Source organism: Stenotrophomonas sp. YJH_SMC_36 (assembly GCF_059369935.1).
In genome coordinates this window covers 1-56,544 of the sequence record NZ_JCAFTD010000008.1, presented here as the reverse complement: position 1 = coordinate 56,544, position 56,544 = coordinate 1, and the positions used below count along the sequence as shown (strand labels likewise).

Annotated in this window: 51 protein-coding genes and 2 rRNA genes (1 of these 53 only partly in view); 19 read left to right on the top strand and 34 right to left on the bottom strand. The window is 66.9% G+C overall.

The features are described from left to right. Window positions 1-1,535: the 5' portion of a bifunctional [glutamate--ammonia ligase]-adenylyl-L-tyrosine phosphorylase/[glutamate--ammonia-ligase] adenylyltransferase gene (gene glnE, locus AC5P76_RS15845; RefSeq protein WP_253119783.1), read on the bottom strand. 1,261 nt of this gene lie to the left of the window's left edge; 1,535 of the gene's 2,796 nt are visible here — the first part of the coding sequence; its start codon is at window positions 1,533-1,535; the stop codon falls past the left edge of the window. Window positions 1,536-1,853: 318 nt separating this feature from the next. On the opposite strand from glnE, the gene scpC reads away from it, so the two are divergent. After that, complete coding sequence (gene scpC / locus AC5P76_RS15840) at window positions 1,854-3,368, top strand: succinyl-CoA:acetate CoA-transferase ScpC (RefSeq protein WP_193396603.1); 1,515 nt, start codon at window positions 1,854-1,856, stop codon at window positions 3,366-3,368. A gap of 82 nt (window positions 3,369-3,450) precedes the next feature. On the opposite strand, the gene hglS is transcribed toward scpC, so the two are convergent. The 9 genes from hglS to AC5P76_RS15795 all read right to left on the bottom strand — a co-directional run bounded on the left by hglS (window position 3,451) and on the right by AC5P76_RS15795 (window position 14,125). Then, the gene (gene hglS / locus AC5P76_RS15835) at window positions 3,451-4,812 is read right to left on the bottom strand and encodes a 2-oxoadipate dioxygenase/decarboxylase HglS (protein ID WP_253119781.1); all 1,362 of its coding nucleotides are present in this window, start codon (window positions 4,810-4,812) and stop codon (window positions 3,451-3,453) included. Between the two features lie 100 nt (window positions 4,813-4,912). After that, window positions 4,913-5,401, bottom strand: coding sequence for a hypothetical protein (locus AC5P76_RS15830; protein WP_053519656.1), 489 nt, complete (start codon window positions 5,399-5,401; stop codon window positions 4,913-4,915). A 31-nt stretch (window positions 5,402-5,432) separates the two neighbouring features. Then, a complete protein-coding gene (locus AC5P76_RS15825) occupies window positions 5,433-6,185 on the bottom strand; it encodes an HAD family hydrolase (RefSeq protein WP_053519655.1) in 753 nt (250 codons plus the stop codon). A 95-nt stretch (window positions 6,186-6,280) separates the two neighbouring features. Beyond that, window positions 6,281-6,688: an EF-hand domain-containing protein gene (locus AC5P76_RS15820; RefSeq protein WP_065175425.1), complete on the bottom strand. Its 408-nt coding sequence runs from the start codon at window positions 6,686-6,688 to the stop codon at window positions 6,281-6,283. A gap of 227 nt (window positions 6,689-6,915) precedes the next feature. Continuing rightward, on the bottom strand, window positions 6,916-7,287 hold the full coding sequence (locus AC5P76_RS15815; RefSeq protein ID WP_053519653.1) for a hypothetical protein: 372 nt from the start codon (window positions 7,285-7,287) through the stop codon (window positions 6,916-6,918). A gap of 71 nt (window positions 7,288-7,358) precedes the next feature. After that, window positions 7,359-8,072: a M15 family metallopeptidase gene (locus AC5P76_RS15810; RefSeq protein WP_253119779.1), complete on the bottom strand. Its 714-nt coding sequence runs from the start codon at window positions 8,070-8,072 to the stop codon at window positions 7,359-7,361. Next, a complete protein-coding gene (locus AC5P76_RS15805) occupies window positions 8,005-9,555 on the bottom strand; it encodes a serine hydrolase domain-containing protein (protein WP_253119776.1) in 1,551 nt (516 codons plus the stop codon). Before AC5P76_RS15805 ends, AC5P76_RS15810 begins: the two co-directional genes overlap by 68 nt. A gap of 58 nt (window positions 9,556-9,613) precedes the next feature. Beyond that, window positions 9,614-12,613: a TonB-dependent receptor gene (locus AC5P76_RS15800; protein WP_065175428.1), complete on the bottom strand. Its 3,000-nt coding sequence runs from the start codon at window positions 12,611-12,613 to the stop codon at window positions 9,614-9,616. A gap of 51 nt (window positions 12,614-12,664) precedes the next feature. Further along, window positions 12,665-14,125 (bottom strand): transglutaminase-like domain-containing protein, encoded by a 1,461-nt coding sequence (locus AC5P76_RS15795; RefSeq protein WP_253119773.1) that lies wholly within the window; start codon window positions 14,123-14,125, stop codon window positions 12,665-12,667. Window positions 14,126-14,257: 132 nt separating this feature from the next. Here AC5P76_RS15795 and AC5P76_RS15790 point away from each other — a divergent pair, with 132 nt between their 5' ends. The 6 genes from AC5P76_RS15790 to AC5P76_RS15765 all read left to right on the top strand — a co-directional run bounded on the left by AC5P76_RS15790 (window position 14,258) and on the right by AC5P76_RS15765 (window position 20,271). Continuing rightward, window positions 14,258-15,694 (top strand): SH3 domain-containing protein, encoded by a 1,437-nt coding sequence (locus AC5P76_RS15790; protein ID WP_253119771.1) that lies wholly within the window; start codon window positions 14,258-14,260, stop codon window positions 15,692-15,694. Then, a complete protein-coding gene (locus AC5P76_RS15785) occupies window positions 15,691-16,797 on the top strand; it encodes a dipeptide epimerase (protein ID WP_065182564.1) in 1,107 nt (368 codons plus the stop codon). The genes AC5P76_RS15790 and AC5P76_RS15785 overlap by 4 nt, the downstream gene beginning before the upstream one ends. Window positions 16,798-16,870: 73 nt before the next feature. Next, the gene (locus AC5P76_RS15780; RefSeq protein ID WP_065175430.1) at window positions 16,871-17,716 is read left to right on the top strand and encodes a MurR/RpiR family transcriptional regulator; all 846 of its coding nucleotides are present in this window, start codon (window positions 16,871-16,873) and stop codon (window positions 17,714-17,716) included. Between the two features lie 27 nt (window positions 17,717-17,743). After that, the gene (locus AC5P76_RS15775) at window positions 17,744-18,520 is read left to right on the top strand and encodes a L,D-transpeptidase family protein (RefSeq protein ID WP_128988080.1); all 777 of its coding nucleotides are present in this window, start codon (window positions 17,744-17,746) and stop codon (window positions 18,518-18,520) included. Further along, window positions 18,517-19,815 carry an APC family permease gene (locus AC5P76_RS15770; RefSeq protein WP_065175432.1) on the top strand — a complete coding sequence of 433 codons (1,299 nt, stop codon included), beginning with the start codon at window positions 18,517-18,519 and terminating at the stop codon, window positions 19,813-19,815. Before AC5P76_RS15775 ends, AC5P76_RS15770 begins: the two co-directional genes overlap by 4 nt. A gap of 111 nt (window positions 19,816-19,926) precedes the next feature. Beyond that, entirely contained in the window at window positions 19,927-20,271 is a 345-nt protein-coding gene (locus AC5P76_RS15765; RefSeq protein ID WP_253119768.1) for a hypothetical protein, read from the top strand. A gap of 91 nt (window positions 20,272-20,362) precedes the next feature. Here the strand turns inward: AC5P76_RS15765 and yiaA are convergent, their stop codons facing one another. Next, window positions 20,363-20,812 carry an inner membrane protein YiaA gene (gene yiaA / locus AC5P76_RS15760; RefSeq protein WP_053519474.1) on the bottom strand — a complete coding sequence of 150 codons (450 nt, stop codon included), beginning with the start codon at window positions 20,810-20,812 and terminating at the stop codon, window positions 20,363-20,365. Window positions 20,813-20,981: 169 nt separating this feature from the next. Between yiaA and AC5P76_RS15755 the strand changes: the two genes are divergently transcribed. Next, window positions 20,982-22,160 carry a PQQ-dependent sugar dehydrogenase gene (locus AC5P76_RS15755; protein ID WP_111186640.1) on the top strand — a complete coding sequence of 393 codons (1,179 nt, stop codon included), beginning with the start codon at window positions 20,982-20,984 and terminating at the stop codon, window positions 22,158-22,160. A gap of 45 nt (window positions 22,161-22,205) precedes the next feature. Here the strand turns inward: AC5P76_RS15755 and AC5P76_RS15750 are convergent, their stop codons facing one another. From AC5P76_RS15750 to tsaD, 5 genes are all read right to left on the bottom strand, one after another. Next, window positions 22,206-22,721 (bottom strand): hypothetical protein, encoded by a 516-nt coding sequence (locus AC5P76_RS15750; protein ID WP_253119765.1) that lies wholly within the window; start codon window positions 22,719-22,721, stop codon window positions 22,206-22,208. 106 nt (window positions 22,722-22,827) lie between these two features. Next, window positions 22,828-25,002: a glycoside hydrolase family 3 N-terminal domain-containing protein gene (locus tag AC5P76_RS15745; RefSeq protein WP_065175435.1), complete on the bottom strand. Its 2,175-nt coding sequence runs from the start codon at window positions 25,000-25,002 to the stop codon at window positions 22,828-22,830. A gap of 128 nt (window positions 25,003-25,130) precedes the next feature. After that, a complete protein-coding gene (locus AC5P76_RS15740; RefSeq protein WP_065175436.1) occupies window positions 25,131-26,402 on the bottom strand; it encodes a mechanosensitive ion channel family protein in 1,272 nt (423 codons plus the stop codon). A 65-nt stretch (window positions 26,403-26,467) separates the two neighbouring features. Beyond that, window positions 26,468-26,821, bottom strand: coding sequence for a dihydroneopterin aldolase (gene folB / locus AC5P76_RS15735; RefSeq protein WP_053519479.1), 354 nt, complete (start codon window positions 26,819-26,821; stop codon window positions 26,468-26,470). Window positions 26,822-26,945: 124 nt separating this feature from the next. Further along, a complete protein-coding gene (gene tsaD / locus AC5P76_RS15730) occupies window positions 26,946-27,971 on the bottom strand; it encodes a tRNA (adenosine(37)-N6)-threonylcarbamoyltransferase complex transferase subunit TsaD (RefSeq protein WP_180875832.1) in 1,026 nt (341 codons plus the stop codon). A gap of 167 nt (window positions 27,972-28,138) precedes the next feature. On the opposite strand from tsaD, the gene rpsU reads away from it, so the two are divergent. Then, a complete protein-coding gene (gene rpsU / locus AC5P76_RS15725) occupies window positions 28,139-28,354 on the top strand; it encodes a 30S ribosomal protein S21 (RefSeq protein ID WP_002808376.1) in 216 nt (71 codons plus the stop codon). A 133-nt stretch (window positions 28,355-28,487) separates the two neighbouring features. Continuing rightward, the gene (locus tag AC5P76_RS15720) at window positions 28,488-28,934 is read left to right on the top strand and encodes a GatB/YqeY domain-containing protein (protein WP_053519481.1); all 447 of its coding nucleotides are present in this window, start codon (window positions 28,488-28,490) and stop codon (window positions 28,932-28,934) included. A gap of 78 nt (window positions 28,935-29,012) precedes the next feature. Here AC5P76_RS15720 and AC5P76_RS15715 read toward each other — a convergent pair whose 3' ends face one another. Next, complete coding sequence (locus AC5P76_RS15715; RefSeq protein ID WP_227255453.1) at window positions 29,013-29,951, bottom strand: hypothetical protein; 939 nt, start codon at window positions 29,949-29,951, stop codon at window positions 29,013-29,015. A 212-nt stretch (window positions 29,952-30,163) separates the two neighbouring features. On the opposite strand from AC5P76_RS15715, the gene AC5P76_RS15710 reads away from it, so the two are divergent. From AC5P76_RS15710 to AC5P76_RS15695, 4 genes are read left to right on the top strand one after another with little or no spacing between them, the layout of a single operon-like run. Further along, window positions 30,164-31,090, top strand: a complete 927-nt coding sequence (locus AC5P76_RS15710) for a YihY/virulence factor BrkB family protein (protein WP_053519482.1) — start codon at window positions 30,164-30,166, stop codon at window positions 31,088-31,090. 60 nt (window positions 31,091-31,150) lie between these two features. Further along, window positions 31,151-32,890 (top strand): DNA primase, encoded by a 1,740-nt coding sequence (gene dnaG / locus AC5P76_RS15705; RefSeq protein WP_053519483.1) that lies wholly within the window; start codon window positions 31,151-31,153, stop codon window positions 32,888-32,890. 27 nt (window positions 32,891-32,917) lie between these two features. Beyond that, window positions 32,918-33,418, top strand: coding sequence for a protein tyrosine phosphatase family protein (locus AC5P76_RS15700; RefSeq protein ID WP_065182568.1), 501 nt, complete (start codon window positions 32,918-32,920; stop codon window positions 33,416-33,418). Window positions 33,419-33,446: 28 nt separating this feature from the next. After that, window positions 33,447-34,418, top strand: a complete 972-nt coding sequence (locus AC5P76_RS15695) for a bile acid:sodium symporter family protein (protein WP_253119763.1) — start codon at window positions 33,447-33,449, stop codon at window positions 34,416-34,418. A 48-nt stretch (window positions 34,419-34,466) separates the two neighbouring features. Here AC5P76_RS15695 and AC5P76_RS15690 read toward each other — a convergent pair whose 3' ends face one another. The 5 genes from AC5P76_RS15690 to AC5P76_RS15670 all read right to left on the bottom strand — a co-directional run bounded on the left by AC5P76_RS15690 (window position 34,467) and on the right by AC5P76_RS15670 (window position 38,827). Continuing rightward, entirely contained in the window at window positions 34,467-35,273 is an 807-nt protein-coding gene (locus tag AC5P76_RS15690; RefSeq protein WP_253119761.1) for a TraB/GumN family protein, read from the bottom strand. Between the two features lie 141 nt (window positions 35,274-35,414). Further along, entirely contained in the window at window positions 35,415-36,308 is an 894-nt protein-coding gene (gene cyoE / locus AC5P76_RS15685) for a heme o synthase (protein ID WP_053519487.1), read from the bottom strand. A gap of 4 nt (window positions 36,309-36,312) precedes the next feature. Continuing rightward, window positions 36,313-37,476: a COX15/CtaA family protein gene (locus AC5P76_RS15680; RefSeq protein ID WP_065175445.1), complete on the bottom strand. Its 1,164-nt coding sequence runs from the start codon at window positions 37,474-37,476 to the stop codon at window positions 36,313-36,315. A gap of 10 nt (window positions 37,477-37,486) precedes the next feature. Further along, on the bottom strand, window positions 37,487-38,056 hold the full coding sequence (locus AC5P76_RS15675; protein ID WP_053519489.1) for a redox-active disulfide-containing membrane protein: 570 nt from the start codon (window positions 38,054-38,056) through the stop codon (window positions 37,487-37,489). A 57-nt stretch (window positions 38,057-38,113) separates the two neighbouring features. After that, a complete protein-coding gene (locus AC5P76_RS15670; RefSeq protein ID WP_065175446.1) occupies window positions 38,114-38,827 on the bottom strand; it encodes an SURF1 family protein in 714 nt (237 codons plus the stop codon). 57 nt (window positions 38,828-38,884) lie between these two features. Between AC5P76_RS15670 and AC5P76_RS15665 the strand changes: the two genes are divergently transcribed. Further along, window positions 38,885-39,103 carry a twin transmembrane helix small protein gene (locus AC5P76_RS15665; protein WP_008264755.1) on the top strand — a complete coding sequence of 73 codons (219 nt, stop codon included), beginning with the start codon at window positions 38,885-38,887 and terminating at the stop codon, window positions 39,101-39,103. 21 nt (window positions 39,104-39,124) lie between these two features. Here AC5P76_RS15665 and AC5P76_RS15660 read toward each other — a convergent pair whose 3' ends face one another. Genes AC5P76_RS15660 through AC5P76_RS15635 form a run of 6 tightly spaced genes read right to left on the bottom strand, consistent with a single transcriptional unit; the run spans window position 39,125 to window position 43,918 of the window. Then, a complete protein-coding gene (locus tag AC5P76_RS15660; protein ID WP_053519491.1) occupies window positions 39,125-40,000 on the bottom strand; it encodes a cytochrome c oxidase subunit 3 in 876 nt (291 codons plus the stop codon). A 13-nt stretch (window positions 40,001-40,013) separates the two neighbouring features. Then, window positions 40,014-40,604 carry a cytochrome c oxidase assembly protein gene (locus AC5P76_RS15655; protein WP_053519492.1) on the bottom strand — a complete coding sequence of 197 codons (591 nt, stop codon included), beginning with the start codon at window positions 40,602-40,604 and terminating at the stop codon, window positions 40,014-40,016. Beyond that, complete coding sequence (locus AC5P76_RS15650) at window positions 40,601-40,807, bottom strand: hypothetical protein (RefSeq protein ID WP_253119844.1); 207 nt, start codon at window positions 40,805-40,807, stop codon at window positions 40,601-40,603. Before AC5P76_RS15650 ends, AC5P76_RS15655 begins: the two co-directional genes overlap by 4 nt. A gap of 8 nt (window positions 40,808-40,815) precedes the next feature. After that, the gene (gene ctaD / locus AC5P76_RS15645; protein WP_053519494.1) at window positions 40,816-42,423 is read right to left on the bottom strand and encodes a cytochrome c oxidase subunit I; all 1,608 of its coding nucleotides are present in this window, start codon (window positions 42,421-42,423) and stop codon (window positions 40,816-40,818) included. A 59-nt stretch (window positions 42,424-42,482) separates the two neighbouring features. Further along, window positions 42,483-43,430, bottom strand: coding sequence for a cytochrome c oxidase subunit II (coxB, locus tag AC5P76_RS15640; protein WP_053519495.1), 948 nt, complete (start codon window positions 43,428-43,430; stop codon window positions 42,483-42,485). An 11-nt stretch (window positions 43,431-43,441) separates the two neighbouring features. Beyond that, complete coding sequence (locus AC5P76_RS15635; protein WP_065182572.1) at window positions 43,442-43,918, bottom strand: DUF2244 domain-containing protein; 477 nt, start codon at window positions 43,916-43,918, stop codon at window positions 43,442-43,444. A 273-nt stretch (window positions 43,919-44,191) separates the two neighbouring features. Here AC5P76_RS15635 and putA point away from each other — a divergent pair, with 273 nt between their 5' ends. Then, a complete protein-coding gene (gene putA, locus AC5P76_RS15630; protein ID WP_193396594.1) occupies window positions 44,192-47,410 on the top strand; it encodes a bifunctional proline dehydrogenase/L-glutamate gamma-semialdehyde dehydrogenase PutA in 3,219 nt (1,072 codons plus the stop codon). 118 nt (window positions 47,411-47,528) lie between these two features. Here putA and pnuC read toward each other — a convergent pair whose 3' ends face one another. Continuing rightward, window positions 47,529-48,128: a nicotinamide riboside transporter PnuC gene (pnuC, locus tag AC5P76_RS15625; RefSeq protein ID WP_065175455.1), complete on the bottom strand. Its 600-nt coding sequence runs from the start codon at window positions 48,126-48,128 to the stop codon at window positions 47,529-47,531. Between the two features lie 105 nt (window positions 48,129-48,233). After that, entirely contained in the window at window positions 48,234-49,655 is a 1,422-nt protein-coding gene (locus AC5P76_RS15620) for an outer membrane protein transport protein (protein WP_065175449.1), read from the bottom strand. Window positions 49,656-49,881: 226 nt separating this feature from the next. Between AC5P76_RS15620 and AC5P76_RS15615 the strand changes: the two genes are divergently transcribed. After that, window positions 49,882-50,574: a rhomboid family intramembrane serine protease gene (locus tag AC5P76_RS15615; protein WP_053520204.1), complete on the top strand. Its 693-nt coding sequence runs from the start codon at window positions 49,882-49,884 to the stop codon at window positions 50,572-50,574. A gap of 39 nt (window positions 50,575-50,613) precedes the next feature. Here AC5P76_RS15615 and AC5P76_RS15610 read toward each other — a convergent pair whose 3' ends face one another. After that, the gene (locus tag AC5P76_RS15610; RefSeq protein WP_164151082.1) at window positions 50,614-52,050 is read right to left on the bottom strand and encodes a S41 family peptidase; all 1,437 of its coding nucleotides are present in this window, start codon (window positions 52,048-52,050) and stop codon (window positions 50,614-50,616) included. Between the two features lie 108 nt (window positions 52,051-52,158). Continuing rightward, the gene (locus tag AC5P76_RS15605; protein ID WP_428992349.1) at window positions 52,159-53,502 is read right to left on the bottom strand and encodes a murein hydrolase activator EnvC family protein; all 1,344 of its coding nucleotides are present in this window, start codon (window positions 53,500-53,502) and stop codon (window positions 52,159-52,161) included. Between the two features lie 50 nt (window positions 53,503-53,552). On the opposite strand from AC5P76_RS15605, the gene AC5P76_RS15600 reads away from it, so the two are divergent. Both AC5P76_RS15600 and AC5P76_RS15595 read left to right on the top strand, forming a co-directional pair. Continuing rightward, window positions 53,553-54,215 (top strand): DUF4097 family beta strand repeat-containing protein, encoded by a 663-nt coding sequence (locus AC5P76_RS15600; RefSeq protein ID WP_053520207.1) that lies wholly within the window; start codon window positions 53,553-53,555, stop codon window positions 54,213-54,215. Between the two features lie 76 nt (window positions 54,216-54,291). Beyond that, window positions 54,292-56,007 carry a M28 family metallopeptidase gene (locus AC5P76_RS15595; protein ID WP_193396593.1) on the top strand — a complete coding sequence of 572 codons (1,716 nt, stop codon included), beginning with the start codon at window positions 54,292-54,294 and terminating at the stop codon, window positions 56,005-56,007. A 146-nt stretch (window positions 56,008-56,153) separates the two neighbouring features. Here AC5P76_RS15595 and rrf (AC5P76_RS15590) read toward each other — a convergent pair. Further along, window positions 56,154-56,268, bottom strand: a 5S ribosomal RNA gene (rrf, locus tag AC5P76_RS15590). 132 nt (window positions 56,269-56,400) lie between these two features. Further along, window positions 56,401-56,515, bottom strand: a 5S ribosomal RNA gene (gene rrf / locus AC5P76_RS15585). Window positions 56,516-56,544: the final 29 nt, after the last annotated feature.

The window sequence follows — 56,544 nt, the reverse complement described above, 5'->3', positions numbered from 1 at the left end:
GGTTGCGGCGAGCGCGTGGCGGCGTGCAGCAGCGCCGGCAGCACGCGGTCCAGCCGCGCGCGCGCGGCGTCGGACAGCGACTTCACGCCGGTGCTCTGCGCGAAATCGCGCAGCGACTGATCGGCGCCGTTCGCATCGAGGAAACCGGCTTCGGCCAGCAACGGCGCGTCACTGCCACCGGGCAGGCTCCGCCAGTAGTTGGCCAGCGCATCCGGCGCCGCCTGGCCCTTGCGCGGTGCCAGCAATGCAGCGAACTCGGTGCTGACCCGCTGCTGCTGCACGGTCAGTGCGGCGCGCAGCGCCTCCCAGTCCGGGTAACCCAGGCCCAGGGCGATGCGCTCGCGGTCGATCGCATCGCTGGGCAGCACATGCGTCTGCGCATCGCGCAGCATCTGCAGCCGGTTCTCCAGGCGGCGCAGGAACAGGTAGGCCTGCTCCAGCGATGCGCCGTCTTCGGGCGCGATCTGGCCCGCCGCCACCAGCGCCTGCAGCGCCACCAGCAGGCGACGTTCACGCAGGGCCGGTTCGCGGCCGCCACGGATCAGCTGCAGTGCCTGGCACAGGAATTCGATTTCGCGGATGCCACCGGCACCGCGTTTGATGTCTTCATGCAGTTCGCGGCGGGCGACTTCAGCCGTGATCGCAGCCTTCATCTCGCGCAGTCCGTCCAGCGCGGTGAAGTCCAGATAGCGTCGATAGACGAACGGGCGCAGCGTCTGCAGCCACGCCTCACCGGCGGCGATATCACCGGCCACGGCACGTGCCTTCAACCAGGCGTAGCGTTCCCAGTCGCGGCCCTCCCGCTGGAAGTACTGGTCCATCGCAGCGAACGACAGCGCAACGCGGCCGGCACTGCCGAACGGGCGCAGGCGCAGGTCGACGCGGTGGCTGAAGCCATCGACGGTGGTTTCATCCAGCAGCTTGGCCAGGCGCTGGCCGAGCCGCGCGAAGTATTCTTCGGCGGCCAGCGGACGCGGTCCGTCCGATTCACCGCCCTGCGGGTAGGCGTAGACCAGGTCGATGTCGGAGCTGAAGTTGAGTTCGCCACCGCCGAGCTTGCCCAGGCCAAATACGACAAGTTGCTCGACGCGGCCCTCGTCATCACGGATCACGCCGTGGCGCTGTGCGAATTCCTGCTGCAGGGCGTCCAGCGCCAGCCGCAGGCAGTCTTCGGCCAGGGCGGTGGCGCCGGCCAGTGTCTGCGCCACGTCATCCAACCCGACCAGATCGCGCCAGACCAGGCGCGTCGACATCGCTGCACGCCAACGCCGCAGCTGCGCCGGCCATTCACCGGGCTGCACCGGGTCGAGCACCGGCGTCGGCAACGGCGGGCACCCCGGCTGGGCCAATTGCGACAACAGGCCGGGCTGCCGCACCAGCGTGTCCAGAGCGAAGTCACTGGCGATGGCCAGGTGGGTCAGCAGGGGCCGCAGGTCGGCCGGAATCGGTTCCGGAACCACCTGGGCCAGGCGCGACAGGGCACGATCAACCAGGGGCTGCAGCGCGGCGGGCAGTTCGGCGGGGGCGAGGGTCATGCGTTGATTCTCGCGGCGCCGGGCGCCTTTGCCAACGGCGGGAAGTCGCTGCGCCGCCGTCCATCGCGCGCATTCATCCTGGGCAGCGGGCAATAAAAAAGCCCGCTTGCAGCGAACTGCCAGCGGGCTCTGCTCCCTCCCCCACGTCGGGATGCAGGGCCATCCTGCGGGCTGCGAAAGGACTTTGCACGCTGCACTGCAAAACAGAACCGGCGGGTATGGATAGCCCCGCCCGCGAAAAGCCATTCCACGAAGGTAGCCCCCCCGTACGCCGGGGGATGGCCGATAATCGAGGCTCCCCCCAGAAACACTGTCGTCATGTCTGTTGATCGCATCGCCAACGCGCGTCTCCGCGACCGCGTGGTCTCCGCCGAGGCCGCAGCCGCGCTGATCCAGCCGGGTGAAACCGTGGCCATGAGCGGGTTTACCGGCTCGGGCTATCCCAAGGCCGTCCCCGTGGAACTGGCGCGCCGCATCGAAGCGGTACATGCCCAGGGCCAGCCCTTCCAGATCAAGCTGATGACCGGCGCCTCCACCGCGCCGGAGCTGGACGGTGCGCTGGCCAAGGCCGATGGCATCGCCATGCGCATGCCCTTCCAGAGCGACCCGGATGCGCGCAACCGCATCAATGAAGGCAAGCTGGATTACATCGACATCCACCTCAGCCACGTTGCCCAGCACGTCTGGTTCGGCTTCTACGGCGAGATCGACACCGCCGTGGTGGAAGTCTCGGCCATCCGCGAGGACGGCTCGCTGGTGCCGTCCACCTCGGTCGGCAACAACAAGACCTGGCTGGACCTGGCGAAGAAGGTGATCGTCGAGGTCAACGAGTGGCAGCCGGCCGGCGTCGATGGCATGCATGACATCTACTACGGCACCGCGCTGCCGCCGCATCGCAAGCCGATTCCGCTGGTCAACGCCAACGACCGCATCGGCGATACCGCGCTGCGCTGCGACCCCGACAAGATCGTGGCGGTGGTCCGCACCAACGGCCCGGACCGCAACAGCCCGTTCAGCCCGATCGATGCGACCAGCGAGCAGATCGCCGCGCACCTGATCGACTTCCTCAAGCACGAAGTGAAGCACGGCCGGCTGCCGCCGAACCTGCTGCCGCTGCAGTCCGGCGTGGGCAATATCCCCAATGCGGTGCTGGCAGGCCTGGCCAGCAGTGGTTTCCGTGATCTGGCCGCGTTCACCGAGGTGATCCAGGACGGCATGCTCGACCTGCTGCGCGACGGCGTGCTGAGCTATGCCTCGTGCACGGGCTTCGCGCTGAGCCCGCAGGCCAACGAGACGTTCAAGGAGAACATCGACTTCTACCGCGAGCGCATCATCATGCGCACGCAGGAAATCTCCAACCATCCCGAGCTCGTGCGCCGGCTGGGCTGCATCGGCATGAACGGCATGATCGAGGTGGACCTGTACGGCAACGTCAATTCGACGCACGTGATGGGCACGCGGATCATGAACGGCATCGGCGGCTCTGGTGACTTTGCCCGCAACGGGTTCCTGTCGGCGTTCCTCAGCCCGTCCACGGCGAAGAACGGCACCATCTCGGCGATCGTGCCGATGGCCAGCCACGTCGACCACACCGAACACGATGTCTCGGTGATCGTCACCGAGCAGGGCCTGGCCGATCTGCGCGGCCTGACCCCGCGCAAGCGTGCGCAGGTGCTGATCGACAACTGCGCGCATCCGGATTTCCGCCCGCAGCTGCAGGACTACTTCGACCGCGCCAGCCGTGAGAGCTATGGCAAGCACACCCCGCACCTGCTGCCGGAAGCGTTGTCCTGGCACCAGCGGTGGCTGGATACGGGCACGATGAAGGGTTGAGGCATAGGGTTCGCCGGGCATGGCCCGGCGCTACCGCTGCATTGTCCCTGGTAGCGCCGGGCCATGCCCGGCGAGCAACGCATCAACCGCGCAGGCTCGCCAGTGATTCGGCCTGCAGGCGCTCGTAGATGTCGAACTCATCGTTCACCGGCACGCCCAACGCCTGCTCGAACGCTTCGCGGTTGGCATGTGCGGCATAGGCGCGCTGCTCTTCGCCACCCAGGTTCGACTGGAAGATGCCTGCGGCGCTGACCGGCAGGAAATCCTCGTAGACGATCGGGTCGGCCACCACCAGCCCCGCCGCGATCAGGGCTTCCGCCGGCAGGTCACCGATCCCGCCAGGCGCGGCGCGGCCGGCCTCGGTCAGCTGGTAGCGGAAGTAGCCCAGACCCTCGCGGCGCAGGGTGTCATGGTCGTCCGGGAACGCTGCGAACGCTGCCTGCAGGCGCCGGCCATAGTCGCCACCGGTGCTGCCGGCACCTTCGCTGTTGCGCGCCTGCGCCAGCAGCTGGTCGTACAGCGCGCGCCCCTTCGGCGTCAGGGCCAGGCCACGCTGCTCGATCTCGCCGAACCGCGCGGTGTGGGTGCCGGCATCACCGCCCTGCTCATCGGGGAAATGCACGGCTTCTTCCAGCGCTTTGAAACTGGTCTGCCGCAGCAGGATCGGACAGGCGCGGCGCGGCGGACCTTCGATGACCGCCTTGGCGGCCATCCCCTGCTCGATCATCGCTGCCTGCGCGGCATCGATGTCCAGCGTGCGCGGGGTCAGGTGGTTGATGTGCGGGCCACGGAAGCTGACCACGTCGGCCACCAGCCGGTGTGCCTGGTGCAGCGCATGGTAGGTCGGCAGGTCGACGGTGGCGTCACCGTGCCAGCGGAAGGTCTCCAGCGCCTCCGCCACGAAGCGCTCGGCGTCGTGCTGCGACAGCCCGCCATCGCGCTCGGCCTGGTCGATCAGGGCCAGGGCGGCATCGGTGAAGATGCGGCGGCGGGCCAGGATCTGCGCCGACTGCGCACGCAGGGCCTCGTCCTCGATCAGTTCCAGGCGCAGCAGCGAGGTGAACACGCGGAACGGATTCTGCGCCAGCGCCGCACCGGTGAGCGGGCGGAACGCGGTGGAATGCACCGGCACACCGGCCACCGACAGGTCGTAGTAGCCGACCGGAAACATCCCCATCACCGCGAACAGGCGGCGCAGGGTGGCCAGCTCCTGCACGGTGCCGACGCGGATCGCGCCGTGCCGCTCCTCGTCCAGCCGGCCGCGCTCATCGTTGCGCTGCAGCTGCGCAGCCAATGCAGGGTCCTGCGCCAGCACCTGCGCGTTGATCCGCTCCACCAGTTCCACCAGCGTGCCGTACAGCGGCACTTCGGTGCGGTACATGCGGGACATGGCCTGGGCGAACAGGCGGCGGATCACATCAGGCGAAACGAAAGAGGCGCTCATCAGTCACTCGATTACGGGAACGGGGAACAGCTCGGCCCCGTATTGTCGCCGGAGCGCGGGGCCGGCGGCGATATGCAGAGCAGCATGGAGCGGACCGGCGCTACCGGTTGAGCTGGCGCTTCAGGGTGGCATCCAGGGTGATCGGCCGGTCCCAATGCTCATAGCTGGCCACGATGGCGTGGCGCACGGCGCGGTAGTGCAGGTTGTCCGGTGCCTTGGGCATCCGCTTCACCACGGCCTGCCAGCCGCCGGCCGGGTCACGGCTGAAGGCACGCACGCTGTCGCGGCAGGTCTGGCCGCTGGCCTTGGCCCAGAAGCAGGCGAAGTACAGGTCACCCGCCTGCCAGCCGTGGGTGCTGAACAGCGCGCTGACATAGCCACGCGGCACATCGGCATAGCGCGAGACCTCGTCGAGGAAGGCATCGGGGTAGCGCTCGGCGTAGTGGTTGATGTCGCGCAGCTGGGCGTCGATCCAGCGGTCGCCGGTGTCCACCTCATAGGCTGCCGAGCGTTCGGCCGTCTGCTGTGCCAGCACGGTGGCCGGCGCCAGCAGCAGGAGCATCAGCAGCGTGAGCAGGCGAGCATTCATGCCCCGATTCTGCCGCAGCCGTCGCGCCCTGTCAGGCCGCGACGCTGGCCTTGGCTTCGATCGCGGCCAGTGCGGCCGGCCAGTCCCAGGCGGTATCGGCGCTGACCATGCGCGGCTCGTCGTCGGCCACGCCATGCTGGGTCTCGTGCGCCCAGGTGACCGCATAGGGCGTATGGATGCCCCAGCCCCCGAGCGTGACCACCGGCTCGATGTCCGAGCGCAGCGAATTGCCGACCATCACGAAGCGCTCGATCGGCAGGTCGAACTCGGCCAGCACGCGAGCATAGGTTGCCGGGTCCTTCTCCGAGACGATCTCGATGCGCGGGAACAGTTCATGCAGCCGGGCGACGTTGATCTTCGCTTCCTGGTGGAACAGGTCGCCCTTGGTGATCAGCACCACCGGATAGTGCTCGGCGATGGCCGCCACCGATTCACGCACACCGTCGATCAGCTCGACCGGATGGCGCAGGGTGTCGTGGCCGATATCGAGGATGCGCTGGATGTCCCTGGCCTCGATGCGCTGGCCGGTGATGTCGATGGCCGCCTCGATCATCGACAGCGCCATGCCTTTCACGCCGTAACCGAACACGCCCAGGTTGCGCTGCTGCACTTCCAGCAGGTGACGGGCGGTCTGGGTGTCGTGCACGTCGATGTAGCGCGACAGCAGGTCAAGGTAGTCCTGCTCGGCCTTGCGGTAGTAGTCCTCGCTCTTCCACAGCGTGTCGTCACCGTCAAAACCGACCAGGCCGATGGCGCGCGCGGGCGCAGGCGTGGAGGTGTTCATCGGACAAGGATACAGGCGCGGCGAGGGCGAAAAAAACCCGGGCGGCTGGCGCCGCCCGGGTACCCATGCACCGGTTGTCCCGAACCAACGGTGGATCAGCGGCCCTGTGCGGCGCCGCCGGCACCGGCCTGCTGGGCGGCCACATAGGCCTTGTACTCATCGGCGCTCAGCTCGCCGTCCTTGTTGGCATCGGCCTGGTCGAACACCTGGGCAAGGCCGGCGTTGACCTGTGCCTCGGACTTGCTGATGGTGCCGTTGCCGTCGGTATCGATGCTGGCCCAGGTCTGGCCGCCGCCGCTGGCCTGCGCCGATGCGGCAGCCGCTGCGTCAGTGGCCTGGTTCGCGGCCTGGCCTGCCTGCGCGGCGGCCTGCTGGGCCTGCGCTGCATCATTCTGCGCCTGTGCGGCCTGCTGCTGCGCGGTCTGTGCCATGGCCGGAATGGCCAGTACGCTGCCGGCGGCGACAATCAGGGCGATCAGGGGCTTGCGGTTGCGAATGGTCATCAGGGATGTCTCCTTGGGGTGGTGTTGCGCGGCCTGTTGTTTCCGCACGGCACCTACCCTGCCACCCCGTTTCTGAATCGATTTTGCGCCGCGACCGGCATCCACACGCGCGGTTAACCACTGCCCGGCGTGCATGCATTAGCGCGGTGGTTAGGGTGGAGTGATCGGCCCATAAGGCGAACATTCAACGCCCTTGGATTTAACCCACAGGCAACGAAAAACCTGCGTCAGTCGACGTTCTGGGACGATGACCGCGAACTGAACAACACCCATCCCAGCGCCACACCGGCGAGCGCTCCGGCAATCTCCAGCACCACGCGGCTGCCGAGTTCGTTCGGATCGTGGATGGTGGCCAGGAACAACCGCGCATACAGCGGCGACTCCAGCCGCACGATTCCCATGTAGAAGAGCTTCCATGCATCGATGCCGGCCGAGATCACCACGGCGATGACGCACGACCAGCCGATGGCATGGCCTACCGTCCAGTGCAGCAGGCGGCACAGCCGATGCCAGAGCAGGTACACCAGCAGGCCAACCAGCAATGCGATGGCGCCAGCTTCCAGGGTACCGAGCAGGCCGAAATGCAGGGGAAGATTCATCGGGTGCGCAGGAGGGGAAAGGCGGCCAGTGTACGACGGAGGGTCTCGGCGGCGCGGACCCGCCGGTGCTGCTATCGAACGGGCACGTCGTAGGCGGTCATCGGGTCCGGCTCGGGCTGCAGCGTGTAGTGCCACCACTCCTGCGCATAGTTGCTGAAGCCATGCCGGGCCATCGCCTGCAGCAGACGGGCACGGTGGGCCCGCTGTGCGTCATCCAGGCCCTCGGCCGCGGTGTGCGCCCGCGGACCGAAGAAATCGAAATCGGTGCCCATGTCCAGCGGCGTGCACGTGTCGCGCCGGCACGCCAGCAGGCCGACGTCCACGGTGGCGCCGCGACTGTGGCCCGAGCGCTCGGCGATGTAGCCTTCGCTCAACAGCTGCGGCTTTTCCAGATCCGGATACTGCAGTGACTTGCGTGACTGCTCCGCGGGGTCATGTGCCCAGGCCACGAACGCCTGCACCGCGCGCACCGGGCGATAGCAGTCGTAGATGCGCAGAGCGAAGCCCTGCGCGCGCAGATCTGCTTCGACCCGTGCCAGTGCGGTCGCGACCGGCGCCAGCAGATAACAGGCCGGCGCTTCATAGCCAGGCACGCGTGCGCCCGTGAAGTTGCCGGCGCCGGCATAGCGGATGTCCAGCTCGATTCCCGGCGACACCGTGCGGATCTCCACCAGCCCGGCCTGCGACGCATCGGTGGCCGACGATATGCGCGGCGCCTCACTGGCGTGCGCGGGGCTCGCCAGTGCAGTCGCCAATGCGAGTGAAATGCAGATCCTGGAAGTCATAGCTGAAGTCGATGTCCGGGTCGATCGCGCGCAGTTGCAGGGACGGCACCGGGCCATCGCCGGGCTGCAGCCACGCCTGCGCGTCCTCACCCAGCGTATCCCAACGCAGCAGCCAACGCTGCTGCAGCTGCATCACCCGGGCCTGCAGGCGAGGCGATTTCTCCACGCGGAACCGCAGGCCGTCGGGGCCTGGGCACAGCCAGGCGGTTCCCAGCCATGGATCCGCATAGCGGCCCTGCCACTGCGGCAAGGCCGTGCCGGATACGGCGCGCGCACCTTCCGTCGAAGGCGCCACATGCCCCTGCGCACGCTTGGACGCCTGCGCGCGCCCCAGTTCATCGAGGTAGTCGGCGGCACGCCTGCGGTCCTGCGGCGCGGTGTACGCCTTCAGCATCGACTGCATCAGTGCGGTACGTGCCTGCTCGCCCTCGCCATTGATCAGCATCACCACGCCGATGCCACGGTCGGGCAGCAGGGCCAGCGACGAATACATGCCGGACAGAGTGCCGGTATGCGCCACCTTCCAGTGGCCATCGATGTCCGACAGGCGCCAGCCGTAGCCATACCCATGCACGTGTGCGTTGTCCCAGCGCCGCTGCAAGTCACCCAGCGGCATCGGCATGTGCAGCGTCCACAGTGCCCGCCGCTGTGGCGTGTCCAGCCAGTCCGGCACAAGGTCGGGATCCAGCAGGACCTGCATCCAGCGCGTCATGTCGCGCAGCGAGCAGCGGATGCCGCCGGCTGCCATCGATGGCAGATCGGCGCTGATCTCACCATCGGTGTTGACCACCGTCGTGCGGCCGTCGCGCCGCGCATGCGGCTGGGCGACGTTGCCGACATCGCGCACCGACCAGCGGCCAACCTGGCAACGGGCCATGCCCAGCGGTTCAAACACCTGCTCGCGCATCAGCTGGTCATAGGGCTTGCCCCCTGCGGCAGCAGCCACTTCACCGGCGACCACGTACATCAGGTTGTCGTAGGCATAGCCGCTGCGGAAGCTGGTAACGGGTTTCAGATGCGCAAGCCCGGCGATGATGTCGGCGCGGGTGAAGGCATTGGGCTCGGGCCACAGCATCAGGTCACCGGCGCCCAGCCCCAGGCCACTGTTGTGGATCAGCAGATCACGCACCTGCATCTGTTGCCCCACCCAGGCGTCGTGCATGCGGAAGCCGGGCAGATGCCGCTGCACGGGGTCATCCCAGCGCAGCCGGCCCTGCTGCACCAGCCGTGCCAGCAGCGCGGCGGTCATCGCCTTGCTGTTGGAGGCGATCTTGAACAGCGTGTCCTCGTCAATGCGACCGCCATCGCCCCGCATGCCCTCGGCATGGCGGTACACCACCTGTCCCTGGTCCACCACCGCCACCGCCACCCCAGGCAGGTGCTCGCGTGCGACAACGGTGGCGATATCGGCATCGAAGCGCGCGGGCTCCGCCAGCGCAGCAGGCGAGCCGGCAAGTGCAGCAAGGACGATCAGCTGAAGCACAGGCCCGCTCCCTTGGGTCATTGCCCGCGCCGCCCCTTCGAGCGGCGCGGGCACAGCGTCAGTAGCTCCAGGTTACCGTCAGCTGCGCATAGCGCGGCGACTGGAAGCCGGTGCCATAACGATACAGCGGGTTCGGCGTACCGATGCTGTCCTGCGGTTCGTAGTCCTGGTCCACCGTCACCACACGCTGCTGGTTGAGTACGTTGTACACCGCCAGCTTCAGGCGCAGGTCGGTGGGGATCGGCACCTTGTACGACACGCTGACGTCGAGGTCGTAGGTCCACGGCGTGCGGCCATCGCCACCGCGCGGGGAATGCACGAACACGCGCTCGGACGGCACGCTCGCCTGGCAGTTGGAGACGCACACGTAATAGCTGTGGAAGTCGGTGTCGTCGAACGGATTGCCGGCGCCGAAGCGGGTGATCGGGCTGCCCGACTGCACGCCCAGCGTCGCCGCCACGCTCAGGTTCTCGGTCAACGCATAGCTGCCACGGAACTTGAACTGATGCCGCCGGTCATTGGCCAGGTAGCCGTAGCCGCGGTAGTTCACCCAGGGGTTGTCGAAATTCTCGGTGCGTCCGGCATCGGCAAAGTCGGTATCGGAGTTGACCGGACCTTCCGCGTTGCCACGGCCGTAAGCCAGCGTATAGGACGCATTGAAGCCCCACTTGCCATCCCAGGCGCGATCGACCTGCAGCTCCAGCGCCTTGTAGTCGCGCTTGGGCTTCACCCAGCCGCGCTGGCCAACATAGTTGCCGTCATCGTCATACAGCGCCCAGCCTTCCTTCGACGTATCGATGCTGATCCAGCCGTCGTTGCTGCCGTCGCAGTTGGTATCGCCCCAGACGGTATTGCTGCGCCCGGGATTGCCCATGATCCAGACGCTGTCGATGGCACCGCACTGGCCGGTGGCGGTGATGTTCATGTCATCGATGGCGTTGTGCAGGCGCCGATAGGTCACGCTGGCACCGACCGACCAGGCTTCGTTGATCATCTGCTGGAAGCCGAGGATCGCCTCGTCCTGGTAGACCGGGTCCATGTCCCGGTTCACTTCGGCACGCAGGTCCGGCACGCTGCCATCACCCTGCGAATTGTCGACCGGCCCGATCTGCGCCCCCAGGTTCGGCACGTTGTTGGCGGCACCGCTATAGCCGAGGAATTCGTACCAGGTGCGTTCGTCCAGGAAGCCACCGGCCTGCTTGATGTTGATGACGTTGGCCACCGGCAGGAAGTAGCGGCCAAGGTTGCCGAACACCTTGGTGGTGCCATCACCGCGCACGTCCCACGCGAAGCCCAGGCGCGGGGCCAGCATGTCGTCGATCTTGATGTAGCTGCTGCCGTCGCCGCCCTTGTTGTCGAAGGCTTCCAGGCGCAGGCCCATGTTCAGCAGCAGGTTCGGGGTGACCTGCCAGTTGTCTTCCAGGTAATACGCCGAGTTGATGGTTTCAAACGAGCCATCCACTTCATACCGGCGGGTGCGCGCGACCAGGCCACTGGCCGGCACGATGCCCCCATTGAGCGAGCTGCCCGGCGTGCGGTAGTAGATGTCGTAGCGGAAACCACCCGGACCGGGATAGGCGCGGCTGTAGTCGGAGGTGTTCTCTTCGCGGTCCAGGCCGAAGCGCAGCAGATGGTCGCCCAGGGTCCACTCGAAGTCGGCGCGTGCGGCCTTGCGCGTATCCAGTGCCGATTCCAGCAGCGAGCTGCTGGTGCAGCTGCGGTCGCCCTGCAGCTGCGAGGGCACGCCCTGGCTGGCGGTACGGTTGTCGAACACGCGGTTGCAGTTTTCGTCCATCAACGAGCTCTGCGCGCGGTTGCGCTTGTTCTCGCCATACATCAGCTTCATGGTCAGGTCGTTGTTGACCTGCCAGCTGTAGGTGCCCGACCAGTTCCTGCCGCCCACGGTGTTGTAGATCTGGTTGCTGCGCTCGCCTACCGTCTGGCCACTGGCATAGTCGTAGTTGTAGACATCGGTAAGCGTCTTGCTCTTGTCCGAGAAGCCGAACAGCGACAGCATCTGGTTGTCGGTGATCTGCCAGTCGATCTTGCCGCCCCAGAACGGGTCATCGGCCTTGCCCTGGCTCAGGCGTGTACCGGCATCGTTGGTCGAGGTTGGCCGGTAGTCACGGGCCTCGTACATGCCGAAGAAGAACAGCCGGTCCTGGACCAGGGCACCGGAGGCGAACACGTTGAGCGCACTGCGGCTGTAGTCGTCGCGGCTGGCGGTGATGTAGCGGCTGCCTTGGCCGTCATAGCGGTCGCGGGCCTGCGACTGCCACGCGCGGGGTTCGAACACCAGCTCGGCACCGGCCTTGAAGTCGTTGCTGCCCGAGCGGGTGACGGCGTTGATGACGCCACCGGTGCTGCGCCCGAACTCCACCGAATAGCCTCCGGTCTTGACCTGGAACTCCTGGTAGAAGGAGAACGGTACTGACGAGAAGCCCACCCGGTTGTAGAAGTCGGTGACGTTCAGTCCATTGATGTACACGGTGTTCTCGGCCACTGACGAGCCGCCGAACGAAATGCCCTGCCCGCCCAGCGAGCCCTTGCCCTTCACTGCGCCCGGCGCCAGCAGCGCAACGGCGGTGATATCACGGTCCACCGGCAGGCGCGACAGCTCCTCACGGGTGATATTGGTGGCCGATTCGGTGGACTTCACATCCACCATCGATACCACCTGCGGCGCGCGCACCTCCACCGTTCCCAGGGTACTGACCGCACCCAGCGGCACATTGACGGTGGTTGCGCTGCCCAGGCCGACGGTGACCTGGCCGACGCGGCTGGCACCGCCGCCGGGCAGGCTCACCTCCATCTCATAGGTGCCCACCGGCAGCAGCGGAATGCGATAGCTGCCGTTGGCATCGGCCTGTACGGAGCGGACGAAGCCGGTGGCCGGATTGCGCACCGTGACCGTGGCGCCGGCGGGAACCTGGCCGGCATCGCTGACCAGCCGGCCGGCGACGGAGCCATCCTGCGCGAAGGCGCCGGGCGCGATCACGCCCAGACAGGTACCCAGGGCGACGCACAGCGCCGCCCGCTTGATGTTGTATGCCTTCATCCCCTGCTCTCTCCTGCAAGAATTGAATGGTGCCGATGGTGGTGTGTCGCGCTAGCGTTGCCCGGCGGGCAGTACCTGCCACTGGAAGTCGTAGCTCCATTGGTCGAAGTACAGGTTGCCGCCTGCCCACTCGGCCTCGCCGCGCTGCGAGTCGACCGTTTCCGAGCGGAAATGCTGTTTGGCCGGCACGAACGGCTGGCCGAAATCGTCGTTGAAGGCGATGCGGTAGCCGTCGAGGCCACCCAGGTAGAAATCGCGCAGCGCAGGTACATCGCTGGCCAGTGCACCGGTGGTCACATCCATCGGCAGCCAGCCATACGGCGCCAGATAGACCTGTCCCCAGTCATGCAGGTTGTTGTAGCCGCTGCCATCGTCGGAGAACACCATGCCCGACTGCCAGCGCGCGGGAATGCCGTTCATGCGCAGCAGCGCGATCAGCAGCAGCGTCTGCTGGCCGCAGTCGGCATGGCCGGCACGCAGCGCGTAGTCGCTGATGTTGCTGAGGGTGGAATACTCGCGTGCGCCGGCCCATGGGATGCGATCGACCGCCGCGAACAGCCTGCGCACGATCTCATAGGGGCGTGTTTCGCCCTGCAGCACCTGGTCGGAAAACAGTTTCAATGCCGGCGTGAAACGCACATGCGGCAACTGTTCGCCCAGATAAGGCTGCAGCGCGGCGTCGGCCGGTGTCGGCTGCACCCGGGCCGGATCGATTGCCGTGTGGCGGGCGGACAGGGTGACCGCATAACGGATCTCGAAGCGCGTGGGCTGCCCGGCGACGGCCTTCGCTTCCAGATAGGCGGTGCGCTGCAGGGTACTGGCGGGTGCCACGCGTGCTTTGTCCGGTGTACTGCCAAGCCATTGCACGCGCTCCTGCTGGCCCGGAATCTCGCGCGGATAGGGAATCCAGGCGCGAACGGTTTCGCCCGCCGGGACCGCATCGGCCTTGACCGTGAGCGACTGCGTGAACGCGATGCGCTGCGGCAGCACCGAGCCCTGGCCGCTTTGACCGGCAGCAGCAACGACACGTGCGTGGTGCGCGTTGAGCACTTCATTCGGGCCCGGAGACGGCATCGGTGCATCGGCGCGGCGGCGTGCACGCGCTTCATCGCTGAGCAGGAACAGGTTCGAGGGCGCGCGCTTGAAGTACGCGCGCCTGCCATCGATATCGAGGTGCTCGATCAGCCCCAGCTGGTCCCAGCGCGCGAACTCCTCGTCGGTCAGATCCGGAATCCAGCGACGCACCGCCGCTTTGGCCGCCGCTTCGTCGAGGGAAAAATCCAGGCGGATGCGGCGCATGCGCTCGCGCTGGAATGCGTCGTCGGCAGCATCGCGCCCGGTCGCCAGCAGCGCCTGGGCGTCGCTGAAGCGCCCGCTGTCGATCAGGTCGATCACCTGCAGCTGCCGGCTGTCGCGCGCGTCTGCCGCGTGCGTGGCCGACGCCCACAGCAGCAGCGCGGCACACAGGCCGGCGGCGGCAGGCAGACGCGGTTTGCGAACGGCAGGATCCACAGCGACACTTCCCAAGCGCGGGTGGTAACGGCTGTGTAACACGGGCCGGAGGACCGGTCAATAATTTATTCTTGCTTTCGCGAGCGAAAGGAATAAATATTCCTTAAGGCATTCGAGGAGGGTGTGCTGCGCATGATTCTGGCTTCCCGCGAACCGCGCCGGCAGTGGCCGCGCCGGTTGACCCTGGCCCTGTGCCTGTTCGCCGCACCGGCCTTCGTGCAGGCTGCCGCGCCCGATCCGGGCGCGCCGCTGCCGTATGTGATCGGTCTGCACGAGGCTTACCTGACCCCGGACTACTGGGCCGCCCGGCTGGACGATGCCGATGCGCCGATCCTCGACCGCGCACAGATCCAGGCGCAGAACGCACGGATGCGCGCAGAGGATGTCCATATCCAGGACATCGCCGCCCTGCCCGCCCAGCTGGATGCGGCACAGGTACGCAGCAGCATCACGGCGCTGTCGAGCTGGCCCACGCGTACGCTCTATAACGCCAAGGGGCAGGCGATCGCACCGGCAGTGCGCAAGGCCATCGAAGCCAACCTCGGCCTGGATGCGATTCCCGCACAGGTGGCGCCCGACTACGGGCTGGTGGTGAAGCGTGCCGCACTGCGCACCTTCCCGACCCGCGAGCGGGTCTTCAGCACGGTGGGCGATACCGATATCGATCGCTTCCAGGAATCGGCGCTGTTCCCCGGTGACAAGGTCGCCGTGGTCCATCGCAGCACCGATGGCCGCTGGTTGTTCGTGCACAGCGAGCGTTACAGTGCATGGATCGAAACGGACGCCGTGGCCACCGGCGACAAGACCAGCGTGCTCGGCTATGGCAGCGCCGGCCCGTACCGCATCGTCACCGGCGCCACCGCGCACACCGTCTACACGCCGGAAGAGCCGCGCGTCTCGCGCCTGCAGCTGGACATGGGCGTGCGCCTGCCGGTGCTGGCCGACTGGCCTGCGGCCACGCCGGTCAACGGCCAGCAGGCTCACGCCTCATGGGTGGTGCAGCTGCCCGTGCGCGAGGCCGATGGACGACTGAAGCTGGTTCCGGCACTGCTGCCGCGCTCGCAGGACACGGTCGCCGATTACCTGCCGCTGACCCCTCGACGGCTGTTGCAGCAGGCGTTCAAGTTCCTGGGTGAGCGCTATGGCTGGGGCCATGACTACGATACCCGCGACTGCAGCGGCTTCGTTTCGGAAATCTACCGCAGCTTCGGCGTGCTGCTGCCGCGCAATACCAGCGCCCAGGCGATCAGCCCGGCACTGGATCGCCTGCCGTTCACCAGCAGGGATGGCAAGGCCGCGCGCGAACGTGCCGTCACCGGCCTGCAGGTCGGTGATCTGGTCTACATCCCCGGCCATGTGATGATGGCCATCGGCCACGTCGACGGCCGCACCTGGGTCATCCACGATACGGCCGGCGGCAGCTGGTTCGGCGCCGACGGCACGCGTGTGCAGGCCCATCTCAATGGTGTTTCGGTCACGCCGCTGGAGCCGATGATGGCCAGCGACACGGTCCGTTACATCGACCGCATCACCAACATCCAGCGCCTGCGGGCCAAGACCCCTGAATGAAGATCACCGCCATTGAACTGGGCATGCTGCGCGTGCCGCTGAAGACCCCCTTCAAGACCGCCCTGCGCACCGTGGAAACCGTGGAGGACGTGGTGGTGCTGGTCCGCACCGACAGCGGCCACACCGGGTACGGCGAGGCGCCGGCCACCGCCGTGATCACCGGTGATACGCATGGCTCGATCATCGAAGCGATCCGCCACTTCATCGCTCCACGCCTGATCGGGCAGGACGTTGCCAACCTCAACCGCCTGTGCGGGCTGGTGCAGACGTCGATGGAGCGCAATACCAGCGCCAAGGCCGCAGTGGAGATCGCCCTGTACGACCTGTGGGCGCAGCTGCATGGTGCGCCGCTGTACCAGATGCTCGGCGGCGGCGACCCGGTCATCACCACCGACATCACCATCAGCGTGGACTACATCGACAAGATGGTGGCCGATTCGCTGTCGGCGATCGAGCGTGGCTTCGAGTCGCTGAAGATCAAGGTCGGCAAGGACATCGGCCTGGACATCGAGCGGGTCAAGGCGATCCACGCGGCGGTTGAAGGCCGCGCCCTGCTGCGCCTGGACGCCAACCAGGGCTGGACCGCCAAGCAGGCGGTGCACGCGATGCGCACGCTGGAGGATGCCGGGGTGGTGCTGGAGCTGCTGGAGCAGCCGGTGAAGGCCGCCGACATCAGTGGCCTGAAGTACGTGACCGACCGGGTCAACACGCCCGTCATGGCCGATGAGAGTGTGTTCAGTCCCAGCCAGGTGATGGACCTGATCCAGCAGCGCGCGGCGGACATCATCAACATCAAGCTGATGAAGACCGGTGGCCTGTCCAATGCCATCCGCATCGCCGACATCGCCGGCATCTACGGCGTGCCGTGCATGATCGGCTGCATGATCGAATCGAGCATCAGCGTGGCCGCGGCCGTGCACCTGGCCGTGGCCAGGAGTGATGTGATCACCAAGGTCGACCTGGACGGCCCTTCGCTGGGCCAGTTCGATCCGGTCAGCGGCGGGGTCAACTTCAACGAGTCGGAGATCACCATCAGCGATGCGCCGGGGCTGGGAATCACCGAGGTGCGCGGGCTGGAGATGATCACGCCGCCGCGCTGGTAGGCCGCAGCACGGGCGCTACCGCCGACCGTTGATCCCGCTTACCCTTCCTGCAACCGGACCCACGCTGAGCCCCATGCCACCCCTGGTGAAAATCCGCTCCGAGCGCGGGCAGATGTCGGCCATCGAACGCCGCATCGCCGACTTCATCCTCGACAACGCGCACCTGCTGCGCGACTACTCGTCGCAGCAGCTGGCCAGCGCGCTGGGCATCAGCCAGTCCAGCGTGGTGAAGTTCAGCCAGAAGCTGGGCTTCAAGGGTTACCCGGACCTGAAGTACTCGATCGGCCAGGACGTGGCGCGCGCCGGCCACGATCCGCAGGCACGCCCGCCGTCGCCGAGCGCCGATGACTACGCCGACATCGCCGGGCGCCTGCGCCTGAGCCGGGCAGCCGCCGAGGAAGAGACCAGCCTGGCCAATGCGCAGGCTGATGTGGAGGCCATCGTGCGACTGCTCGACAGGGCGCCCAAAGTGTTCGTGTACGGCCTTGGCGATGACGGCCTGTACGCGCGCGAGTTCGCCATGCGCCTGTCGCTGCTGGGCATGCTGACCGTGCACCATGCCGATCCGATCCTGATGATGGCCAACCTGTCAGCGGCGCGGGCCGGTGATGCCATGCTGGTGTTCTCCGAGTTCGGCAAGCTGCCGCAGCTGTTCCAGCTGTCGCGGCAGTTCCAGGACGTGGGCGGGAAGGTGGTGTCGATCACCCGCCATACCGCCAACCCGCTGCGCGCACATGCCGACCAGTCACTGGTGGTCTGCGCCCATGACCCTGCACCGCACGTGGCGCAGCTGCTGTACCGTGCTTCACTGCAGTCCCTGCTCGACTTCGTCTTCGTGCTTTTGTGCCATGCCAACCCGGACCGCCACCGCCAGCTCGGGGTGAACCTGGAACGGATCGAACACCTGATCGACGCCTGATCGACCCCTGGTTCACTGGAGTCCACGATGCTGCCACTGCTGCGTACCGCCCTCGCTGTCACCGCTCTGGCCACCGCGCTGCCGGCCGGCGCGCTCACCCCGCTGCCGCCGATGGCGCGCAGTCTGCAGGCCATCGTGGTGGTCACCGACAGTTGGGATGCCACCCAGGGCCGGCTGCAGGCCTATGAGCGCAGGAGCAGCGACGACACGTGGCGCCCGCACGGCCCGGCCTTCACCGTGGCCGTGGGGCGTGAGGGCAGCGCGTGGGGCGTGGGCCGTGCGTCGCTGCACAACCAGGGGCCGCAGAAGACGGAAGGCGACGGGCGCAGTCCGGCCGGCGTCTTCGATATCGGCCCCGCGTTCGGCTACGCGCCGACGATCGCCAGCGCGATGCCGTATCTGCCGATGACGGCCAGCCACTACTGCATGGATGTACCCGCCTCGCGCTACTACAACCGCATCGTCGATGCGGCGGACGTAGGTACCGCCGCAGTGGAAGGCTCCACCGAACCGATGCGGCTGGACCTGCACAACAAGGGCGATGTTCGCTACCGCGAGGGCTTCGTGATCGAGCACAACAGCAGCCGCAGGCCGGGCAAGGGCAGTTGCATCTTCGCCCACCTCTGGCGCAAACCGGGCGAGGCCACGGCCGGCTGTACGGCAATGGAGCCGCGCCACATGACGGCCCTGCTGGCCTGGCTGAAGCCGGACACGCGCGCGGTCTTCGTCCTGCTGCCCAAGACGGAGTACGACAACCTGCAGGGGCCGTGGCAGCTGCCGGCCCTGACCGGAGCGTTGCGTTGAGCGCCCCGGACGAACCGCAGCTGCAGCGCGCGGTCAGCCGCTGGCAGATCGTCGGCCTGTCGATCAACGACGTAATCGGCAGCGGCATCTATCTGCTGCCGGCGGCCACCGTCGCCCTGCTGGGCCCCTTCAGCCTGTGGGGCGTGGTCGCCGCCGGCATCGTGGTGGCCCTGCTGGTGCTGTGCTACGCACAGGCCGCCAGTTACTTCGATGAACCCGGCGGCAGCTATCTGTATGCCCGCGAAGCCTTTGGCCGCTTCGCCGGCTTCGAGATCGGCTGGATGATCTGGCTGACCCGTATCAGCTCGGCCGCCGCACTCAGCAATGCGCTGGCCGATGCGGTCGCGCGCTTCTGGCCCTGGGCCGGGGCCGGCACGGGTCGCCTTGCCGTGATCGTGCTGTCGCTGGGTTTCCTGACCGGCGTGAACATCATCGGCGTGCGCTCGGCGGCTCGCACCGGCATCGTGCTGGTGATCGGCAAGATGCTGCCGCTGCTGCTGTTCGTGGCCATCGGCGCGTTCTACATCGATCCGCAGCTGGCGTTCTCCGGCCAGCGCCCGGACCCGCACGACCTGCAGCGCATGGGTGAGGCCGCATTGTTGCTGCTGTATGCCTACGCTGGTTTCGAGAACATCCCGGCGGCAGCCGGCGAGTACCGCAATCCCCGTCGCGACATTCCATTCGCGTTGATCACCATGATCATCACCGTCACCGTCATCTACGGCGCGGTGCAGGTGGTGGCGCAGGGCACCCTGGCCGGGCTTGCGTCGTCGCCGACACCGCTGGCCGATGCCGCAGCCGGATTCGGCGGTGAGGCACTGGCGTTGATCCTGACCGTCGGTGCGACCATCTCCATCCTCGGCACCAACAGCAATACGATGATGATGGGCCCGCGCTTCCTGTTCGCGCTTGCCCGCGATGGCTACGGGCCGAAGATCCTCGCGCAGGTCCATCCGCGCTTCCGCACACCGGCTGCCGCGATCTTCTGCCAGGGGCTGATCGCCCTCGGCCTGGCGCTGTCCGGTTCGTTCGTGCAGTTGGCGCTGCTGTCGATGACCACGCGACTGTTCGCCTACATCGGAACCGCGGCGGCCGTGCTGGTGCTGGCCAAGCGCTACGCCGACCGGCCGGGCGCACTGAAGCTGCCGGGCGGGCCGCTGATTCCGGTCCTGGCCCTGCTGCTCTGCCTGGCCCTGTTCGCCAGTGCCAGCTGGCAGAACATCGCCGCCGCACTGGTCGCCTTCGCCATCGGCGCAGTGATCTACAAACTGCCGCGCAAGGACGTAGGCGCCTGATGATCGGCAGCGACGGCGCAGGTGGAGGACACCTTCCCTTCACGCGAGCGGACCGGACTGTTAACCGCCATGGCGGCATGATCGAAGCTCATCCACCACGGAGCCCGATCGATGAGCCCCGAGTACCAGATCCCCGGCCGCGTGCCGGATGACAGCGCACCGCGCCAGGCCGTTTCCGACTTCTGGCGCGAGCGTTACACCGCTGAACCCTATTACGACAACCAGCTGTTCTTCGAGGACTACGAGCCGGCCTATCGCATCGGCCACGCTGCCCGTGCGCAGGACATGATCCGCGCGTACGAAGAGGTGGAAGCCGAACTCGAGTCACGCTGGGCGAACGAGCGCGGCAAGAGCCGGCTGGAGTGGGCGCAGGCCCGCAACGCCGTCCGCCGCGGCTGGGAAGAAGCGGTCAACCTCGACCAGCGCCTGGACCAGGGCGTACCGCGCGGCACCTGAGGGCACCCCGCGCTGCGGCCGGGCCATGCCCGGCTGTCCTTCGGCACTGCGGCAGAGCCGGGCATGGTCCCGGCTCTGCGCAATCCGGGGGTCAGTCGTGTTCCGGCAGCGGCGGCACGGCCTGACCGCGTGCATTGCCGCCGTTGGCGGCGATCAGGTCGCGGGTGTTCTTCTGCACCGCGACCGCGCCGAACAGCGCAAGTGCGAAGGCCATGGCGTAGAAGCCCTTCTCGCTCAACAGCAACGTGGCATTCCACAGGCCCACCAGCAACAGCAGCAGCGCCGACAGCAGGGCGAACCAGCACAGCGCGTAGTACAGGCCGCTGACCGGGATGCCCTCCACGCGGTCGCGCACGCTCTTCTGCAGCGATACCGCCGCGAACAGGCCATAAAGCAGCAACGCCAGGTAGTAGCCCTTCTCGTTCAGGGCCATTTCGGCGTTGAACAGGCCGATCAGATAAGCCACCGCGCCAAGCAGCAGCGCCACCCACGAAGCGGCGACGAAGGCGGGAGATGGCTTGTGGGTCGGAACAGTGTGCATTGCAGATCCTTGGCAGACAGACGGGCATGCATTGCCCGGGCGTGCCCACCCTAGACGATCCGCCCCACGTCGCACAGGGGGTAGCAGGACCTTCGGGCCACGACGGTCACACCCGCAGTGGTATACAAGGGAACGCTTGGCCATCCGCATCCCCGCCCTGGAGATTCCCATGACCCGCACGCCCCTGCTGCTTGCCCTCGGCCTGGCGCCGATTCTCGCCACCACGGCCTGCAACGCCGCCGATCCTGCATCCGCTACTGCCGGTACTGCCGCCACCGCTGCTGCACCCGCTGCGGCCGCAACCGACCAGCGACCGTTCACCGCCACGGAAGTCAGCCGTTTCGATCAACCGTGGGCAATGACCTTCCTGCCCGATGGCAGTCTGCTGGTCACCGAAAAGCGCGGCAAGCTGCAGCACCTGGACGTGGCCAGCGGCCAGAAGCATGAGATCACCGGCGTACCGAAGGTCGCCTATGGTGGCCAGGGCGGCTTCGGCGACGTCATCCTGCATCCGGACTTTGCCCGCAACCAGGTGATCTACCTCAGCTATGCCGAGGAAGGCACGCTGGATACCCGCGGCGCCGCGGTGGCCCGCGCCACGCTCGCCCTGGACGCCGACGGCGGTGGCCAGCTCAAGGATCTGAAGGTGATCTGGCGACAGACACCAAAGGTCAGCGGGCAGGGCCACTACGGCCATCGCCTGGTGTTCGGTCCGGACGGCAAGCTCTGGATCAGCTCCAGCGAACGGCAGAAGTTCGACCCCGCGCAGGACATGGGCGGCAACCTCGGCAAGATCATCCGCCTCAACGACGATGGCAGCCTGCCGGCGGACAATCCGTTCGCGTCACAGGGCGGCGTGGCTGCACAGGTGTGGTCGCTCGGCCATCGCAACATCCTGGGCATGGCCTTTGATGCCAACGGCAAGCTGTGGGCGCATGAGATGGGGCCGGCGGGCGGAGACGAACTGAACCTGATCGTGCGGGGCGCCAACTACGGCTACCCGGTGGTCTCCAACGGCGACCACTACGACGGCCGGCCGATTCCCGACCACGACACGCGCCCGGAGTTCGCCGCGCCGAAGGTGACCTGGACGCCGGTCATCTCGCCTGCGGGCTTCGTCATCTACAGCGGCACCCTGTTCCCGCAGTGGAAGGGCAGCGGCTTCATCGGCGGCCTGTCCTCCACATCACTGGTGCGCGTGGCCTTCGAGGGCGACAACGCGCGCGAGGCGGAACGCTTCAACATGGGTGAGCGCATCCGTGAAGTGGAACAGGGGCCCGATGGCGCGCTGTGGCTGCTTGAAGATGGCAGCAAGGCGCGCCTGCTCAAGCTCACGCCGAAGACCTGATCAGGTAACGCAGGGTGGCGGGCCAGTGCCCGTCACCCTGCACGCTCACTGGATGGTGACGACCTTCACTTCGGTCCGGGTGCAGGCCGCATCAAGGCACTGGCCGCTCAACCACACCTGGCCATCGCCGATCATCACGCCCTGCTGGTTGACGAACACCTTGCCGAAATCCTGTGCGGACACCGCCTTGACTACGGCCGGCGTGATGATCTTCTCGTAGCTGCGCTGGAATTCGCCCGGTCCGGCGATCGTCTTTCCGCCGCTGATGTTCAACGGGAAACGTATTTCCTCGACGACCGCCGCGCGATCACCGCCGACCACCGCCGTTCTGAAGGCAGTGAAGACCTTCTCGTACTGCGCCGCGTCACCGAGCAGTGTCTCGATGCGCGCGCGCGCATCTTCGGTCTGTTCGCTCGCGGGTGCCGCAGGTGCTGCCGGTGCTGCCTGCACGGGTTCGGCCGGCGGTGCGGCAGCGGGCGTTGCCTCCGGAGCCGTCGGCGGCGCCGGCTGTGCACAGGCTGCCAGCAGCAGCGCGGGGGCCAGGAAAGCACTCTTGCGCATGGTCGGGCTCCATCGGATCACGAACCCCGATGGTAGCGCCGGGTCCGGCCCGGCGTGTTTGCCATGGGTGACGACGCCGGGCATGGCCCGGCGCTACCGTTCCCGTTCAGCCCTTCAGCAGTTCGAACTGCACCGGCTCGCCAGCCGCTGACGAGGCGCACACCCACAACTCGAACAGGCCCGGCTCGGCACGCAGCACGCCATCGCGGCCGGTGAACGCCAACTGCTCGCGATGCAGGGTGAACACCACATCGGTGGATTCGCCCGGCTGCAGTGCGACCTTGCGGAAGTCCTTCAGCTCGCGCACCGGCCGCACGCGGCTGGCCACGCGGTCATGGATGTACAGCTGCACCACTTCCTCGCCAGCCACGGTACCGGTGTTGGTCAGCGTGGTGGTGATGGTCAGGGTGTCGTCCCAGCCCAGCTGTGCCGTGCTGAGCTGCGGCACGCCATAGGCGAAGGTGGTGTAGCCGATGCCATGGCCGAACGGATACAGCGGCTCGTTGGGAATCTCGCGCCAGCGGGCCTTGAACTCCGACATCGTCGGCAGTTCGGGGCGGCCGGTACGCGGATGGTTGTAGAAGTACGGCTGCTGGCCGGATACCTGCGGGAAGCTGACCGGCAGGCGGCCGGACGGGCTGTAGTCGCCGAACAGCACATCGGCCACCGCATGACCGGTCTGCGTGCCCAGGTACCAGGTGACCGCCACGGCCTGCGCATTGCGCACCGCGCCTTGCAGGGCCAGCGCGCGGCCATTGCGCAGCAGCACCACCAGCGGCTTGCCGGTCATCGCCACCGCCTCGGCCAGTGCCTGCTGCGCCGGCGGCAGGGTGATCTCCACGCGCGACTGCGCTTCGCCGCTGTAGCGCTGAGGCTCGCCCAGCGCCAACACCACCACGTCGGCACGCAGCGCAGCCGCCACGGCGGCTTCGGTGCCCCCCGGGATCGCGGTTTCCAGATCGCAACCGGGCACGATCTCCAGCAGCGACGCGTCACCGATGGCGGCACGCACACCGGTTTCCAGGTCCACATAACGCTGCTTGTCGCCGAACAGGGTCCAGCAGCCTTCGATGTTTTCGCGGTCCTGCACGAACGGGCCGATCAGCGCGATCTTCTGCCCGGTCTTCTGCAGCGGCAGCACGTTGTCACGGTTGTTCAGCAGCACGATCGAACGGCGCGCGGCATCGCGCGAGAGCTCATCATGTGCGGCGATGTGCGAGTCGTCCGCTTCGCGCGCCGGGTCCAGCGACCGGTAGGGGTCGTCGAACAGGCCGATGGTTTCCTTCAGCCACAGGATGCGGCGCACGCCCTCATCCAGCACCGCCATCGGCACCTCGCCGCTTTCCACCAGGCCTGGCAGGTGCTCGGCATAGAAGCCGCTCTGCATGCTCAGGTCCAGGCCTGCGGTGAAGGCCTTGGCGGTGGCGTCGCGGTCATCGGCGGCGTAGCCGTGCGCCACCAGTTCCATGTCGGCGGTGTAATCGGAGATCACCACACCCGGGAACTTCCACTCGCCACGCAGGATGTCGGTGAGCAGTTCTGCATTGGCGCTGGCCGGCACGCCGTTGATGTCGTTGAACGAGGACATCACCGTGATCGCACCGGCATCGAAGGCCGCCTTGAACGGCGGCAGGTGCACGTCGCGCAGGGTCTGCGGCGAGATGTCCACCATGTTGTATTCCATGCCGGCCATCACCGCGCCATAGGCGGCGAAATGCTTGGGCGTGGCCAGCAGCGAATCGGCGGCACGCAGGTCGCTGCCCTGGAAGCCGCGCACACGGGCGGCGGCGAAGGCACAGCCCAGCACCACGTCCTCGCCTGCGCCTTCGGCGCCACGGCCCCAGCGCTGGTCGCGGGCGATGTCCACGGCAGGCGCATAGGTCCAGTGCAGGCCGGCGGCGGTGGCCTCGACCGCAGTGGCGCGGGCGGTGCGCTCGGCCAGGTCCGGCTCGAAGCTGGCGGCCTCGCCCAGCGGGATCGGGAACACGGTGCGCATGCCGTGGATGACGTCGGCAGCGAGGATGACCGGGATGCCCAGCCGGCTCTCCTCGGTCGCGACCTGCTGGATGCGGCGGCCCAGTTCGGCGCCCACCCCGTTGAACAGCGAGCCGACCTTGCCCTCGCGCACCTGCTGCAGCACCTGGTCGGCATTGCGCACGTTGGCTTCCGGGTTCACGTCCGGGGCGAACGGGCGGACCATGTCCGCGAAAACACCCAGCTGGCCGACCTTTTCCTCGACGGTCATCTGGGCAATGAGGGATTCGATGCGTTCGGAGGCCACCGGCAGTCCTTGATGAAAACGTTTACAAGCCCGGCATTCTAGCGATCCCGGGCCATTTGGCGAGAGGTTTCGGCATTCAGTTTCATCCACCAGCGGGGTCCGTACGGTCCCGCGGGCGGCACGGCAGCTTACTCCGAGCGGGCCGACTGGCGCTGCCCGGCCATCAACATGGCGTCGCTGGACGCCTGGAACACCCTCAGGCCGAAGGCCGGCAGGATCGCCAGCAGATGGTCGAAAATGTCCGACTGCACGGCCTCGTACTCCGCCCAGGCGGTAGTGCGGGTGAAGCAGTACAGCTCCAGCGGCAGGCCCTCGGTGGTCGGTTGCAGCTGTCGCACCAGCAGGGTCATGTCGGTGTGGATACCCGGGTGGCTGCGCAGGTAGCGCTCCACATAGGCCCGGAACGTGCCCAGATTGGTCACCCGGCGGCTGTTCACGTCCGCCACGCCCTGTTCGCGCAGGCGCCCGTTCCACTGCCCCAGCTCCTGCTCCTTGTCGCGCAGGTAGTCGCGCAGCAGGGCGAACTCACCGAGGAAGGCCAGGTCGCCCTCGTCCAGGAAGCCGACGCTGTGCTGGTCCAGGTACAGCGCGCGCTTGATGCGACGGCCACCGGCCTCCTGCATGCCGCGCCAGTTCTTGAACGACTCGGTCACCAGCTTCTTGGTCGGGATGGTGGTGATGGTCTTGTCGAAGTTCTGCACGGTGATGGTGTGCAGGGCGATGTCGATGACGTCACCATCGGCGTTCTGGCTCGGCATCTCGATCCAGTCGCCGATGCGCACGCGGCCATCGCCACTGATCTGCACGCTGGCCACCAGCGAGAGGATGGTGTCCTGGAAGATCAGCATCAGCACGGCCGTGGCCGCACCCAGGCCGGTCACCAGCGGGCCCAGCGCCACGCCCAGCAGGGTGGAGATGATCGCCAGGCCGGCCGCCACGAAGATCACGATCTTGACCACCTGCAGGTAGCCCTTGATCGGCTTGTTGCGCGCATCCGGCTTGCGCTCGTACAGGCTGTTGGCCGCATCCAGCGCATGCGAGAAGGCCAGCGAGACGGTCAGCACCGCCCACACGATGCACAGCTTGACGATGACGCTGACCAGCCCCGGTGGCAGATCGGGAATGAGGGTGATGCCAGAGGCGATCACCTGGCTGGGCACCACGTTGGACAACCGCGAGATGACCCGCATCAGATGGCTGCCACGCCCGGATTCGGCACCGGGCAGGCGCTGCAGCAGACGGCGCAGGCCGCGCACCAGGATGCGCTTGGTCACCCAGTTGGCCAGGCCCGCCGCGAGCAGCAGGGCCGAAATCATCAACGCCAGGTAGGCGCCGGGATAGGGTTCCAGTGTGTTCTGCAGCCGCTCCATCCACTGTACCGCCACCACCGCATCCACCATCAGTCGTCTCCTGTTTCAGTCATTTCGCTTGAAGAAGTTGCCGGCCACCGGCCGACGCTGCTGTTTCAGCCGCGTTCGCGCTCGATGATCACGCCGACCGCGCGCGCGCCGCGCACCGCTCCCGGCTTGCTCAGCTTCAGCCGCAGCCAGCGCACATCGAACTCGTCGAGCACGATCTGCGCGCAACGTTCGGCCAGGGTCTCGACCAGGCCGAACTCCGATTCGCGCACGAACTGCTCCAGCCGCTTGCTGACCGCCTTGTAGTTGAGGGTATGGGCGATATCGTCGGTCGCTGCCGGGCGCCGGTTGTCGAAACCCATCTCCAGGTCGAACACCAGGTCCTGCCGGATCCGCCGTTCCCAATCGTAGATGCCGATCAGGGCGTCGATCGTCAGCCCCTCGATGAAAACCTTGTCCATTGCGGTTACCAGCGGGAAAACAGACGGTCATGGTAACGGCACGGAACCACCACTGCCTGAAACGACCGGATCCCTGCACGTCCGCCGCTACGGTCGCAGCCTGTGTGGATGGGTGCGCCGCGGGTCACACTGCGGGCAGCGTCGCCATGTCCCAGCGCGGGGTCACGTCAACCTTCGGCGGGTTGTGCTGCCCGGCCTGCAGGCGCAGGGCGCCGGCGAAAGCGATCATCGCGCCGTTGTCGGTGCACAGCGCCGGCCGCGGGAAGCAGGCACGCCCCCCGAGGCGTTCGGCCATCTGCTGCAGGCGGGCACGCAGCCGCGTATTGGCACCGACACCGCCGGCCACCACGATCACATTGGTGCCGGCTGCTTCCAGCGCGCGTTCGCACTTGATCGACAGGGTCTCCACCACCGCATCCTCGAAACCGCGCGCGATGTCGGCGCGGGTCTGGTCGCTCTGGTCGCTGTCACGCCAGGCCATCAGCACCTGGGTCTTCAGGCCGGAGAAGCTGAAATCCAGACCCGGGCGATCGGTCATCGGCCGCGCGAAACGGTAGACCCCCGGGGTGCCCTGTTCGGCCAGCCTGGCCAGCTGCGGGCCGCCGGGATAGGGCAGCCCCATCAGTTTGGCCGTCTTGTCGAAGGCTTCGCCGGCCGCATCGTCCAGGGTCTCGCCCAGCAGGCGGTAGCGGCCGATGGCATCGACCGCCACCAGCTGGGTGTGGCCACCGGACACCAGCAGGGCCACGAACGGGGCCTGCGGCGGATCGTCCTCCATCAAGGGCGCCAGCAGGTGCCCTTCCATGTGGTGCACGCCCACGGCCGGCACCTCCAGTGCCCAGGCCAGGGCACGGGCCACCCCGGCACCGACCAGCAGCGCACCGACCAGCCCGGGGCCAGCGGTATAAGCCACGCCATCGATGTCGTCCACGCCCAGGCCCGCCTCGGCCAGGGTCTGCCGGACCAGCGGCAGCAGCTTGCGCACGTGGTCACGGCTGGCCAGCTCGGGCACCACACCGCCGTACTCGGCGTGCAGGGCGATCTGGCTGTAGACCGCATGGGCGCGCAGGGCCGCGCTGCCGGTCAGGTCGGTGTCGTACACCGCCACGCCGGTCTCATCACAGGAAGATTCGATGCCAAGGACTCGCATGCCTGCTATTATGACGCCCCTGCCGCCCCCTCGGGGTGACGTGCAGATCCCACTGCATCCGTATTGCTGGCCCGCATTCAGGCTTGCGTGCTTGCAGTTTGTTGATTCGCCGCTATAATGTGCGGCTCGCCGGGCGTGACCCGGTTCTACTGTGTCCCGGAGATTCCATGCCCAGCGTCAAAGTCCGCGAGAACGAGCCCTTCGAGTTTGCTCTTCGCCGCTTCAAGCGCACTTGCGAAAAGGCCGGTGTGCTGGCCGAAACCCGCAAGCGCGAGTTCTACGAAAAGCCGACCCAGGAGCGCAAGCGCAAGGCCGCCGCTGCTGTGAAGCGTCAGCTGCGCCGCTCGTCGCGCGACGTCACCAAGCGTCAGCGCCTGTACTGATCGGACGCATCTTCATTGCGGCGGGTTCGTCCTTCCGCGGTGAAGCCGAAGCCGGCACGCGCGAGCGTCGCCGGCTTTTTGCGTTTCCGGGCCCGGGCAACCGCCCTGCCCCACTACCACCACGAGGTCTCCCATGAGCATGAAGCAGCAGCTCACCGATGACATGAAGGCCGCCATGAAGGCGGGCGAGAAGGACAAGCTGGGCGTGATCCGCCTGATCAACGCCGCGATCAAGCAGAAGGAAGTGGACGAGCGTATCGAGCTCGACGACACCGCCGTGATCGCCGTGCTGGACAAGATGGTCAAGCAGCGCAAGGACTCGGTCAGCCAGTACGAAGCGGCCAACCGTGAAGATCTGGCCGCGATCGAGCGTGCCGAGATCGTGGTCATCGAGGCCTACCTGCCCGCCAAGATGGGTGAGGCCGAGATCGCCGCCGCCATCCAGGCCGCCATTGCCGAAACCGGTGCCACCGGCCCGGCCGACATGGGCAAGCTGATGGGGGCGCTGAAGCCGAGGCTCGCCGGTCAGGCCGACATGGGCGTGGTGTCCAGGCTGGTCAAGCAGGCCCTGGCTGGCTGATCCGCCACCGCCCCTGCCGGACACGACAAGGCCCGCTTCACGCGGGCCTTGTCATTGCTGCAGCGGCCAGGCCAGCGCTTACACCTGGCGGCAGTTGCGCAGGGTCATGGAACTGCCCTCCACCGCGCTGACCTCGCCTTCCAGCTTGGCCCAGTCGCGCTCGCGCAGCATGGCGAAGTTGGCCGCCTGGTCCGGAGCGAATTCGCAACGGATGGTGTAGTTGTTGTTGTTGAAGGTGTCATTCTGGCGGATCCGCAACAGGCCACGGGTCGGCGTCACCAGGTAGTTGATCGATCCGACCTCACCCGGACGGCTGGAGTAGCTGTTCGAGTTGACCGTGTAGATCTGGCCGTCGATCCGGTAGCGGCGACCGATGTACTTGGCATACACCGGCAGGAAGGTGGCCGAACGGTCGCCCAGGTCTTCCTTGTTGGTGGTGGTGCCCAGCAGCAGGTCCTTGAAGCTGCCCGCAGCGTTGTAGGCCGCCATCGTATCGCGCACCTCCTTGCCCATCTTCTTGGACAGGTCCGGCGCGGTCACGTCCTCCGCCACGGAAGTCGGATACTGCGCGCGCGCGGCGGCGGCCAGCGCGTCCCCCTGGCTGCCCCCCTTGAGCTTGTCGAGCATGTCGCACATCGACTTGCGGGCATCCTCCTGGGCGATGGTCTGGCCGCGGGCCAGCTTGGTGGCCAGGGTGACCCGGCCGCTGCGGTCGGCGGTGCCGATCAGCACCAGCGGCGTGCGCAGGCCCTTGGTCTGGATCAGGTACTGGTTGCCGGTATCGCCTTCCACCAGCTGGCCGCCCACCTCGAACTGGTCATCGGCACCGATCTTGCGAAGCTGGTCCAGTGCACTCTGCACCTTCAGACCGGGCACCGTCAGGTCGGCCATGTACATCGCGCCATTGCGCGGATCCCCTACCGTCTTGAAGGCCTTTTCGCAGGCCGTGGACGCCGCAGCGGCCGAACCGCTCGCCGCCAGCAGCAACACCATCGTGGTGCAGACCATCCCTTTCATAACGCGTCCTTTTGCAGAGAAGTTGGATTGTCGTGGCCCCGCACACCGGCAGTGGGCCCGGATACCGTGGCGGCAGCCCCAGCGCGCCCTCGGTCCGGGCAGAAGGATAACGCGGACTTCGCTGCATTCTGCGACCGCGCTGCCACTTCACCTGCCGCAACGCCGGCATCTGCTAGAAAAGGAAGCCCGTACCGCTCCAGCCGACGCCGTAGATGCCGCATCCCCGCACCTTCCTGCCCATCGTCCGATCGCGCCTGGAGAAGCTGCAGGACAGCTTCCCGATGGCCGTGGCCAAACGCTTCGTCGAAATCGACGTCCTGACCCAGGCCGCATCGGTTTCGTTCTATTCCCTGCTGTCGATGGCGCCGTTGCTGGTGCTGCTGCTGTGGTTGACCGCCTCGCTGTACCCGCCCGCGCAGCAGGCGCTGATCAGCCAGATCGGCTCGGTGGCCGGCAGCAGCGTGGCCAGCGTGGCCGATACCGTGCTGCACAACGCCAACAGCCAGCCGAGCATGGGCTCGCTGGCCGGGTTGTGGAGCACCCTGCTGCTGTTCGTCGGCGCCACCGCCGTGTTCGCACAGCTGCAGAACGCACTCAACCGCATCTTCCATACCAGCGGCCAGCGCCTGGAAGGCGTCCAGGCCTGGCTGCGCAAGCGCGTGTTCTCCTTCGGCGTGGTGCTGGCGCTGGGCTTCCTGCTGATCCTGTCGATGACCGCCACCACTGCCCTGCAGGTGGTATTCGCGCAGCTGCCATCGGTGTTGCCGGCCATCGGTTACGTGACCACGCTGCTGCTGTACACGCTGGCCTTCGCCTTCCTCTACCACTATCTGCCCGACCGTCGCGTGGCCTGGCGCCAGGCCTTCATCGGCGGGGCCATCACCTCGCTCCTGTTCGCCCTGGGGCGCTACGGCATCGGCGTCTACATCGCCACCGTGGCGCCCGGCAGCGCCTACGGTTCGATGGGCGCCCTGGTGATCGCGCTGGTCTGGATCTACTACGCTACCGCGGTGTTCTTCGTCGGCGCCCTGATGACCGCGGTGATCGACGAGCGCCTGAGTGCCCGGGCACAGCGGGCGGCCGCCAGCGCCGGCGGCAGCAGCGAACAACAGGCCGGCCCGACCATCGCCAGCGAGTAAACTAGGGGGACCTGCCGCCCCTGCTGCGCGCCCCGGCGGCCGCGCCCTGCCCTGCTGCCCATGGCCCGTATCCCCGACGCTTTCATCGACGACCTGCTGGCCCGCACCGACATCGTCGAGGTGGTGGGCAGCCGTGTGCCGTTGAAGCGACAGGGCAAGGAGTACGCGGCACGCTGCCCGTTCCATGACGAGCGCTCGGCCTCGTTCACCGTCTCGCCGACCAAGCAGTTCTATCACTGCTTCGGCTGCGGTGCGCACGGCACCGCAATCAGCTTCCTGATGAACTACGACCGCCTCGAGTTCCTCGACGCGGTGGATGAGCTGGCCAAGCGCGCCGGCATGGACGTGCCACGCAGCGAGAACCCGCGCAGCGCCCAGCAGCAGGACGACAGCCGCGAACTCTATTCGGCACTGGATGCAGCGGCGCGCTTCTTCCAGAAGAACCTGGAGGGCAGCGACAAGGCCCGCGCCTACCTTGACGGCCGTGGCGTGGACGAACAGAACCGCGCCCGCTTCCAGATCGGCTATGCGCCCGACGGCTACAGCGGCCTGCGCGATGCGCTGGGCAAGGACGAGCGGCGGATGAAGCTGCTCGACCGTGCCGGCCTGTTCTCCAAGAACGACCGGGGGCACGTCTACGACAAGTTCCGCGACCGGGTGATGTTCCCGATCTTCGACCGCCGTGGACGGGTGATCGCCTTCGGTGGCCGGGTGTTCGAGAAGGACGACGGTCCCAAGTACCTCAATTCGCCCGAAACCGCGCTGTTCCACAAGGGCCGCGAACTGTACGGCCTGTGGCAGGTGCGCCAGGCGAACCAGAAGATCGAGCGGCTGATCGTGGTCGAGGGTTACATGGACGTGGTCTCGCTGTTCCAGTTCGGCGTCACCCAGGCGGTGGCGACGCTGGGCACCGCGACCACGCCCGACCATGCCGAGCTGCTGTTCCGAAACGCACCGGACGTGTTCTTCTGCTTCGATGGCGATGCCGCCGGCCGCCGCGCCGGCTGGAAGGCACTGGAGTCGGTGCTGCCGCGCATGAAGGACGGCCGCCAGGCCTTCTTCCTGTTCCTGCCCGACGGCGAGGACCCGGACACCATCGTGCGCAAGGAAGGCGCTGAGGCCTTCAACGAACGCCTGAAGCAGGCCACGCCGCTATCGCAGTTCTTCTTCGACGAGCTGACCCGCGAGATCAACATGGGCACGCTGGACGGCCGGGCACGCCTGGCCGAGCGGGCCAGGCCGATGCTGGCGCAGATTCCCGATGGCGCGTTCGGTGACCTGATGAAGCAGCAGCTGGCGCAGCTGACCGGGCTCGGTGCGGCCACGCAGAATACCCGCACGGCGATGCCGCAGCGCCCTCCGGCACGGTCGATCCAGCCGGTGGCCAAGCGCAGCCTGGTGCGGGGTGCGATCGCCGTGCTGCTGCAGCAGCCGTCGCTGGCGCTGACCCTGGGCGGCAAGCATCACTTCCAGGGCCTGCGCCTGCCGGGTGTGGAGCTGCTGCTGGAGCTGCTGGCGCTGGTCGAACAGCGTCCCGATATCAGCACCGGCGCGCTGCTGGAACATTTCGACGGGCGTGAGGAGCAGGCCTCGCTGCACACGCTGGCCGCCCAGACCCTGCCCGGCAGCGAAGCGATCTGGACCCAGGAACTGCACGACGCCGTGGCCCAGTTGGAGAAACAACTGTTGCAGCAACGTCTGGAAGAGCTGTTGGCAAAGCAGCGGCAGCAGGGACTGGACGATACTGACAAGTACGAACTGCGCGAGCTGCTCAAGGCCCGCGCCAGCCTGGGCCGGTAGCGGCGGAACGTTTCAACGGAGAGGACCATGCTGCTGCGCCTGACCTGCCTGCTGTTGCTGTCCCTCTGCCTGCCGCTGGCGGCCTTGGCCGCAGATGCCCCGCTCAATGAAGTCCGCCCCGGCCTGTATGCCGGCGGCCAGCCCAGTGCCGCACACCTGCGCGAACTGGCTGCGCAAGGCGTACGCACCGTGATCGACCTGCGCCAGCCCGACGAGGACCGTGGTTTCGATGAAACCCGCGCGGCCGAATCGCTGGGCCTGCGCTATGTGCGCATCCCGGTGGCCGGCGCCGAGGGCCTGGATGCGGCCAATGTGCGCGCCGTGCACCAGGCCCTGCAGCAGAGCCAGGGGCCGGTGCTGCTGCACTGCGCGTCCGGCAACCGCGCCGGTGCTGTGCTCGGCCTGGTCAATGCACGCTACGAACATGCCAGCCCGGAACAGGCCCTTCAGCTGGGCCAGCGCGCCGGCCTGAAGTCGCTGGAAGCGGCCACCCGCCAGCGTCTGGCCACACCGGTCACCTCGCCCTGAACCCTCCACACCAAGGAGTCTGCCCCCCATGACCCGCTGGTGGTCGCGCCTGCGACCGGACAACTTCACCCTGGCCCTGCTGTGCACGGTCGGCCTGGCGTCGCTGCTGCCGATGAAGGGCGCCGCCGCCATCGTCCTGGACGATGTCACCACGGTCGCCATCGCCGCGCTGTTCTTCCTGCACGGGGCGCGCCTGCCGCGCGAATCGATCATCGGCGGCATGCTGCACTGGCGCCTGCATCTGACCATCCTCGCCTGCACCTTCCTGCTGTTCCCGATGCTGGGCCTGATGTTCAAGCCGCTGTCGGGCTGGCTGTTGACCCCGGAGCTGTACCTGGGCGTGCTGTTCCTGTGCACCCTGCCCTCCACCGTACAGTCGTCCATCGCCTTCACCTCGATGGCGCGCGGCAATGTGCCGGCGGCCATCTGCAGCGCATCGCTGTCGAGCATCCTCGGTGTGTTCCTCACGCCGCTGCTGTTGACCGCGCTGGCCGGCACCTCCGGCGGTGTGCATGACCCGCTGCATGCGATCGGCGGCATCATGCTGCAGCTGCTGGTGCCGTTCGTGGCCGGCCACCTGCTGCGCCCGTGGATCGCCGGCTGGGTCGAGAAGCAGCGCGCGCTGCTGCGCTACACCGACCAGGCCACCATCCTGCTGGTCGTGTATTCGGCGTTCGGCGAAGCCGTCACCGAAGGGCTCTGGAGCAAGACCCCTGTGCTGTCGCTGCTGGCAGTGGCCGTGGTAGCTGCCGTCCTGCTCGGTATCGCCATGCCGCTGATCACCTTCATCGCCCGTCGCCTGCACTTCAACCGCGAGGACGAGATCGCCATCGTGTTCTGCGGCTCCAAGAAGAGCCTGGCCACTGGCGTGCCGATCGCCAAGGTGCTGTTCGCCGGGGGCAGCCTCGGTGCCATCGTGCTGCCGGTGATGATCTACCACCAGATCCAGCTGATCGTCTGCGGTGTGATCGCGCAGCGGTATGCGCGGCGCAAGTCCTGATTGGGCGCGCGGGATGTTGTGGGAAAACCATCCACGCATGGCGTGGATCTACTGATCCACCAGCGTGCCAACGCTCAGCTGCGGCATCCACACCCACAGGTCGTATTCGCGGCTGGCATGGGTGTTGACCTCCGGCTCACGGGCTGGCCATTCGAGCAGGGCCAACGCCTTGCAGCGGTCCATGCATCCCCAGAAGTGGCCGCGCAACGCTTCCAGCCGCACGCTGTAGACATCCAGGTCGCGCAGTGCCGATGCCATCGGCTGGGTCTGCATTTCCGGCGGAGCGTCGGCCGGGCGCTGCAGCATGGCGTGGACATTACCGGTCAGCACGACCATGCGTGCGCCATCGGGCAGGCGCCGGTACAGGCGCCGCAGTTCGGCGGCCATGCGGTCATCGCGGGCCTGGCTGCTGCCGTCACTATGGTTGACGTCGTAGCCGACCACCTCGATCGCGCGGCCCTGCGCCTTCAGCACACGCAGGCCTTCGATCATCGCCAGCATGTCGCGGCTGCGGCGACCATCATGCTGGTCGTCGCGCACGGTCCAGAACGCGCGGCCGTGCAGGTGCTGGCGCACCGCGGCCCCGCCATCGGAAGCCAGGTAATCGCGTAGCGTGGGGTTCTCGGCGCGCGGCAGTTCCAGCGCCAGCAGGACCGGGCCGTTGCGGCTGTAGTCGTCCACCAGTTGGCGCACCAGCACCGGCGTCTCACGCGTGCCATGGAATTCGCCCAGTACCAGCAGGCGGTGATCACCGGCGTACTGGCGGATCTGCGCGACGGTGTCGTCGGCATGCGCACTGAGGGCCATGCCCAGCGCCAGCAGCAGCGCTGTGGTCCAGCGGAAAATCGAATGCATCCCTGCTCGCTCCTTTCCTTGGGGTCAGGAACAGCAATGGCGACGCCGCTGGAAGAGATCAAGTGTAGAGCCGAGCCCACGCTCGGCTGCTCTTCCAACCACCCCTCAGCCGAGCATGGGCTCGGCTCTACAGGTGGCGCCTTACAACCAGGGCAGGATCCAGTGGTCGATCAGCAGGAAGGCGAACAGCGCCATCAGATAGACGATGGAGTACTGGAACATCTTCATCGAGAACAGCTCATCCGGCGGATCCAGCATGCGCCACGCATACCAGAGGAACACCGCGTTGAGCACGATCGCACCGCCCAGGTAGAACGGTCCGCTCATGCCCACCAGATAGGGCAGCAGGCAGACCAGGGCCAGCACCACCGAATACACCATGATCTGCCTGCGGGTATGCACCACGCCGTGGGTCACCGGCAGCATCGGGATCTTCGCCTTGGCGTAGTCCTCACGGCGGAAGATCGCCAGCGCCCAGAAATGCGGCGGCGTCCAGATGAAGATGATCAGCACCAGCAGCGACGAGTACGCCCAGTCCGAAGAGCCCTGCATTCCGGTGACGGCGGCCCAGCCCAGCATCGGTGGCATCGCGCCGGCCAGACCACCGATGACGATGTTCTGCGAGGTCGCACGCTTGAGGTAGACCGTATAGATCACCGCATAACCGATCAGCGAAGCGAAGGTCAGCACGGCGGTGATCACGTTCACCCACAGCACCAGGATCGTCATCGACAGCACGATCAGCGCGCCGGCGAACACCAGCACCTGCCACGGCTTGACCTTGCCAACCACCAGCGGCCGCCACGAGGTGCGCGCCATCTGCGCATCGATGTGCGCATCCAGCAGCTGGTTGATCGCAGCCGCAGCCGAGGCCGCCAGCCAGATGCCGAGGAAGCCGAGCAGGCCCGCGCGTACCTGTTCCCAGCTGGGCACGCCTGGAATGGCCAGGACCATGCCCACCAGGGCGGTGAACACGATCAGGGCGACGACCTTGGGCTTGGTCAGGTCCCAGTACTGGCGGTAATTGGAGAACATCGGATCAGTCCGGGGCACGCAGGCGGGCCAGCAGGCTGACCAGCACGAACAACAGGGCAACGGCCACGCCGTTGTGCGCCACCGCCACTTCCAGCGGCAGCGCCAGCTTCACGTTGAGGATGCCGAGGGTGACCTGCAGCACCAGCAGCACGATCAGCGCAGTCGCCCAGCCCCGCATGCTCGGCAGGCGGAACAGACGCACGCCCAGCCACAGCAGGTAGGCAGCCACCACGATGGCGAACAGGCGATGCGCCAGCTGGATGGCGATGCGCGAGGCGCCATCGAGCACGCCCCCTTCGTAGTCCACGCCGATGCCACGCCACAGGGTGAAGCCTTCGACGAAGTTGTGCTGCGGCCACCACTGGTTGGCACAGCGTGGGAAGTTGTCCAGCGAGGCGCTGCCGCCGCCGCAGGCGAGCGCCGCATAGTTGGCACTGACCCAGCCGCCCAGTGCGATCTGGGTGACCAGCACGACCACGGCGGCACGCAGCAGCCACTTCAGCCTGGGCGCCTCGGCCAGCGTGATCGGCAGATGCGTGGCCCGCCACGCCAGCCACACCAGCAGGCCGAACATCAGCATGCCGCCCAGCAGGTGGCCCATCACCACGATCGGCTTCAGCAGCAGCGTCACCGTCCACATGCCCAGCAGGGCCTGGAAGATCACCACCGCCAGAGTCAGTACCGCCGCGCGCGCCAGATCGATGTTGTTCCAGCGCAAGGCGGCGATCAGCAGTATCGCCTCACCACTCAGGGCCAAGGCACTGGCCGTTGCATGCCAGCCCATCATGTACAACGGTATGCCGGCAGCCACCAGCACGCAGGCGGTGACGACCGCCGCGGTTCCGAACCGGCGCCTGCGCGTGGCCAGCAGGGCCAAGGTAAGGATCTCGATGCCCAGCGCGCCGGCCAGGAAGCGGTGAACCTGCTCGCGCCAGGCCTTGTGCGTTTCCAGAGGACGGATATCGGCGGCCGGGTGGCCAACCGTCTCCTCGATGTGCTGCGGCCAGGTCGCGCGGCCATAGCAGGTCGGCCAGTCCGGGCAGCTCAGCCCCGCATCGGACAGACGGACGAAGGCACCGAACATGATCGTGCTCGCGGTCATGATCATGGCGAACCACGCCAGGCGGTGGAAATTGCGGTGCAGCGCCGGACGCGCGGAAAGGCTCATCAAACAGGACTCACTTCAGTTTCAGCAACGTGGCCATGTCCTTGCGCAGGCCCCCGAGGTCGCTGCCCGGGGCATGGCGCATGATCACGAAGCCGTTCGGATCGATCACGTAGACCGGCAGGCCAGCCGGATCGTCGACGCCGGGCAGGGCCGCGCGCAGCGCTGGCGACGGTGCCAGCGGCCGCAGCGCGGGCAGCGAGGCGATCGACGCCGGTGGCGGACCCAGCCACAGGATCTCGACATTATCGGCGTTATGGCCGAACAGCTGCCACACCTTGCCCAGTCCCTGCGACAAAGTGACGCACTGCGCGTCGCAGGCACCGGCCGGTGCCACCAGCAGGCGCCAGGTGCGCGCTTCCGGATTCCAGGGATAGGCCGTGCCGTCGGCCAGGGTCGGTGGCTGCTGGCGCAGGTCCACCGGGGGTTTGAGCAGCTGTCCACTGTTGCGGTGGCCGGTAGGCTGCCATCCGGAGAAGCGCAGCACGGCCGCCAGCGCCATTGCCCCGAAGAACACGGCGAACAACAGCACCAGGGTCCGGCGACCGGAACCGCGCGCCTGCGGGGATGTAGCAGTGTTCATGCGGGCATTTTCTCATGGTTGGACAGGGGATGCCGGGCGCCCGAAGTCGGGCCGGCGCTAGCGTGGAACGCGCCTGCTGCGCCCTTCCAGCACCAGCGCAACCACCAGCACGGTCAGCGCCAGGCCGAACCATTGCACGGCGTAACCCAGGTGGCGCTGCGGGGGCAGCGTGTTCGGCAGCAGATCGAGGTCGCGTTCATCACCGAAGGGCAGCGCCGGATCAAGCCGCAGCACGCGCTCCGGCAGTGCGGGCAGCCCCAGCGCCGTCGCCAGGCCCTCGGCAGGCAGCCGGCTGGCCAGCCAGCGCTGCGCCTCACCGGTTGCAGAGAACGCCGGGCCCAGCGCCAACCCTGCCGACGGCGGCGGCGCCAGCAGCCCGCGCACGGCCACCGGCGAAGGCGGCGGCGGCAGGTCGGGGAGCGTGCGGTCGGCGGGCAGCGCGCGCCAGCCGAGGTCGACCAGCAGCACGCTGCCGCCGTCGCTGCGGAAGGGGCGATAGATCTTCACCCCGGCCCGGCCGTGCCGGGTCTGGTTGTCCAGCAGCACCACGCCCGGCAGGAAGCGGCCATGGTCGGCCACGCCATGCAGCGCGCCCGGCGCCGCCAGTGCCTGCGCCAGCGGAAGTGCCTGCGCCGCAGCGGGGCCCTGCGCATCCAGCATGGCCTGCTTTGCATGCATGCGCTGCAACTGCCACAGGCCCAGCGCGGTGAATCCCGTGATCGCCACCAGCGCCAGCAGCCAGCCGATCACCCGCGTGTGCTGGCGCATCATGACAAGTCCGCGCAAACGAGGTCAGATAGGCACATCCACCCTGCCCTCGAGCCGCGCATGAGTGATTCGCTGAAGACCCTGCTGGTGATCGCGTTTCTGATCGTCATCGTCTGGAACCTGGGCGCCGGGCTGTACTACCTGCTGGTCGACCGGGGCCAGACCAAGCGCACGGTCAACGCACTGACGCGCCGCATCGCGGTGTCGGTGGCGTTGATCGTACTGGTGATCGTGAGCATCTACATGGGCTGGATCAAACCGCACGGCATCGGTGGCTGAGTACGCCACCGGCACCGGCGCTTACAGCACGTAGACGAACAGGAACAGCATCAGCCACACCACGTCGACGAAGTGCCAGTACCACGCAGCGGCCTCGAACGCGAAATGGTTGTCGCGGGTGAAGTGCCCCTTTGCCGAGCGCAGCCACATCACGATCAGCATGATCGTGCCCAGCAGCACGTGCGCACCGTGGAAACCGGTCAGCATGAAGAACGTCGACCCGTAGATGCCCGAGCCGAGCGTCAGGTTCAGCTCCTTGTAGGCGTGGATGTACTCCTCCGCCTGCAGGGCAAGGAAGCCCAGGCCCAGCGCCACGGTCAGGCCCAGCCAGACCAGCAGCTGGCGACGGTGCCCGGCCTTCAGCGCATGGTGGGCGATGGTGAGCGTCACGCCGGAAGTCAGCAGGATCAGCGTATTGATCAACGGCAGGCCCCAGGCCGGAATGGTCTGGAAGGCCCCGCCGATCGCCGCCGGGCCGTTGGTGGGCCACCCCGCGGAGTAGCCCTGCCACAGCAGCTCGTTGGTCATCACCCCGCGTCCCTCGCCGCTGAGCCAGGACAGGCCCAGGTGGCGGGTGTAGAACAGTGCGCCGAAGAATGCGCCGAAGAACATCACCTCGGAGAAGATGAACCAGACCATGCCCATCCGGAACGAACCATCGACTTGGCGGTTGTAGTTGCCGGCCTGCGATTCGCGCACCACGTCGCTGAACCACCAGAACAGGGTCAGCACCAGCATCGCGATGCCGATGTAGAACGTCCAGCGCCCCCAGCTGGCATCGTTGAGCCAGCTGGCCACGCCCACCATGGTCACCATCATCGCGATGGAGCCCACGAATGGCCATTTGCTCTGGGCCGGGACGAAGTACACGTTGGCGTCGGTCGGTGTCTGGGCCATGTCGTTATCCGGGTCAGGGAGCGGCGTGCGCGCCTTCCGAGGTGGCGGCCGGAGCCAGCCGATCGGACAGCGCGTCGTTGCGGTAGAAGGTGTAGGACAGGGTGATCGTCTTGATTTCCGGCGGCAGATCCGGATCGACGATGAAGCGCACCGGCATGTCGCGCTTCTCGCCGGCCTGCAGCGTCTGCGCGGTGAAGCAGAAGCACTCGGTCTTGCTGAAGAATCCGGAGGCACGTGCTGGCGCGACCGAGGGCACCGCACTACCGACGATCGCCTGTGGGCCGTCATTGCGGGCGTAATACAGCGCCTCGTTCAGCTCACCGGGCACCACGTCCATGGTCAGCTGCTCGGGATGGAATGCCCATGGCAGCCGCGAATTGACCCCGCCATCGAACTCCACCCGCACGGTGCGCTTTGCGGTGGCAGCCCCCACGCTGGCCTCGCTGCCCGGGCCTCGCTCCAGGCGCACGCCGAACACCTTCTCGCACGCGATGCGATACAGCGGCACCAGCGAGAAGGTCAGCAGGAACACGGCCACGGCAACGCCGATCAGGCGCGGCAGGCCGGCGCTGGGCGACGGTGTGCTGGCCGGCGTCGGGCTCATCGTCCGATCACCCCGCTGAGAATGAAGGTGGCATAGACCAGTACAGCGATGGCGCCCACCACGACCGCCGTGCGCCGGGCACGCCGGCGCTGCTGTTCGATGCCCTGAGTCTCGCCGCCGGACAGCCGGGCCCTGCCCGGCTGCTCTTCGACAGCCGAGCCGGGCTCGGCTCTACAGGTCTGGAGCGGGCTCTCGTTATGCATGCCCCACCTCAATGCGTGATGTCGTCATGCGCCAGATCGCCCGGGCGCAGGATCGGCGGGGTGGTGAAGGTATGGGCCGGTGCCGGCGACGGCAGCGTCCACTCCAGGCCACGCGCACCTTCCCAGGACCGATCGGCCGCCTTCTCGCCATTGCGTAGCGAGGACAGCAGGATCGCCGCCATCATGAAGGGCGTGACGAACATGCCGAATGCGCCGATCGAGCTGATCAGGTTCCAGTCGGCGAACGCCACACTGTAATCGGGAATACGGCGCGGCATCCCGGCCAGGCCGAGGAAGTGCTGCGGGAAGAACAGCAGGTTGACGAACACGATCGACCACCAGAAGTGCACCTTGGCCCACTTCTCGCTGTACATGCGACCGGTCCACTTCGGCCACCAGTAGTACACCGCGGCAATCAGCGCGAACACTGCACCGGTCACCAGCACGTAGTGGAAGTGGGCAACGACGAAGTAGGTATCGTGGTACTGGAAGTCGGCGGCGACGATGGCCAGCATCAGACCGGAGAAGCCGCCAATGGTGAACAGGATGACGAAGGCCACCGACCACAGCATCGGCGCCTCGAACGTCAGCGAGCCACGCCACATCGTGCTGACCCAGTTGAAGACCTTCACGCCGGTCGGGATCGAGATCAGCATGGTGGCGAACATGAAGTAGATCTCGCCGCCCAGCGGCATGCCCACGGTGAACATGTGGTGGGCCCAGACGATGAACGACAGGAAGGCGATCGCAGCCGTGGCGTACACCATCGCCTGGTAGCCGAACAGGGGCTTGCGGCTGAAGGTGGGAATGATTTCGCTGACCACGCCGAAGGCGGGCAGGATCATGATGTACACCTCGGGGTGGCCGAAGAACCAGAAGATGTGCTGGAACATCACCGGGTCACCGCCACCGGCGGCGTTGAAGAAGCTGGTGCCGAAGAACTTGTCGGTCAACAGCATGGTCACCGCACCGGCCAGCACCGGCATCACCGCGATCAGCAGGAAGGCGGTGATCAGCCAGGCCCAGCAGAAGATCGGCATCTTCAGCAGGTCGATGCCCGGCGCGCGCATGTTGAGCACGGTGGCGATGATGTTGATCGCGCCCATGATCGAACTGATGCCGGCCACGTGGATGGCGAACACAGTGAAGGCCACGTTGTAGCCGCCCTGCAGCGACAGCGGCGGATACAGCGTCCAGCCACCGGCCGGCGCACCTCCGGGCAGCAGGAAGGTGAGCAGCAGCAGGCTGAAGGCCACCGGCAGCAGCCAGAACGACCAGTTGTTCATGCGTGGCAGGGCCATGTCCGGCGCACCGATCTGCAACGGCACCATCCAGTTGGCCAGGCCGACGAAGGCCGGCATCACTCCGCCGAAGATCATCACCAGTGCGTGCACGGTGGTGAGCTGGTTGAAGGTTTCCGGCCTGACGAACTGCAGGCCCGGCTGCATCAGCTCGGCGCGGATGATCACGCTCATCGCCGCGCCGATGATGAACATGATGAAGCTGAAAAGCAGATACAGGGTGCCGATGTCCTTGTGGTTGGTCGAGAAGAACCAACGCTCGAAGAAACCCGGGTGGTGGTGGTGATCGTCGTGCCCAACTGCCGAGTGCGCCATTGCAAAACACCTCTCAGAATCGGTTGTCGCCACGGCCGCAGGCGGCCGCGGGATTTACATCACGCGCCGCTGGCCGCGGTGGCAGGGGCGGCACCCGCTTCGGCGGCGGCAGGTTCGGCCGGCGCGGCAGGCGTCTCCGCCGCAGGCGCAGCCGGTTCGGCCGGGGCTGCGGCCGGCGGTGCCGGCTTGCGCTGCGCCAGCCACTGCCTGAACTCCTCCTTGGACACGGCCTCGACCACGATCGGCATGAATCCGTGGTCCTTGCCGCACAGTTCAGCGCACTGCCCGCGATAGACGCCCGGCTGCTCGATGCTGGTCCAGGCCTCGTTGATGAAGCCGGGAATGGCATCCTGCTTCCAGCCCAGCGCCGGCACCCACCAGGCGTGGATCACGTCGTCGGAGGTGATGACGAAACGGACCTTGGTATCGACCGGCAGCACCAGCCGGTTGTCGACATCCAGCAGGTAGTGGGGATGGCTCTCGCGCGTCGGCACCTTGCCACTCTGCCGCATGCGGTCCGACTCGCGGTCCAGGCGGCTGGTGAAGGTGACGTTCTCGCCCAGGTACTCGTACTTCCACATCCACTGGTAGCCGGTGACCTTCACCGTCATCTCGGCATCGCGGGTGTCGTACATCTTGATCAGGTTGGCCGTGGCCGGCCATGCCATCACCACCAGGATGATCACCGGGATCACCGTCCAGATGATCTCGGCCTTGGTGTTGTGGCTGAAGGTGGCTGCGACCGCCCCCTTGGATTTGCGGAACTTGAAGATGGCGTAGGCCATCGCCCCGAACACGATCACGCCGATCACCGTGCAGACGATCAGCGAGAGATTGTTCGACTCCCAGGCCAGGCGCGAGGTCTGGGTTACCCCCTTGCCCATGTTCAGCTGCCACGGCTTGGGATCGGCCGCCTGGGCCCATGCCATCGCCGGAACCCATCCCCCGGCCACCACTGCGGCGGCCATTGCAACGCACTTCGTGCCCCACCTGCTGCTTTGCTTCATTGCCTAGACCCTTAGCGTCGTCGGTTGCCGCCATCGCTGGCGGCGAGCAAGCCTTCAAGTGTCTCTGCGAGCGTCTGACGTTCGGCCGGCGCGAGGAAACTCCCCACCTCCACCTGCCGGCCGCTGGACGCAAGCCGGACCCTCTCATCGTCGGCGAGCAGGCGCACCCAATGCGGGTGAGCCCGGAACACCGGCAATCCACCGGGTACGGGGATGACCTCCACATACGCCGGCACTACCCGGATTTCCTCCTGCCGTTCGCCGCTGCGCCACAGGGCGCGTAACGCGGCTGCCAGCAACAGGCTGTACAGCAGCGCGAACAGGGGGGCGAATGCATTGCCGGCCAACCACCCCAGGGCGGAGACCAGCCACATCGCTCCCGACAACACGGTGAACAACAGGACGAACTGCCGGGCATCGAGCGCCCGTGGGGGACGCAGCCGCAGCTGCGTACCTGACCCATCTGGAGCTGGAAGCACCTCGATCATGTCGCAACCGCGTTCCTGCCGCGGGAAACGTCTCGATGGTAGCCCCGCCGTCTCACCGGTAGCAAGGGTGCATTCACACTTTTTGCCATGCTGCAATACAGCATTCGCCCGGCGCCGCAAATGACGAATTCAGCACAAATAGTGTCGCGCTTGCTGAACACGCTGAATCCACCACCGTTAGGGGCTATCAGCATTCACGAAGGCGGCCGCGGGGCACTTCCGAAGGGCGCAAAAATGATTAAAATCGCCAAGTTTTCCATTGGCCGGACCGGCATGAACGCACCCTCCTCCTCCCTTGCCGCCCACGACGCCCTGCGTCCCGGCGCGCTGCTGTCGCCGGAACTGCCGGCGTCCCCCAACCCGTTCCGCCAGGCCATTACCGACGCCTGGCTGAAGGACGAGGCCAGCCACGTCCGTGAGCTGCTGGCGCAGGCCCGCCTGCCCGCCGAGGAACAGGCCCGGGTGCAGGCGCTGGCCGCCGATCTGGTCGGCCGCGTGCGCGTGCGCGCCAAGGACCAGGGCGCGATCGAAGCCTTCATGCGCCAGTACGATCTGGGCAGCGAGGAAGGCGTGCTGCTGATGTGCGTGGCCGAAGCGCTGCTGCGCATTCCGGACCAGGACACCGCCGACAAACTGATCCGCGACAAGCTGGCCGACGCCGACTGGGAAAAGCACCTGGGCGGCAGTGACTCGGTACTGGTCAATGCCTCCACCTGGGGCCTGATGCTGACCGGCAAGCTGGTGCAGATGAACGATGCCACCCGTGCCGACGCACCCAGCGCGTTCAAGCGCCTGGTCGGACGCGTGGGTGAGCCGGTGATCCGCCTGGCCGTGCGCCAGGCGATGAAGATCATGGGCCATCAGTTCGTCATGGGCCGCACCATCAGCGAGGCGCTCGCGCGTTCGCACAAGGGCGACAACGCCAGCTATCGCTATTCCTTCGACATGCTGGGCGAAGGTGCCCTGACCATGAAGGATGCGCTGCGCTATCTGGAAGACTACCGTCGTGCGATCCACGCCATCGGCGGTGACCACAAGGCACGCGGCGGCCGTCCCGACGGCGACGTCAACAACGCACCGGGCATCTCGATCAAGCTGTCGGCGCTGTACCCTCGCTACGAACATGCCAAGCGCGAGCGCGTGCTGAAGGACCTGGTGCCGGGCGTGCTGGAACTGGCGCAGCTGGCCAAGAGCTACGGCATCGGCTGCACCGTCGACGCCGAGGAGTCCGACCGCCTCGAGCTGTCGCTGGACATCATCGAGCAGGTGTTCTGCGACGCCTCGCTGGCCGGCTGGGACGGCTTCGGCGTCGTGGTGCAGGCCTACCAGAAGCGCACCCCGTACACGATCGACCACTTGGCCGACATGGCCCGCCGTGCCGGTCGCCGCCTGCAGGTGCGCCTGGTCAAGGGCGCCTACTGGGATGCCGAGATCAAGCGCGCGCAGATCGAGGGCTACCCGGGCTACCCGGTGTTCACCCGCAAGCAGAACACCGACGTGTCCTACTTGGCCTGTGCCAAGCGTCTGTTCACGCATGCCGATGTGATCTACCCGATGTTCGCCACCCACAACGCGCACACCATCGCGGCCGTGCGCAGCATTGCCAACGGCGGCGTGTACGAGCACCAGAAGCTGCACGGCATGGGCGACGATCTCTACGCCGAAGTGGTGCCGGCCGATCGTCTCGGCCTTCCCTGCCGCGTCTATGCACCGGTCGGATCGCATGAGGATCTGCTGCCGTATCTGGTGCGGCGCCTGCTGGAAAACGGCGCCAACTCCAGCTTCGTCAACCGCATCACCGACGAACGCGTGCCGATCTCCGATCTGATCCGCGATCCGGTCGAGATGGTGTCCTCGTTCGAATCGATTCCGCATCCCAAGATCCCGCTGCCGGTTGACCTGCTGCGCAGCCAGAACCACGACAGGAAGAACTCCATGGGCGCCAATCTCGCCAACGACAACGAACTGCGCGCCCTGGCCGGGCAGCTCAACGCGGCAGTGAAGCCGTGGCAGGCCGCGCCGCTGGTGCCGGGTGCGACCCCCGCAGGCGCGCCGCAACCGGTAACCAACCCCGCCGATACCCGCGAAGTGGTCGGCCAGTGGCTGCCCGCCGATACCGCCACCGTGCAGAAGGCGCTGGCCAATGCCGTGGCCGCGCAGCCGGCCTGGAACCGCACCCCGGCAGCAAGCCGCGCCGCCATTCTCGAGCACGCCGCCGACCAGCTCGAAGCACGCATGCCCGAGTTCATGGCGCTGTGCGTGAAGGAAGCCGGCAAGAGCCTGCCCGACAGCATTGCCGAAGTGCGTGAAGCGGTCGACTTCCTGCGCTACTACGCCAAGCAGGCACGCGAGCAGTTCGGACATGCCGAGAAGCTGCCGAGCCCCACCGGCGAATCCAACGAGCTGCAGCTGCACGGCCGTGGCGTGTTTGTCTGCATCAGCCCGTGGAACTTCCCGCTGGCGATCTTCCTGGGCCAGGTGGCCGCCGCACTGGCTGCCGGCAACAGCGTCATCGCCAAGCCGGCAGAGCAGACCAACCTGGTCGGCTACTACGCCGTGAAGCTGCTGCATGACGCCGGCGTGCCGGCCGAGGTGGTGCAGTTCCTGCCGGGCGATGGTGCCACCGTCGGCGCGGCGCTGACCGCCGATCCGCGCGTGGCGGGCGTGGCCTTCACCGGCTCCACCGACACCGCACGTGCGATCAACCGTGCGATGGCCGCGCGTGATGCCGCCATCGGCGTGCTGATCGCCGAGACGGGTGGTCAGAACGCCTTCATCGCCGACTCCTCGGCGCTGCCGGAACAGCTGGTCAAGGATGCGATCGGTTCGGCCTTCACCTCGGCCGGACAGCGCTGCTCGGCCGCACGCGTGCTGTTCGTGCAGGACGACATCGCCGACAAGGTGATGACCATGCTGGCCGGCGCCATGAAGGAACTGAAGGTCGGCGACCCCGGCCTGCTGTCCACCGACGTCGGCCCGGTGATCGACGCCGATGCGCTGAAGATCCTGCAGGACCATGCCGAACGCATGGACCGCGAAGCGCGCCTGATCGCTGCGGCTGAACTGTCCGCCGAGGCTGCCCACGGCACCTTCTTCGCACCGCGCGCGTACGAACTGAAGAACCTGGGCCAGCTGCAGAAGGAGATCTTCGGGCCGGTCCTGCACGTCATCCGCTGGAAGGGTGAGCAGCTGGACGCGGTGATCGAGCAGATCAATGCCACCGGCTACGGCCTGACCCTGGGCGTGCACTCGCGCATCGACGAGACCGTCGATCGCATCACCAACGGCATCCAGGTCGGCAATGTGTATGTCAACCGCAACCAGATCGGTGCAGTGGTCGGTGTGCAGCCATTCGGCGGCCAGGGCCTGTCCGGCACCGGACCGAAGGCCGGTGGCCCACATTATCTGCTGCGCTTTGCCACCGAGAAGACCGTCACGGTGAACACCACGGCCGCTGGTGGTAACGCCTCGCTGCTGACGTTGGGCGACTGATCACCGGGTTGATGTGGCCAACGAAAAACCCCGCGGAAGCGGGGTTTTTTGTGCTTCGCTTGCTGTAGAACCGAGCCCGCGCTTGGCTTTTCCGGCGCAGCCGAGCGTGGGCTCGGCTCTACAGGGAGCCAGGTGCCGCCGTGGCCTCGGCACGCATCAGATTGCGCCAGTGGCGCAACGCCACCAGTGCATTGATCCAGAAACCGACGTACAGGATCGACGTCAGGTGCAGGCCACGGCTGTAGTACAGGGGCACGGCGATCGTGTTGACCAGCAGCCACACCCACCACGATTCCAGCTTGCGGCGCATCATCAGGATCTGCGCGATCACGCTCAGCACCAGTACCGCCGAATCGACGTAGGGCGCATAGGCGTGGGTCAGGCGGGTCAGCATCCAGCCGTAGCCGAACGTGGCCAGGGCCGCCGTCGGCAGCAGCCACATTCCCGTGCGCGGGCGCAGCGAGGTGATCGGCAGCGGTGCGCCGTGGTTGCCACGCAGCCATTGCCACCATCCCAGCACGCTGATGGCGATGAAGAAGAACTGCAGCACCATGTCGGCGAACAGGTGTGAGCGCTCGAAGACAACGGCGAACAACGCGCAGCCGACGATGCCCAGCCACCAGGTGTGGACGTTGTTGCGTCCCGCCAGCAGGATCGAGCCTGCGACCGCTACGTTGGCGGCCAGCTCCAGCTGGAAGTTCGGATCGGACAGGTTCATGCGGCCATTGTCGTAGATCCACAGCCCGCGTGGATGCGCGCTGCACAAACAAAAGGCCCCGCTTGCGCGGGGCCCTTCGTGTACTGGATGAGGCCGAAGCCTGGATCAGAACTTGTACTGCAGCGATGCGGCCAGCACGTCGCCACTGACCTTGTACTTGCCGATGACGGTGTTGGCCGTCGCCGAGGTCGAGTAGATGTCCGGATCCTTGGTGAACAGGTGGGTGTAGCCCACGCTGTACTCCAGCTTGTCCGACGCTGCGTAGGTCATACCCAGCGACAGCCACTTGCGGGTGGTGTCCGGCACGCGGACGTCACGGTGCTCGTAGGTGGTCGGGGTCTGATCGTAGGCCAGGCCGCCGCGCAGGGTCAGCTTGTCGTTGACCTTGTAATCGGTACCGATCGCCGCGAAGGTGGTATCGCGGTAGTGGAACGGCAGCACGCTGTCCGGCTGGTTGGAGTCATAGTCGACGGTGACCTGGTCGAACTTGCTCCACGCAGTACGGGTGACTTCAGCCATGACCTGCCACTGGTCGTTCACCCGATGGGTGATGCCGACGGTCGCGCTGGCCGGCAGGGTGATGGTGGCGCGGCCGTTGCTGTCGATGAAGGTGCCGGTATTGGCCAGGAAGGCCGCGGCATTCTGCGGAATGGTGAAGTCGGCGGTGCCGTCGGTGATCTTGTGTTCGACCTCCGAGCGGTAGCTGAAGGCGATGTTGGTGCCTTCCACCGGGCTGACGGTCATGCCCAGGGTATAGCCGACCGACACTTCGTCACCCTTGATGCGCAGGTAGCCATCAGCGGTGCCCGGAGCGAAGCCCAGCTGGGCCGCCTGGCGGGCAGCAGCCTGCGACGCAGCAGCGGCCTGGGCCGGAGTACCACCGGCCTGCAGCACGCGGGCGGCAGCCTGGCGCTGGGCCGTGGCGTTGATCGCGGTGCCGGTGTCGACGGCGCTGGTCAGGTCAACGTTCAGGCGCTCGGCGAACACCGAAGCACCAAACGACAGGTACGGGTTGACGTCGTACGAGAACGCGACGCCCAGGTCGATCGCCTGCAGTTCGGTCTTGACGCCGTTGTAGCGGCCCACCCAGTCACGGTCGTATTCGGTCTTGAAGCCGAACGGAACGGTCAGCGAGGCACCGAAGTGCATGTTCTCGTTCTCGCCGAACGGCAGGTGGAAGTAGGCCGCCGGGACCGGGGCGATCATGCCGGCGTCGCCGCCGTTGCCACCCGAGATCGGCGCGCCGTTGCCGTATTCGCCACGGCCGCGGAACTTGGCACCGAAGCTGATCGCGCTGACGTCGCCCTGCAGCAGGGTACCGTCGAGCAGGCGCATGGAGGCCGGGTTGGTGGCGATGACCGAGGCGTCACCTTCGGTCGAGGTGGAGCCGGCGAAGGCGCGGCCCAGGCCCTTGGCGCTGTTTTCCTTCAGCTGGAAGGCAGCAGCGTTGGCGTCGGCGGCGGCCAGCGCACCGGCAACGCCGACGGCCAGCAGGGTCAGACGGGCAATGGTGGAAGCGGTTTGCATCGTAGTTCTCTCTCCGGTAAGCGGTGATGTTGCTCTGAGTGCGCCTGCGCCCGGCAGGCCCTGGGGCCCATCGGAGCGCGCCGGATTCCCCTCCCGACATACGACGCCGTATGCGAGTATTACCCAGAGCCGTTAATGAAACAATAACAGCGGCGGCGCTTTTTTCGTCGCAAAACCTGAACAGGAGCGCCCCCGCCACGGAGCCCGGCGCGCTAGGCTTGTCGCCATGTTCGTTTCCCTTCCGTCGCGCAAGAAGGCCGCCCTGCGCTGGGCCACACCCGTGCTGTTTGCGGCACTGTGGCTGGCTTTCCTGTGGTCGATCTCACGGCCGGATGATGCCAGGGGCAGCCTGTGGCTCGACTGGGGCGCGCTCTCCACCGGGCTGACCCATCCGCTGGACTGGTGGGCCACCCTGCAGGACGGCAGCGTGCTGCGCCTGTTCACAGCCCTGTTCCTGCATGCGGACTGGTCGCACCTGCTGGGCAATCTGGTCTTCCTGCTGATCTTCGGCCTGCCGGCAGAGCGGGTACTGGGGCCATGGCGCCTGTTGCTGCTGTTCCTGGTCGGCGGCGCGGTCTCCAACTTGGTGGCGATCTACACCATGGGCAGCCCGGACCAGATCATCATCGGTGCCAGCGGCGCGGTGTCGGCCCTGATCGGCGCCTACCTGGCCCTGTTCCCGGGCGCGCGACTGGGCGTGGTGATTCCCCTCGGCCTGTTCCTGGAGTTCGTACGCGCCCCGGCCTATCTGCTGATCGGCGTATGGGCAGCACTGCAGGTGGTGTTCGCCTATATCGGCCCGACCTTCGGCATGGTGGCCTGGTGGGCCCACATCGGCGGCTTCGTGTTCGGCGTGGTGTATGGCGTGTACGTGCGCGCAGCGATCGCGCGCCGCCTGCGCAAGCGGCACGGGTTCTAGGCAACCGGCCGGCGCCGCCGGGCGTGGCCCGGCGCTGCCTCAGGGCTTTGCCGGGGCCGGGCTCGGCTTTGCTTCCGGCTTTGCTTCCGGCTTTGCTTCCGGCTTGGCGGTCGCCGCGTCGGCGGCCTTTTCCGCTTCCGCCTTCGCGGCTTCGGCCTTCAGTCGCGCGGCCACCGAACCGGGATGCTTCAGTTCGGCGAGCGCATCGTTGATCGGGCCATCGCCCGGCAACACCGCGCCTGCCCGATAACCTTCGGTTCCTTCATCGTCGCCGCGCAGATGACCCGGCAGGGTGGCTTCGCTGTAGTCGCTCAGGCTGGCCGGCAGCGCGTCATCCTCAGGGCGCGGCGCAGGCTTGAGCTCCACATCCGGCACGATGCCGGTAGCCTGGATCGACTTGCCGCTGGGCGTGTAGTAGCGCGCCGTGGTCAGCTTCACCGAATCGCCGTTGTCCAGCGGCAGCACGGTCTGCACCGAGCCCTTGCCGAACGTGCGGCTGCCAACCACGCGTGCGCGGCCATTGTCGCGCAATGCACCGGCCAGCACTTCCGAGGCGCTGGCCGAACCCGCATCGGCCAGCACCACCACCGGTGCGCCCTTCAACAGGTCGCCCGGCGTGGCGTCGAAACGCGCATCGCTGATGCTGATGCGGCCCCGCGTACTGACGATGTTGCCCTTGTCCAGCAGATCGTCGGCCACCTGCACAGCGGCGGTCAGCAGGCCACCCGGATTGCTGCGCAGGTCCAGCACCAGCCCCTTCAGCGTTCCACCGGACTGCTTCTGCAGCTGCTGCACATGCTTCTGGAAATCCGAACCGGTGTCGGCCTGGAAGGTACTCAGGCGGATGTAGCCATAGCCCGGTTCCAGCAGGCGGCTGCGCACGCTGGTGACGCGGATCGTCTGCCGGGTCAGGCTGACATCGAAAGGCTTCGGCCGGCCGTCGCGCACGATGGTCAGCACCACCTTGCTGCCGGCCGGGCCCCGCAGCGGCTCACTGGCATCGATCGCACTGATCGGCTTGCCATCGATGGCGATGATCAGATCGCCCGCGAGGATGCCGGCCTTGGCCGCCGGCGTGTCATCGATCGGCGCGATCACCTTCATGCTGGCGTTGTCCGGCTGCTGCTGCAGCTCGACGCCGATGCCCTCGTAGGCACCGGAGGCCTGCTCGTCGAAGGCCTGCGCATCTTCCTTGTTGAAATACGTGCTGTGCGGGTCGAGGTCGAGCAGCAGGCCACGGACCGCCGACTGCATCAGCTTGTTGTCGTCGACCGGGTCGACATAGGCCGCGCGCACCGCGTTGTACACCGCCACGAAACGGCGGATGTCTTCCAGCGGCACCTTCGAGGTCACCGCCTCCTCGCTGCTCGCCGCCTGCCCGCTGTTCGCAGCGGTCGGGGCCGGCGCGGTCTGCTGCGCCCAGGACAGCGCTGGCAACAGGGCCAGCAAGAGGGTGGCGGTACGGGCTGCGCGCATGGAGCACTCCTGTCGACGGTGGCATCGTGCCCAAGGCACAGGCACCGATTATGCGCGAAGCACAGCTAAATTCCCGTTGAACCCACGCAGTCCGTGCAGGCCCCGGGTTCAGCGGCGCTGCAGCCAGCTGTCCGGATTGACCGGCTGCCCGCCACGACGCAGCTCGAAATACAGTGCGGTCACGCCCTGGCCGCCGGAGTTGCCGACCTTGGCGACCGCATCGCCACGGCTGACCCGCGCACCTGCATCCTTCAGCAGCGTGTCGTTATGCGCATAGAGGCTCATGTAGCCGTTGCCGTGATCGACGATCAGGATCATGCCGTAACCGGTCATCCAATCGGAGAAGACGACCGTGCCATCGGCTACCGCGGTCACCGTGCTGCCGGCCGGGGCACCGATCAGCACGCCGCTGCTGGTGCGGCCATCCGGCAGCTTGCCGCCATAGCGTGCCAGCAGGTTGCCCGACAGCGGCCACCCCAGTCCCCCCACCTTCGGTGCCGGCGCCGATGCCACGGCCGGCGGCACCTTGGTCGCCGGCGGCGGTCGGCCTTCGGCGGCGGCCTGGCGTGCAGCGCGTTCGGCGGCGGCCTTCTCCGCGGCAGCCCGGCGCGCTGCCGCGCGACGCTCGGCTTCGGCCCGCGCTGCGGCCGCGCGCAGATTGGCCAGCAGGGTTTCCAGTGCCTTGGCATCCTGCCCCAATGCCTGTTCCTTCTCGCGCCGGTCCTTGAAGCGTTCGTCCAGCGAGGCCACGGTCTGCGCACGTTCGCGACGATCGGCCGCCAGCGCAGCCGCCTGCTGCTTCTGCTCGCGCTGGGTCCCCTGCAGCTGCTGCTGGCGTTCGGCAATCTGTGCCTGCAGCGCCTCCAGTTCCTTGAGATCGGCAGTCAATGCGGTGATGCGCTGCGCGCGCTCGCGCTGCAGGTACCGGTGGTAGGCCAGTGCACGGTTGGCATCGGCCACCGTGTCCTGTGACAGCAGCAGCTTGAGCGGGGCGTGGTTGCCCAGCTGATAGGCCGCGCGCAGCAACCCGGCCAGTTCGCGATGCTGCTGCGCCAGGTTGGACTGCAGGGTCGTGCGACGTCGCTCGGCCTCGGCCAGTGCCTGGTTCTGCTCGCGCAGCGCCGCCTCGGTCTGGGCCAGCACACGGCCGCTGCGGGCCACCTTCTCATCGGCCGCGCGCAGCTGCTGAGATGCCTGGCCACGCTGGCCCTCAAGCTGGCGGCGCTCCTGCGCGACGCCCTTCAGCTCGCTGCGCAGCTTCTGCAGCTTGCGCTCCGTTTCGCGCGTGTTCTGTGCACCTGACGGAAGCGGCAGCGCCAATGCCAAGGCCAGCCCCAGCAGCAGGCAGCGCCCGCCGCGGGCAGCGGCGATGTGATGTCGGCGTGAGGGGAAGGCGTTGTTGCGCAAGGGCTTTCCAGTGACTTCAGGCAGTTGCAGGGGCGATTGGGGAATGGTGACATCAACGCACGCGGCCTGCCAGCCGCACATCCACCGAGGGACCCATGAACATTCGATCCATTCCGCTGCTGTTGGGCGTGCTGCTGGCCAGCAGTCCCGCCTGGGCACAGGACAACATCAGCAAGGTCAACGGCAGCATCACCGCCGAAGCCGGGCAGCGCTACGGCAAGCTGGATACCGTCAACGGCGGCATCCGCGTCGGTGAAGGCAGCGAAACCGGCAGCATCGATACCGTCAACGGTGGGGTGAAGGTCGCCGACCGCGCCCGTACCGGCAGCATCGAAACGGTCAACGGCGGGGTGCGCCTGGGCCGTGAGGTGATCGCCCGCGGCAACGTCAGCACGGTCAATGGCAGCATCTTCAGTGATCGCGGCAGCCAGATCGAAGGCGGCGTGGAGACCGTCAACGGTGGCATCGGCCTGGTCGAGAGCCGCGTCAGCAAGGACGTGGAAACCGTCAATGGCGATATCACCGTGGGCATCGGCTCCCAGGTCGACGGCGGCGTGCGCGTGCGCAAGCCCAGCTTCAGCGTCTCGCTGACGGCCGTCCGCAAGCCGCGGGTCATCATCGGCCCGAACGCCGTGGTCAGTGGCGCCCTGCACTTCGAGCGGGACGTGGTGCTGTACGTGCACCGCACCGCGCGCATCGGCCCGGTCAGCGGCGCCGATCCCATTCCGTTCGACAGCGAAACCGCGCCGGCGGACTGAGCCCAACGATTCGGGGATACTCCCCGTTCCCGGCCGCACCACCATGCGGCCATCCCTTGTTTCCCAGGAACCGATGATGCCCCGCAAACTCCTCCTGTGCCTGGCCGCCGCGGCCGCGCTCAGTGCCTGCAAAGGCAATGACTCCCCGGCGCCGAGCGCCGGCACCGACAGTACCGCCCCGTCCACCGCGACCGCGGGCCATGCGTTCTCGCCGGAGATCAATGCCACCGATTTCGCCGAGATGGTCAAGACCCTGGCCTCCGACGAGTTCGAAGGGCGAGCACCGGGCAGCAAGGGCGAAGAGCTGACGGTCAACTACATCCGCGACCAGATGCAGCGTATCGGCCTGCAGCCGGGCAATGGCGACAGCTGGTTCCAGGACGTGCCGATGACCGAAACGACGGCCGATGAGTCCACCGTGCTGAAGATCAACCAGGGCGGCAAGACCACCGAACTGAAGTTCGGCACTGACATGGTGGTCGGCACGCGTACCGGCCAGGCCGAGATCAGCATCGATGCCAGCGACCTGGTGTTCGTCGGCTACGGTGTCGATGCACCGGAACAGAAGTGGAACGACTATGCCGGCCAGGACTGGAAGGGCAAGACGGTCGTCATGTTCGTCAACGACCCGGGGTTCCACGTCGATGACGAAACCCTGTTCGACGGCAAGCGCATGACCTATTACGGCCGCTGGACCTACAAGTTCGAGGAGGCCGCACGCAAGGGCGCCGCTGCTGCCCTGATCGTGCACGACACGGCCGGCGCCTCCTACGGCTGGGACGTGGTGAAGAACTCCTGGGCCGGACCGCAGTACGACCTGCCGGCCAAGGACGATCCGGAAGCACGCATCCCGGTGCAGGGCTGGCTGAGCGCCGACGCCGCACGCTCACTGTTCGCCGCCGCGGGCCTGGACCTTGACCAGGCCTACAAGGACGCCAGCAAGCGCGGCTTCAAGCCGGTGCCGCTGAAAGCCACCGCATCCGTCGACCTCAAGAGCCGTATCGCACAGAAGCAGTCGCGCAACGTGGTCGGCGTCCTGCCGGGCACCAAGCGTGCCGATGAGGCCGTGCTGTACATGGCCCATTGGGATCATCTGGGCAAGCACGAGGGCGAGGAAGGCGACAACATCTACAACGGTGCGATCGACAATGCGACCGGCGTGGCAGGCATCCTGGAAGTCGCCGAAGCGATGGCCCACCAGGATCCGAAGCCGGAGCGTTCGGTGGTGTTCCTTGCCGTGACCCTGGAAGAATCCGGCCTGCTCGGCTCCAAGTACTACGTTGCGCATCCGACGTTCCCGCTGGACAGGATCGCCGGCGTCATCAACATCGACGCCATGTCCGTGGCCGGCCGCGCCAAGGACGTGACGGTGACCGGCTTCGGCAGCTCCGAGCTGGAAGACATCCTCAAGCCGCTGGCGGCGGCCCAGGGACGCACCCTGCACGGCGAAAGCTCGGTACAGAGTGGCTTCTACTTCCGTTCCGACCACTTCAATTTCGCCAAGGCAGGCGTCCCGGCGCTGTACGCCGACGGTGGCGAAGATCTGCGCGAAGGTGGGGTGGAAGCCGGCCGCAAGGCAGCAGCCGACTACGGCGCCAACCGCTACCATGGCCCGAAGGATGAGTTCGATGCGGCGAGCTGGAAGCTGGACGGCACTGTCGAAGACCTGCAGCTGATGTACGGCGTCGGCAAGGAGCTTGCCGGTGGCGACCGCTGGCCGAACTGGTATGAAGGCAATCCCTTCAAAGCCGCCCGCGACACGATGATGAAGGCCAAGACCCCGGCCCGCTAACGTCGCGCCATGCTCGACTGAACGCTATCGAGGTCAGAGCGGCGCCCTACGGGGCGCCGCTTTTTTTGTGCGATCGCAGCTCAGTGGCCGCTTTCCGCGCATAAAGAAAAACCCCGCTGCGCGAGCAGCGGGGTTTTGGGTGTAAACCCTGGCGATGACCTACTCTCGCATGGCTTGAGCCACACTACCATCGGCGCGGCTGCGTTTCACTTCCGAGTTCGGGATGGGATCGGGTGGTTCCACAGCGCTAATTTCACCAGGGAGACGGTTGCAGCAGCGCCTGCGGCGCCAGCTTCGCGATCTTGCCCTTGGGGCGGAAGCCACCCGGAAAATGCAGTGCCTTCATTAAAAGGAAAAACCCCGCTGCGTGAGCAGCGGGGTTTTGGGTACAAACCCTGGCGATGACCTACTCTCGCATGGCTTGAGCCACACTACCATCGGCGCAGCTGCGTTTCACTTCCGAGTTCGGGATGGGATCGGGTGGTTCCACAGCGCTAATTTCACCAGGGAGGCTTTTGGAGAGTCGCACTCGTCCCG

Coding starts and splice junctions, on each gene's coding strand:
- scpC (WP_193396603.1), top strand. CDS start 1,854: ATGTCTGTTGATCGCATCGCCAACGCGCGTCTCCGCGACCGCGTGGTC.
- hglS (WP_253119781.1), bottom strand. CDS start 4,812: ATGAGCGCCTCTTTCGTTTCGCCTGATGTGATCCGCCGCCTGTTCGCC.
- AC5P76_RS15830 (WP_053519656.1), bottom strand. CDS start 5,401: ATGAATGCTCGCCTGCTCACGCTGCTGATGCTCCTGCTGCTGGCGCCG.
- AC5P76_RS15825 (WP_053519655.1), bottom strand. CDS start 6,185: ATGAACACCTCCACGCCTGCGCCCGCGCGCGCCATCGGCCTGGTCGGT.
- AC5P76_RS15820 (WP_065175425.1), bottom strand. CDS start 6,688: ATGACCATTCGCAACCGCAAGCCCCTGATCGCCCTGATTGTCGCCGCC.
- AC5P76_RS15815 (WP_053519653.1), bottom strand. CDS start 7,287: ATGAATCTTCCCCTGCATTTCGGCCTGCTCGGTACCCTGGAAGCTGGC.
- AC5P76_RS15810 (WP_253119779.1), bottom strand. CDS start 8,072: ATGACTTCCAGGATCTGCATTTCACTCGCATTGGCGACTGCACTGGCG.
- AC5P76_RS15800 (WP_065175428.1), bottom strand. CDS start 12,613: ATGAAGGCATACAACATCAAGCGGGCGGCGCTGTGCGTCGCCCTGGGT.
- AC5P76_RS15790 (WP_253119771.1), top strand. CDS start 14,258: ATGATTCTGGCTTCCCGCGAACCGCGCCGGCAGTGGCCGCGCCGGTTG.
- AC5P76_RS15785 (WP_065182564.1), top strand. CDS start 15,691: ATGAAGATCACCGCCATTGAACTGGGCATGCTGCGCGTGCCGCTGAAG.
- AC5P76_RS15780 (WP_065175430.1), top strand. CDS start 16,871: ATGCCACCCCTGGTGAAAATCCGCTCCGAGCGCGGGCAGATGTCGGCC.
- AC5P76_RS15775 (WP_128988080.1), top strand. CDS start 17,744: ATGCTGCCACTGCTGCGTACCGCCCTCGCTGTCACCGCTCTGGCCACC.
- AC5P76_RS15765 (WP_253119768.1), top strand. CDS start 19,927: ATGAGCCCCGAGTACCAGATCCCCGGCCGCGTGCCGGATGACAGCGCA.
- yiaA (WP_053519474.1), bottom strand. CDS start 20,812: ATGCACACTGTTCCGACCCACAAGCCATCTCCCGCCTTCGTCGCCGCT.
- AC5P76_RS15755 (WP_111186640.1), top strand. CDS start 20,982: ATGACCCGCACGCCCCTGCTGCTTGCCCTCGGCCTGGCGCCGATTCTC.
- AC5P76_RS15750 (WP_253119765.1), bottom strand. CDS start 22,721: ATGCGCAAGAGTGCTTTCCTGGCCCCCGCGCTGCTGCTGGCAGCCTGT.
- AC5P76_RS15740 (WP_065175436.1), bottom strand. CDS start 26,402: ATGGTGGATGCGGTGGTGGCGGTACAGTGGATGGAGCGGCTGCAGAAC.
- folB (WP_053519479.1), bottom strand. CDS start 26,821: ATGGACAAGGTTTTCATCGAGGGGCTGACGATCGACGCCCTGATCGGC.
- tsaD (WP_180875832.1), bottom strand. CDS start 27,971: ATGCGAGTCCTTGGCATCGAATCTTCCTGTGATGAGACCGGCGTGGCG.
- rpsU (WP_002808376.1), top strand. CDS start 28,139: ATGCCCAGCGTCAAAGTCCGCGAGAACGAGCCCTTCGAGTTTGCTCTT.
- AC5P76_RS15720 (WP_053519481.1), top strand. CDS start 28,488: ATGAGCATGAAGCAGCAGCTCACCGATGACATGAAGGCCGCCATGAAG.
- AC5P76_RS15715 (WP_227255453.1), bottom strand. CDS start 29,951: ATGAAAGGGATGGTCTGCACCACGATGGTGTTGCTGCTGGCGGCGAGC.
- AC5P76_RS15710 (WP_053519482.1), top strand. CDS start 30,164: ATGCCGCATCCCCGCACCTTCCTGCCCATCGTCCGATCGCGCCTGGAG.
- dnaG (WP_053519483.1), top strand. CDS start 31,151: ATGGCCCGTATCCCCGACGCTTTCATCGACGACCTGCTGGCCCGCACC.
- AC5P76_RS15700 (WP_065182568.1), top strand. CDS start 32,918: ATGCTGCTGCGCCTGACCTGCCTGCTGTTGCTGTCCCTCTGCCTGCCG.
- AC5P76_RS15695 (WP_253119763.1), top strand. CDS start 33,447: ATGACCCGCTGGTGGTCGCGCCTGCGACCGGACAACTTCACCCTGGCC.
- AC5P76_RS15690 (WP_253119761.1), bottom strand. CDS start 35,273: ATGCATTCGATTTTCCGCTGGACCACAGCGCTGCTGCTGGCGCTGGGC.
- cyoE (WP_053519487.1), bottom strand. CDS start 36,308: ATGTTCTCCAATTACCGCCAGTACTGGGACCTGACCAAGCCCAAGGTC.
- AC5P76_RS15680 (WP_065175445.1), bottom strand. CDS start 37,476: ATGAGCCTTTCCGCGCGTCCGGCGCTGCACCGCAATTTCCACCGCCTG.
- AC5P76_RS15675 (WP_053519489.1), bottom strand. CDS start 38,056: ATGAACACTGCTACATCCCCGCAGGCGCGCGGTTCCGGTCGCCGGACC.
- AC5P76_RS15670 (WP_065175446.1), bottom strand. CDS start 38,827: ATGATGCGCCAGCACACGCGGGTGATCGGCTGGCTGCTGGCGCTGGTG.
- AC5P76_RS15665 (WP_008264755.1), top strand. CDS start 38,885: ATGAGTGATTCGCTGAAGACCCTGCTGGTGATCGCGTTTCTGATCGTC.
- AC5P76_RS15660 (WP_053519491.1), bottom strand. CDS start 40,000: ATGGCCCAGACACCGACCGACGCCAACGTGTACTTCGTCCCGGCCCAG.
- AC5P76_RS15655 (WP_053519492.1), bottom strand. CDS start 40,604: ATGAGCCCGACGCCGGCCAGCACACCGTCGCCCAGCGCCGGCCTGCCG.
- AC5P76_RS15650 (WP_253119844.1), bottom strand. CDS start 40,807: ATGCATAACGAGAGCCCGCTCCAGACCTGTAGAGCCGAGCCCGGCTCG.
- ctaD (WP_053519494.1), bottom strand. CDS start 42,423: ATGGCGCACTCGGCAGTTGGGCACGACGATCACCACCACCACCCGGGT.
- coxB (WP_053519495.1), bottom strand. CDS start 43,430: ATGAAGCAAAGCAGCAGGTGGGGCACGAAGTGCGTTGCAATGGCCGCC.
- AC5P76_RS15635 (WP_065182572.1), bottom strand. CDS start 43,918: ATGATCGAGGTGCTTCCAGCTCCAGATGGGTCAGGTACGCAGCTGCGG.
- putA (WP_193396594.1), top strand. CDS start 44,192: ATGAACGCACCCTCCTCCTCCCTTGCCGCCCACGACGCCCTGCGTCCC.
- pnuC (WP_065175455.1), bottom strand. CDS start 48,128: ATGAACCTGTCCGATCCGAACTTCCAGCTGGAGCTGGCCGCCAACGTA.
- AC5P76_RS15620 (WP_065175449.1), bottom strand. CDS start 49,655: ATGCAAACCGCTTCCACCATTGCCCGTCTGACCCTGCTGGCCGTCGGC.
- AC5P76_RS15615 (WP_053520204.1), top strand. CDS start 49,882: ATGTTCGTTTCCCTTCCGTCGCGCAAGAAGGCCGCCCTGCGCTGGGCC.
- AC5P76_RS15610 (WP_164151082.1), bottom strand. CDS start 52,050: ATGCGCGCAGCCCGTACCGCCACCCTCTTGCTGGCCCTGTTGCCAGCG.
- AC5P76_RS15600 (WP_053520207.1), top strand. CDS start 53,553: ATGAACATTCGATCCATTCCGCTGCTGTTGGGCGTGCTGCTGGCCAGC.
- AC5P76_RS15595 (WP_193396593.1), top strand. CDS start 54,292: ATGCCCCGCAAACTCCTCCTGTGCCTGGCCGCCGCGGCCGCGCTCAGT.